This is a genomic window from Neisseria sp. HMSC056A03, from assembly GCF_001815685.1.
GTDB classification, from domain to species: domain Bacteria; phylum Pseudomonadota; class Gammaproteobacteria; order Burkholderiales; family Neisseriaceae; genus Neisseria; species Neisseria subflava.
This window is the reverse complement of record NZ_KV821638.1, coordinates 1-54,314: the sequence shown is the minus strand read 5'-3', so window position 1 is coordinate 54,314 and position 54,314 is coordinate 1. Positions and strand designations below refer to the sequence as shown.

General features: G+C 48.7%; 44 protein-coding genes and 1 tRNA gene. 15 read left to right on the top strand and 30 right to left on the bottom strand.

The annotated features are described in order from the left end of the window. Window positions 1–51: 51 nt before the first annotated feature. The 3 genes from HMPREF3052_RS06805 to grpE all read right to left on the bottom strand — a co-directional run bounded on the left by HMPREF3052_RS06805 (window position 52) and on the right by grpE (window position 3,343). A complete protein-coding gene (locus HMPREF3052_RS06805; protein WP_003684970.1) occupies window positions 52–270 on the bottom strand; it encodes a hypothetical protein in 219 nt (72 codons plus the stop codon). A gap of 267 nt (window positions 271–537) precedes the next feature. Continuing rightward, window positions 538–2,466 (bottom strand): molecular chaperone DnaK, encoded by a 1,929-nt coding sequence (gene dnaK, locus HMPREF3052_RS06800; protein WP_070749278.1) that lies wholly within the window; start codon window positions 2,464–2,466, stop codon window positions 538–540. A 304-nt stretch (window positions 2,467–2,770) separates the two neighbouring features. Next, entirely contained in the window at window positions 2,771–3,343 is a 573-nt protein-coding gene (grpE, locus tag HMPREF3052_RS06795) for a nucleotide exchange factor GrpE (RefSeq protein ID WP_070749277.1), read from the bottom strand. Between the two features lie 150 nt (window positions 3,344–3,493). Here grpE and cysE point away from each other — a divergent pair, with 150 nt between their 5' ends. After that, complete coding sequence (gene cysE / locus HMPREF3052_RS06790; RefSeq protein WP_070749276.1) at window positions 3,494–4,312, top strand: serine O-acetyltransferase; 819 nt, start codon at window positions 3,494–3,496, stop codon at window positions 4,310–4,312. A 184-nt stretch (window positions 4,313–4,496) separates the two neighbouring features. Here cysE and HMPREF3052_RS12140 read toward each other — a convergent pair whose 3' ends face one another. After that, window positions 4,497–4,760, bottom strand: coding sequence for a tyrosine-protein phosphatase (locus HMPREF3052_RS12140; RefSeq protein WP_349267317.1), 264 nt, complete (start codon window positions 4,758–4,760; stop codon window positions 4,497–4,499). A 333-nt stretch (window positions 4,761–5,093) separates the two neighbouring features. On the opposite strand from HMPREF3052_RS12140, the gene mnmC reads away from it, so the two are divergent. Then, window positions 5,094–6,704 (top strand): FAD-dependent 5-carboxymethylaminomethyl-2-thiouridine(34) oxidoreductase MnmC1, encoded by a 1,611-nt coding sequence (gene mnmC / locus HMPREF3052_RS06780; RefSeq protein WP_070749275.1) that lies wholly within the window; start codon window positions 5,094–5,096, stop codon window positions 6,702–6,704. A gap of 208 nt (window positions 6,705–6,912) precedes the next feature. Here mnmC and HMPREF3052_RS06775 read toward each other — a convergent pair whose 3' ends face one another. Together HMPREF3052_RS06775 and HMPREF3052_RS06770 are read right to left on the bottom strand one after the other, a co-directional pair. After that, window positions 6,913–9,330 carry a TonB-dependent hemoglobin/transferrin/lactoferrin family receptor gene (locus tag HMPREF3052_RS06775; protein WP_070749274.1) on the bottom strand — a complete coding sequence of 806 codons (2,418 nt, stop codon included), beginning with the start codon at window positions 9,328–9,330 and terminating at the stop codon, window positions 6,913–6,915. 55 nt (window positions 9,331–9,385) lie between these two features. Beyond that, window positions 9,386–10,375, bottom strand: coding sequence for a Slam-dependent surface lipoprotein (locus HMPREF3052_RS06770; protein WP_070749273.1), 990 nt, complete (start codon window positions 10,373–10,375; stop codon window positions 9,386–9,388). A gap of 368 nt (window positions 10,376–10,743) precedes the next feature. Between HMPREF3052_RS06770 and HMPREF3052_RS06765 the strand changes: the two genes are divergently transcribed. Next, window positions 10,744–12,285 carry a surface lipoprotein assembly modifier gene (locus HMPREF3052_RS06765; RefSeq protein WP_070749272.1) on the top strand — a complete coding sequence of 514 codons (1,542 nt, stop codon included), beginning with the start codon at window positions 10,744–10,746 and terminating at the stop codon, window positions 12,283–12,285. A 120-nt stretch (window positions 12,286–12,405) separates the two neighbouring features. Here HMPREF3052_RS06765 and HMPREF3052_RS06760 read toward each other — a convergent pair whose 3' ends face one another. After that, window positions 12,406–13,029, bottom strand: coding sequence for a biliverdin-producing heme oxygenase (locus HMPREF3052_RS06760; protein WP_070630747.1), 624 nt, complete (start codon window positions 13,027–13,029; stop codon window positions 12,406–12,408). Between the two features lie 402 nt (window positions 13,030–13,431). Between HMPREF3052_RS06760 and HMPREF3052_RS06755 the strand changes: the two genes are divergently transcribed. Genes HMPREF3052_RS06755 through HMPREF3052_RS06745 form a run of 3 tightly spaced genes read left to right on the top strand, consistent with a single transcriptional unit; the run spans window position 13,432 to window position 16,918 of the window. After that, window positions 13,432–14,742 (top strand): paraquat-inducible protein A, encoded by a 1,311-nt coding sequence (locus tag HMPREF3052_RS06755; protein WP_083318801.1) that lies wholly within the window; start codon window positions 13,432–13,434, stop codon window positions 14,740–14,742. Continuing rightward, on the top strand, window positions 14,739–16,400 hold the full coding sequence (gene pqiB / locus HMPREF3052_RS06750; RefSeq protein WP_070749270.1) for an intermembrane transport protein PqiB: 1,662 nt from the start codon (window positions 14,739–14,741) through the stop codon (window positions 16,398–16,400). Before HMPREF3052_RS06755 ends, pqiB begins: the two co-directional genes overlap by 4 nt. Then, window positions 16,400–16,918, top strand: a complete 519-nt coding sequence (locus HMPREF3052_RS06745; RefSeq protein WP_070749269.1) for a PqiC family protein — start codon at window positions 16,400–16,402, stop codon at window positions 16,916–16,918. Before pqiB ends, HMPREF3052_RS06745 begins: the two co-directional genes overlap by 1 nt. A 56-nt stretch (window positions 16,919–16,974) precedes the next feature. Here HMPREF3052_RS06745 and grxB read toward each other — a convergent pair whose 3' ends face one another. Then, the gene (grxB, locus tag HMPREF3052_RS06740; protein ID WP_049329098.1) at window positions 16,975–17,685 is read right to left on the bottom strand and encodes a glutaredoxin 2; all 711 of its coding nucleotides are present in this window, start codon (window positions 17,683–17,685) and stop codon (window positions 16,975–16,977) included. An 88-nt stretch (window positions 17,686–17,773) separates the two neighbouring features. Here grxB and HMPREF3052_RS06735 point away from each other — a divergent pair, with 88 nt between their 5' ends. The 4 genes from HMPREF3052_RS06735 (at window position 17,774) to putA (ending at window position 26,855) form a co-directional block, all read left to right on the top strand. Beyond that, the gene (locus HMPREF3052_RS06735) at window positions 17,774–19,987 is read left to right on the top strand and encodes a RelA/SpoT family protein (protein ID WP_070749268.1); all 2,214 of its coding nucleotides are present in this window, start codon (window positions 17,774–17,776) and stop codon (window positions 19,985–19,987) included. Window positions 19,988–20,237: 250 nt separating this feature from the next. Continuing rightward, the gene (locus HMPREF3052_RS06730; RefSeq protein ID WP_049329100.1) at window positions 20,238–21,032 is read left to right on the top strand and encodes a formate/nitrite transporter family protein; all 795 of its coding nucleotides are present in this window, start codon (window positions 20,238–20,240) and stop codon (window positions 21,030–21,032) included. Between the two features lie 456 nt (window positions 21,033–21,488). Then, window positions 21,489–23,015 carry a sodium/proline symporter PutP gene (gene putP, locus HMPREF3052_RS06725; protein ID WP_070749267.1) on the top strand — a complete coding sequence of 509 codons (1,527 nt, stop codon included), beginning with the start codon at window positions 21,489–21,491 and terminating at the stop codon, window positions 23,013–23,015. 231 nt (window positions 23,016–23,246) lie between these two features. Then, complete coding sequence (gene putA / locus HMPREF3052_RS06720; protein WP_070749266.1) at window positions 23,247–26,855, top strand: bifunctional proline dehydrogenase/L-glutamate gamma-semialdehyde dehydrogenase PutA; 3,609 nt, start codon at window positions 23,247–23,249, stop codon at window positions 26,853–26,855. Between the two features lie 56 nt (window positions 26,856–26,911). Here putA and nth read toward each other — a convergent pair whose 3' ends face one another. From nth to HMPREF3052_RS06700, 4 genes are all read right to left on the bottom strand, one after another. Continuing rightward, window positions 26,912–27,541: an endonuclease III gene (gene nth, locus HMPREF3052_RS06715; RefSeq protein ID WP_003685196.1), complete on the bottom strand. Its 630-nt coding sequence runs from the start codon at window positions 27,539–27,541 to the stop codon at window positions 26,912–26,914. A 135-nt stretch (window positions 27,542–27,676) separates the two neighbouring features. Next, a complete protein-coding gene (nhaC, locus tag HMPREF3052_RS06710; protein ID WP_070749265.1) occupies window positions 27,677–29,056 on the bottom strand; it encodes a Na+/H+ antiporter NhaC in 1,380 nt (459 codons plus the stop codon). Between the two features lie 180 nt (window positions 29,057–29,236). After that, window positions 29,237–29,860, bottom strand: a complete 624-nt coding sequence (locus HMPREF3052_RS06705; protein ID WP_070749264.1) for an alpha/beta fold hydrolase — start codon at window positions 29,858–29,860, stop codon at window positions 29,237–29,239. A gap of 92 nt (window positions 29,861–29,952) precedes the next feature. Further along, window positions 29,953–31,176 (bottom strand): sugar MFS transporter, encoded by a 1,224-nt coding sequence (locus HMPREF3052_RS06700; RefSeq protein WP_070749263.1) that lies wholly within the window; start codon window positions 31,174–31,176, stop codon window positions 29,953–29,955. Between the two features lie 275 nt (window positions 31,177–31,451). Here HMPREF3052_RS06700 and HMPREF3052_RS06695 point away from each other — a divergent pair, with 275 nt between their 5' ends. Next, window positions 31,452–31,865, top strand: a complete 414-nt coding sequence (locus HMPREF3052_RS06695) for a YqaA family protein (protein ID WP_070749262.1) — start codon at window positions 31,452–31,454, stop codon at window positions 31,863–31,865. Between the two features lie 68 nt (window positions 31,866–31,933). On the opposite strand, the gene HMPREF3052_RS06690 is transcribed toward HMPREF3052_RS06695, so the two are convergent. From HMPREF3052_RS06690 to HMPREF3052_RS06675, 4 genes are all read right to left on the bottom strand, one after another. Next, a complete protein-coding gene (locus tag HMPREF3052_RS06690) occupies window positions 31,934–33,127 on the bottom strand; it encodes an amino acid aminotransferase (RefSeq protein WP_070749261.1) in 1,194 nt (397 codons plus the stop codon). Between the two features lie 99 nt (window positions 33,128–33,226). Continuing rightward, window positions 33,227–33,877 (bottom strand): HAD family hydrolase, encoded by a 651-nt coding sequence (locus tag HMPREF3052_RS06685; RefSeq protein WP_070749260.1) that lies wholly within the window; start codon window positions 33,875–33,877, stop codon window positions 33,227–33,229. A 69-nt stretch (window positions 33,878–33,946) separates the two neighbouring features. Then, window positions 33,947–34,891, bottom strand: coding sequence for a cation diffusion facilitator family transporter (locus HMPREF3052_RS06680; RefSeq protein WP_070749259.1), 945 nt, complete (start codon window positions 34,889–34,891; stop codon window positions 33,947–33,949). Window positions 34,892–34,906: 15 nt separating this feature from the next. Further along, complete coding sequence (locus HMPREF3052_RS06675) at window positions 34,907–35,737, bottom strand: ferritin-like domain-containing protein (protein WP_070749258.1); 831 nt, start codon at window positions 35,735–35,737, stop codon at window positions 34,907–34,909. Between the two features lie 289 nt (window positions 35,738–36,026). Here HMPREF3052_RS06675 and lolA point away from each other — a divergent pair, with 289 nt between their 5' ends. Beyond that, window positions 36,027–36,647 carry an outer membrane lipoprotein periplasmic chaperone LolA gene (lolA, locus tag HMPREF3052_RS06670; RefSeq protein WP_070749257.1) on the top strand — a complete coding sequence of 207 codons (621 nt, stop codon included), beginning with the start codon at window positions 36,027–36,029 and terminating at the stop codon, window positions 36,645–36,647. A gap of 76 nt (window positions 36,648–36,723) precedes the next feature. On the opposite strand, the gene glmM is transcribed toward lolA, so the two are convergent. Together glmM and HMPREF3052_RS06660 are read right to left on the bottom strand one after the other, a co-directional pair. Then, the gene (gene glmM / locus HMPREF3052_RS06665; protein WP_070589678.1) at window positions 36,724–38,061 is read right to left on the bottom strand and encodes a phosphoglucosamine mutase; all 1,338 of its coding nucleotides are present in this window, start codon (window positions 38,059–38,061) and stop codon (window positions 36,724–36,726) included. A 199-nt stretch (window positions 38,062–38,260) separates the two neighbouring features. Next, window positions 38,261–39,118, bottom strand: coding sequence for a c-type cytochrome (locus HMPREF3052_RS06660; RefSeq protein WP_070749256.1), 858 nt, complete (start codon window positions 39,116–39,118; stop codon window positions 38,261–38,263). A gap of 285 nt (window positions 39,119–39,403) precedes the next feature. Here HMPREF3052_RS06660 and HMPREF3052_RS06655 point away from each other — a divergent pair. Beyond that, a tRNA-Arg gene (locus tag HMPREF3052_RS06655) sits at window positions 39,404–39,479 on the top strand. A gap of 91 nt (window positions 39,480–39,570) precedes the next feature. Here HMPREF3052_RS06655 and HMPREF3052_RS06650 read toward each other — a convergent pair. Together HMPREF3052_RS06650 and HMPREF3052_RS06645 are read right to left on the bottom strand one after the other, a co-directional pair. Beyond that, on the bottom strand, window positions 39,571–40,764 hold the full coding sequence (locus HMPREF3052_RS06650; RefSeq protein ID WP_070749255.1) for an amino acid aminotransferase: 1,194 nt from the start codon (window positions 40,762–40,764) through the stop codon (window positions 39,571–39,573). Between the two features lie 110 nt (window positions 40,765–40,874). Beyond that, complete coding sequence (locus tag HMPREF3052_RS06645; protein WP_070749254.1) at window positions 40,875–41,648, bottom strand: FadR/GntR family transcriptional regulator; 774 nt, start codon at window positions 41,646–41,648, stop codon at window positions 40,875–40,877. 429 nt (window positions 41,649–42,077) lie between these two features. Here HMPREF3052_RS06645 and HMPREF3052_RS06640 point away from each other — a divergent pair, with 429 nt between their 5' ends. After that, window positions 42,078–44,054, top strand: a complete 1,977-nt coding sequence (locus tag HMPREF3052_RS06640) for a TonB-dependent copper receptor (protein ID WP_070749253.1) — start codon at window positions 42,078–42,080, stop codon at window positions 44,052–44,054. Between the two features lie 127 nt (window positions 44,055–44,181). On the opposite strand, the gene HMPREF3052_RS06635 is transcribed toward HMPREF3052_RS06640, so the two are convergent. The 4 genes from HMPREF3052_RS06635 to HMPREF3052_RS06620 form a co-directional block, all read right to left on the bottom strand. Beyond that, window positions 44,182–45,519: a sodium-dependent transporter gene (locus HMPREF3052_RS06635; RefSeq protein WP_070749252.1), complete on the bottom strand. Its 1,338-nt coding sequence runs from the start codon at window positions 45,517–45,519 to the stop codon at window positions 44,182–44,184. A 267-nt stretch (window positions 45,520–45,786) separates the two neighbouring features. Next, window positions 45,787–46,692, bottom strand: coding sequence for a metal ABC transporter solute-binding protein, Zn/Mn family (locus HMPREF3052_RS06630; RefSeq protein ID WP_141756619.1), 906 nt, complete (start codon window positions 46,690–46,692; stop codon window positions 45,787–45,789). 79 nt (window positions 46,693–46,771) lie between these two features. Next, window positions 46,772–47,647 carry a metal ABC transporter permease gene (locus HMPREF3052_RS06625; protein ID WP_070749250.1) on the bottom strand — a complete coding sequence of 292 codons (876 nt, stop codon included), beginning with the start codon at window positions 47,645–47,647 and terminating at the stop codon, window positions 46,772–46,774. A 76-nt stretch (window positions 47,648–47,723) separates the two neighbouring features. Then, window positions 47,724–48,449, bottom strand: a complete 726-nt coding sequence (locus HMPREF3052_RS06620) for a metal ABC transporter ATP-binding protein (protein ID WP_191620675.1) — start codon at window positions 48,447–48,449, stop codon at window positions 47,724–47,726. Between the two features lie 270 nt (window positions 48,450–48,719). Here HMPREF3052_RS06620 and HMPREF3052_RS06610 point away from each other — a divergent pair, with 270 nt between their 5' ends. After that, complete coding sequence (locus HMPREF3052_RS06610; RefSeq protein ID WP_070749248.1) at window positions 48,720–49,016, top strand: DUF2288 domain-containing protein; 297 nt, start codon at window positions 48,720–48,722, stop codon at window positions 49,014–49,016. A gap of 58 nt (window positions 49,017–49,074) precedes the next feature. Here the strand turns inward: HMPREF3052_RS06610 and apaG are convergent, their stop codons facing one another. The 6 genes from apaG to hpnD form a co-directional block, all read right to left on the bottom strand. Continuing rightward, window positions 49,075–49,443: a Co2+/Mg2+ efflux protein ApaG gene (gene apaG / locus HMPREF3052_RS06605; protein WP_049350701.1), complete on the bottom strand. Its 369-nt coding sequence runs from the start codon at window positions 49,441–49,443 to the stop codon at window positions 49,075–49,077. Between the two features lie 96 nt (window positions 49,444–49,539). After that, window positions 49,540–50,028, bottom strand: coding sequence for a phosphatidylglycerophosphatase A family protein (locus HMPREF3052_RS06600; RefSeq protein ID WP_070749279.1), 489 nt, complete (start codon window positions 50,026–50,028; stop codon window positions 49,540–49,542). Continuing rightward, the gene (gene thiL / locus HMPREF3052_RS06595) at window positions 50,021–50,977 is read right to left on the bottom strand and encodes a thiamine-phosphate kinase (protein WP_070749247.1); all 957 of its coding nucleotides are present in this window, start codon (window positions 50,975–50,977) and stop codon (window positions 50,021–50,023) included. The genes HMPREF3052_RS06600 and thiL overlap by 8 nt, the downstream gene beginning before the upstream one ends. Before the next feature lie 187 nt (window positions 50,978–51,164). Continuing rightward, window positions 51,165–51,884 (bottom strand): SDR family oxidoreductase, encoded by a 720-nt coding sequence (locus tag HMPREF3052_RS06590; RefSeq protein WP_003682583.1) that lies wholly within the window; start codon window positions 51,882–51,884, stop codon window positions 51,165–51,167. A 95-nt stretch (window positions 51,885–51,979) separates the two neighbouring features. Beyond that, window positions 51,980–53,287, bottom strand: a complete 1,308-nt coding sequence (gene hpnE / locus HMPREF3052_RS06585) for a hydroxysqualene dehydroxylase HpnE (protein ID WP_070749246.1) — start codon at window positions 53,285–53,287, stop codon at window positions 51,980–51,982. Continuing rightward, on the bottom strand, window positions 53,284–54,132 hold the full coding sequence (gene hpnD, locus HMPREF3052_RS06580) for a presqualene diphosphate synthase HpnD (RefSeq protein ID WP_070749245.1): 849 nt from the start codon (window positions 54,130–54,132) through the stop codon (window positions 53,284–53,286). Before hpnD ends, hpnE begins: the two co-directional genes overlap by 4 nt. Window positions 54,133–54,314 lie beyond the last annotated feature (182 nt).

The window sequence follows — 54,314 nt, the reverse complement described above, 5'->3', positions numbered from 1 at the left end:
TTGGGGGGATTTTGCAAAGGTCTCGGCCTTATTTATTGTTGAGGATTCATCTTAATGATGGTCGTGGCGATGCTCTTGATGATGTTTGGGCTTGGTTGCGTGGTGTTTGGCTTTAGGTGCAGGTTTTTTCATTTTTTGCGGTTTGGCTTTTTTGTGCATACGTTCTTGTTTCGGATGCATTTCGTATTTACCGTGTGCAGAAGCGACTGAAGCCAATACCAAACCGGCAGCAGCAACCATCAAAGAGGTCATTTGAATCAGTTTTTTCATATTTATCTTCTTTCAAGGAGTTGATTTGAGGTAAAAATAAGAATTTATTCGCACTCAAGCGATGGACAAATATTAATGGCTTTAACTGTCAGCTGCTGTCAGCATCCGGCGAAATCTGTTCAAAATTCGGCAATAGAAGTATGGCGACACAATGATGTAGCATGGTTTTGAAAGTTTACCGTCAATTTTGACAAAGCGTCTTTACACATTTCCCAAACGACAAAAAGCGCGAACCTTTCGATTCGCGCTTTTTTCAGACGGCATCAATTATTTTTTGTCGTCTTTTACTTCTTCAAAGTCGGCATCTACGATGTCGTCGTCTTTCTTAGCAGAAGACTCGGCTTGTGCGCCCTCGCCTGCTTGTGCTTCAGCTTGCGCTTGAGCGTAAACCATTTCGCCCAATTTTTGGCTGGCTGCACCCAAAGCTTCGGCTTTGGCATCGATAGCGGCTTTGTCGTCGCCTTTAACTGCTTCTTCAGCTTCTTTCAACGCAGCTTCGATTTTTTCTTTCTCGGCAGCGTCGAGTTTGTCGCCGTAATCAGCCAGAGATTTTTTCACAGAGTGAATCAGGGCTTCGGCTTGGTTGCGGGAAGCGACCAATTCAGTCAGTTTTTTATCTTCTTCAGCATTGGCTTCGGCATCTTTCACCATGCGTTCGATTTCTTCTTCGCTCAAACCTGAAGAACCTTGGATGGTGATGTTGGCCGCTTTGCCAGTACCTTTGTCTTTGGCAGAAACGTGCAAGATACCATTGGCGTCAATGTCGAAAGTAACTTCAATTTGCGGCATACCGCGTGGTGCAGGTGCGATGTCGGTCAAATTGAACTGACCCAAAGATTTGTTGGCAGAAGCGCGTTCGCGTTCGCCTTGCAGCACATGGATGGTTACTGCGCTTTGGTTGTCTTCGGCAGTAGAGAACACTTGAGACGCTTTAGTCGGAATAGTAGTGTTCTTTTGAATCAGCTTGGTCATCACGCCGCCCATGGTTTCGATACCCAAAGACAGAGGAGTTACGTCCAGCAGCAATACGTCGCTACGGCCGCCGCTCAATACTTCGCCTTGAATCGCTGCACCTACGGCAACAGCTTCGTCAGGGTTCACGTCTTTGCGAGGCTCTTTACCGAAGAAGGCTTTAACGGCTTCTTGTACTTTCGGCATACGGCTTTGACCACCGACCAAAATTACGTCGTCGATATCACTGGTGCTCAAGCCGGCATCTTTCAATGCGATTTTACAAGGCTCGATAGAACGTTGGATCAAATCTTCAACCAGGCTTTCAAATTTGGCACGGGTAATTTTCATGGCCAAGTGTTTAGGGCCGGTTGCGTCCATAGTGATGTATGGCAGGTTGATTTCAGTTTGCTGACCGCTGGACAATTCGATTTTGGCTTTCTCAGCAGCTTCTTTCAGACGTTGCAGAGCCATTACGTCTTGTTTCAAATCAATGCCTTGTTCTTTTTTGAACTCGTCAATGATGTAGTCGATCAAGCGTTGGTCGAAGTCTTCACCACCCAAGAAAGTATCACCATTGGTAGCCAATACTTCAAATTGTTTGTCGCCGTCGAGGTTGGCGATTTCGATGATGGAGATATCGAAAGTACCACCACCCAAGTCATATACGGCTACTTTGCGGTCTTTGTTGTCGCCTTTGTCCATACCGAATGCCAAAGCGGCTGCGGTCGGTTCGTTGATGATACGTTTTACTTCCAAACCTGCGATACGGCCTGCGTCTTTAGTCGCTTGACGTTGGCTGTCGTTGAAGTAGGCAGGAACAGTAATCACGGCTTCAGTGACTTTTTCGCCCAAGTAAGCTTCGGCGGCTTCTTTCATTTTACGCAGGACTTCTGCGGAAACTTGTGGCGGAGACAGCTCTTTGCCTTGCGCTTTCACCCATGCGTCGCCGTTGTTGGCTTTGATGATTTCGAAAGGCATGGATTCGATGTCGCGTTGAACTTCTTTGTCTTCAAATTTATGACCGATCAAACGTTTTACAGCGTAGATGGTGTTTTTAGCGTTGGTTACGGCTTGGCGTTTGGCGGGTGCGCCAACGAGGACTTCGCCGCCGTCCAGATAAGCGATAACGGAAGGAGTGGTGCGTGCACCTTCTGCATTTTCGATCACTTTGGTTTGACCGTTTTCAGAAATGGCCAAACAAGAGTTGGTTGTACCTAAGTCAATACCGATTACTTTTGCCATATTATGTTGCTCCTAATAAATAAACTTTTCTAAATTAATAATCCTGTGGAACATTTCGTTCCGATGGCTTGTAAATAAGGTTACTTCATTTTTTTTCAAGGCTTAATTTGAATTTTTTTTCAAGTTAAATTCAAGTACTTGATTTATTTATCCACAAGCCGTTTATTCTTTTTTCAGACGGCCGGTTTTAATTTTCCGATTCCAGTTTATCGGAATGATTTTCCAATAGCGGAACATCGGGCTTTGAAACCGGATAAGGCCGTCTGAAGATTTTATGCTTGATAAACTTTATCAAGCGGTGCCTTCAATCTTCTTTTTTCGCCACGACAACCATCGCAGGACGTAGGACGCGGTCGGATAATGTGTAGCCTTTTTTCATCACGCTGACGATGGTGTTCGGCTCTTGCTCGCTGACCACTGCCTGCATGGCTTGGTGGTAATGCGGGTCAAGTTTCTCGCCTGCCTGAGGATTGATTTCTTTAATATGGGTGGCATCAAACGCTTTTTGCAATTCGTTCAAAGTCATTTGTACACCCATTTTCAGGGCATTGAAATTACCGCTTTGATCGAGCAGCGCCATTTCGAGATAGTCTTTGACCGGCAGCATTTCGGCCGCAAATTTTTGTCCGGCAAACTTGTGCGTATCAGCGATTTCCTGCTGATGGCGGCGGCGCAGGTTTTGCTCGTTTGCCAAGCCGCGCAGTTCGCTGTCTTTGAGTTGGCCTTCCAACTCGGCAATACGCGCCTGCAGATCTTCGTAAGTCGGCTCGGCTTGTACTTCGGCTTGTTCGGTTTCAACTGCTTCAGCAGTTTCTACGGCTGCCGCTTCTTCAGCTTCGTTTTGGTGTTGTTCGTTACGATCCGTCATTTCTGACATCCTTTTAGAGTGTTAGCATTCAATGACCCATATATAAGGCCGTCTGAAAAAACTTCAAGCATTTGAACGTCGATTATCAAATGCCTTGTTAAAAGACGTTGGAAAACGGTAAGATAGCCATCTGATTTTATTCTTCAGACGGCCTCGAATATGAAAAAAGACCATTTGAATTCAACCGATTTTAATCTGTGGCACACCATCCGCGAAGAAACCGAAGCCGCAGCCGCGGCCGAACCGATGCTGGCAAGTTTCCTGCATCAAACCGTGTTGCGCCATGATTCGCTCGATTCGGTACTTGCCTACCATCTTTCCAGCAAACTGGGCAGCCCGATTATGGATGTGCGCGCGCTGTTTGAAATCTATCAGCAGGCTTTGAGCGTGGACACCCGTATCAGCAAATGTGTCGAGGCCGACTTGAAAGCCATTTACGAGCGCGACCCGGCTTGTGATGAATATTCGCTGCCGCTGTTGTATTTCAAAGGCTTCCACGCCGTACAGGCACACCGTATCAACCACTGGCTCTATCAAAACGGCCGTAAAACGCTAGCGTATTTCCTGCAAAACCGCATGTCGGAAGTCTTCGGTGTCGATATCCACCCGGCCGCCCGTTTCGGTCACGGCCTGATGCTCGACCATGCCACCGGTTTTGTGGCCGGCGAAACCGCCGTCTTGGGCAACAATATTTCCATCCTCCACGGCGTAACGCTGGGCGGTTCGGGCAAAGAAAGTGGCGACCGCCACCCGAAAATCGGCGATGGCGTGATGATTGGTGCGAACGCTTCGATTTTGGGCAATATCCGCATCGGCGTAAATGCCAAAATCGGCGCGGGCAGCGTGGTGGTTGCCGATGTACCGTCTTCGATTACCGTTGTCGGCGTACCGGCCAAACCGGTTGGCCGCTCGTCCAAAACCCCGTCTGCCGATATGGATCAAAACATTCAATTATCGACTACGGATTTTGTGATTTAAGCAATCTGCCATTCAAAAGGCCGTCTGAAAGATTTGTTCTTTCAGACGGCCTTTTATGATTTAAATCTTGGTGTTAACCGCGTTTACGCAAGGCTTCCAAGTGCATTTTAACCTGATTGACTTTCTCTTCGGTAAACAGGTTGGCAATGTTTTTCCAAATGCTGTGATAACCATAAGGCCCATGTTACATTTCGGCTTTTGCTTCTTCCGCTGTCCAGCCTTGATAAATGATGCGGTACATTCCGGCAATCAAACCGGTACGGTCTGCTCCGTGATAACAATGGATAAGCACTGCGCCGTTTTGCTGTTGTTTTTCAATTAAGTATAGGATTTCCGCAATCTCTTTCGGCTTAATGCTCCATGACAGCAACGGACGGTTTAGTAAGGTCAAACCATACGCTTTCAAATAGTCGTCATCGTTGCGGTCGAAAAAGCGCAGGTTGATCACACTTTGAATGCCCAGTTTGACGATGGCTTCACCATCTTCGGCTACAGGCTGCTCGCTGCGGTAAAGCTTGTCGTCGATGCGATAAAGGTTGGCATCGTGTTTGACGGGGGTTGCCCAACGCTCGGGCTTTGCTGCCGTTATCCGGCGGCACGGACGAGCAAGCGATGGGCAAGCCGGAAGCGAGAAGACACAACAAAAGACGGCGCATAAAATTCCTGTATGAAAATCAATTGGAAATCAAAATATCATGCGATTCTCTCAAAACCCGTTCGGATATTCTATCCGCGCAAACCGCGTTACAATAAAGCCTCTTTTTTCAGACGGCCCTTCATCATGACCTACCTTGCTTGGAACACCACGCCTTCCCTTGCTACCCTTTGCCGCGCAATCGAACAACATACCGTACCGCTTTATTTGATTGTCTGCCTGCCTGAAAACCGTATTCCCGATTTTCCGCTGTCAAATCATCCCTCCGAGCTTGAAGGCCGTTTGAACAAGCGTCTCGCTCAAGCCATGAAATGTCTTCAGTTCAACAGCGTCAATGTTTTAGAAAACCTATTGCCTGATGTGCATCTCTGGCTGATTCCGCCACACCGCGCCGACCGCTTACACGAACATTTCCCTCATATCGAATGGCAAACCGAAGCCATACCCCAATCCGCCCCTATTCCTCTAAAACCTTGGTTCAGACGGCCCGAACATCAAGCCGCGCCCAAACACGTCCTGATTATCGGCGCAGGCATAGCCGGCGCAGCGACCGCGCGCAAACTGGCGGAGCACGGCGTACGCGTTACGGTTTTGGAGGCCGGTAAAGCGGCGCAGGCAGGCAGCGGCAACCGCCAAGGCTTGCTCTACGCCAAAATCTCGCCACACGATACCGAACAAACCGAGCTGCTGCTGACAGGCTACGGCTACACGCGCCGATTGTTGGAAGACTTGCTGTCCGACTCCGACGTATGGGGCGGCGACGGCGTATTGCATTTGAATTTTGATGACAGTGAACGCAAACGCAATCAGGCCTTGGGTTTGCAACACCAGCATAAGCACCTCTACCGCAGCGTATCTGCCGAAGAGGCTGCGTCCATCGCAGGCATAGACGTATTTTCAGACGGCCTTTACTGGCCGCAAGGCGTATGGCTGAATCCGTCCGCCGTCGTGCATACCTTATTGAATCATCCGCTGATTGAGTTGCACGAACACGCGCCGCTGACCGCAGTATCGCATGACGGCACACAATGGACGGCACACACGCCGAACGTGCATTTCAATGCCAGCCATATCGTTTACTGTATGGGCGCACACAGCCCGACTGCCGCCGACACCAACGTCTCCGCCCTGCCTTTCCGCCAAATCCGCGGACAAACCGGCGTCGTACCTGCCAGCCCGTTTTCACAAAAACTGCGTTGCGCCATTTCCGGAGAAAGCTACATCAGTCCGAGCTGGCAAGGCCGCCACTGCTACGGCGCGACATTTATCCTCAACAGCAACGATGAAACTTGGTATCCGCACGAAGAAACTGAAAACCGCGTCGCCCTGCACCAGCTCAATCCGCCATTGGCACAATCCCTGTTTGAGCAAAATTCGTTTTCAGACGGCCTTCAAACCACACAAGGCCATGCCGCCCTACGTTGCGACAGCCTCGACCATTTGCCCGTTGTCGGCGCGCTCGGCGACATCGCCACCATGCAGTCCGCCTACGCCAAGCTGGCATTAGACAAGAACTACCGCCTCGACAGTATTCCCTGCCCTTACCTGCCCAATGCCTACATCAATACGGCACACGGCACGCGCGGACTGGCGACAGCCCCCATCTGCGCCGCCGCCATTGCAGCCGAAATACTCGGCTTGCCGCATCCGCTATCGCAAAGGCTGAGAACCACGCTACACCCCAACCGCGCCATCATCCGCGCGATTGTTCGGCAGCAACCGTTGTTATCCGATTAAGGATTTCGCTGTAAATAAAAAAGGCCGTCTGAAAGTCATTAAAACTTTCAGACGGCCTTTAGCTATCCGTTAACTGCTTAGAATTTCCATTCCAAAGACACGGCATAGTTGCGACCTGGGCACGGTAGCGATCTAAGCCTTTGCCATCGCGGTCAACGCCGTTGGTGGTGCTGTAGCTTTACCAACCTTCCTTTCTGTTCTAATTACCTTAGAACTTGGCTTCAAGTGTAAAGTTGTAACTTCTTCCTGGTGAAGAGAAACGCTCTATACCTGCATGTGTCTTATTATCGACACGATTAACTGTACCAAATTCACGGATACTACGTAGAGATTCCCAAGTGTAATATTTTTTGTTACCGATGTTATAAGCACCAGCACGTACAGTGAAGTATTTGCCCAAGTTGACGTAGCCTGTCAGGTCGAAAAGCGTATAGGCTTTGCTGTGCTTGGCAAATGGCCATGGGTTGTTCAAATCATCACTGCTGTGAACGGTGTCAGACGGTTTTTTAGCTGCAGTGTGTGTCAGGTACGCATTGATACCCCAGCGTTTGGAAGGAGCGTCGTAGCCCAGATTGTAAACGGCAGACCACGGCGAAAGTGCGTTAATCGGGGTTTCCTGTTCGTTGGTCTGTTTGGCTTTGCCTTTGATGTAGCTGACATTGACACCTGCGTGCGTGCCTTGCGGCAAACCGATGCTATCGAGGTTCCATGTGCCGTTAAATTCCAAACCTTTCACCCATGCGGAGGAACGGTTTTGGTTTTGCCAAACGGGTGAGCTGACCAATGCGGTACCGTCGGAAATCGGCGCATAATTAGGGCTGTTGGGGTTGTCTGAGGACACGCCCATGTAGGTCAGTTCGATAAAGTTGCGGTAGCGGGTTTGGAAGCCGGAGAGTTTAAAGTTTCCGGCTTTGCCACTGCCGGCAAGTCCCAGCTCGAAGTTTTTGGCGGTTTCTGCCTTAAGGTTAGGGTTTGCTTTAAGGTAGAAGTCAGGATGCGGGAACAATAGCCAGGTTTCGTCCGAAGTCGGCGCGCGGAAGCCTGTACTGTATTTCGCCAGAAGATTCAAATGTGGAGTAAATTTCCAGTCTAATCCTAAGCCGTAGCTGAAACCGCTGTGTTTACGCTCGCTGCCAAGATAGGGGATTTGACCGCGGATGGCAGGGGTATAGTTGGGGTTGTCCTTGGCTTTGCTGCTGCTGTTGTCGTAGCGAAGCCCGGCATTGAGGCGGTATTGGCTGCTGTCGCCGAATTGGAAGGTGTTGTTCCAGTAGGCAAAACGGTTTTTGGAGGAGCTTTCGACCAGCATAGTCAATTCTTGGTTGTTGGACGTTTGATATTTCGGGTCGTATAGGCGTACCCAATAGCTATGGTCGCTATTACCGTTGTCGTTTTTAGAACCGCCCAATCCGTATTGCATAGCCCATACCGATTTGGAGAAGTCGATTTGTTTTTCGGTGTCTACACTATATTGTGCGGTCTTTTGACGGATGTTGCGGAACATATGATATACGTCGCTATTGATACCGTTTTGGGCGTAATCGGTCGGCAAGTCCCAAGTCCAGGTACTCATGTCGATGGTTTGACGGTCGTAACGCAGGTTGAGGCTGTCCCATGGTCCTTGGTCAAGTTGGTTTTTGTATTCGAAACCGATGCGTTTGCGGTAGGAAATATCTTGACGGGAACGGGTATCGCCCAGAGCCTCACCTTTCCAGTTTGCCGCCCACATATTGGATAATTCAGTCGTCGTGCGGTCGGTGCGTGAATCCTCGTAAATCCAACCGATACGGTTTTTATCGTTGAAGTTGTAACCCAGTTTGAATAAGGTGCTTTTGTTTACCCAATCTTGTGGATCGGGTTTGCTGCGGGCTACGCCGCGGCTGCCGTAGTTGGTGCTGCCGGCATTCGGGTTCCAGCTTTGTTTGTTGTCGGTGATGACGGTATCGGCAGCGTCGCTGTTGTTTTTGGTTTCTTTACCGAAACGGCGGGTGTAGACCATCAATGCGTCCAAACCCAACCAGGTTCCTGCGGCGGTTATGCTGCTGAATTTTTGGCTGTTGCGTCCGATATAGCCGCCTTTAATGCCTAAGTGGTAGGGTTTTTCTTCGGAAACATAGTCGCTTGCGGATTTGGTTTTGTAGTTGACGGCACCGCCCAATGCGCCGCTGCCGGATTTAAGCGAGTCCGCGCCTTTGTTAAGGGTTACTTCCGAAAAGTTTTCGGGTTCGGAAGTGTTGCGGTTGGCATTGAAGTTGCCGTATGCGCCGAACAACTCTTGAAACGCTTCAGACGACCTGCTTTCTGCTTGTGCCAGTCCATCCACGTTGATGGCAACGCGGTCTTTGTCGACACCGCGTATGGTAAAACCGTTAGAACCTGAGCGTCCGCCTTCGACGACGCTGATGCCCGGATCGTAGCGTACCAAGTCGCTTTCATCGGAAACCATTTGTTTATCCAATGCCTGACGGCGGACTTTCTCTTCACCGAGTTTTTGGACTTTGCGGCCGCCGATGACTTTGACTTCATTCAAGTCCTGATGGACTTGTGGTACAGGGTCGGCAGCGAAGGCAGGGAAAGTTTGGCTGACAATAGCTGCCAGCAGTACGGGTTTAAAGGGGAAGGACATTTTTTGCCTCTTAAATATATATTGATTATCTATTGTTGGAATGCTTGATGTGCGGTTACTGGCTGACAGGTGTCAAGCTTGTATCTGTCGTATTGCGGTCTGATGAATTTTCTACGCCGCCAAATACGGTATCCAACGATTTGTCAGCATCAAAGGTAACTTTGCCGCCTATGCTGACTTCTGTTTCATAACTGCTGTTAAACTGACCGAAGAATTTCCCTTCGACTTTGCCGTTTTTGCCGTCGGATTCGGCAGTGCCCGAGAAATCAACACCGTTGATGCCAACATCTTTCATCACAACATCCGGACCGTAATCCGCATTACCCAAAATCGTGCCGCCGAGTTTGTTGGTGTTGAAATTGGCTGTCAGCAGTGAAAGTTTGGGAGCGGTTTTTTCAGACGACCCGGAGGATTTGCCCGGATCGTAGGTTGAAGTAACGATATTGCCGTTGCGTACGCGTACAGCCCAGACTTCATAGGTGGTTTTGCCTTTGGCAGTATTCTGTTCGGTAGTCGCATCTTTGACTGTGCCGACGGGTTTGCCGCCGACGAACAGGTCTGCCGTGCCGTCTGAACTTATCCATGCACCGAATTTGAGGTGGTTCTGTTTGGTTACGGGCACGTAGGCGGACTGACCAGAATTGCTGCAACAAACAAACAGCTTTCCACCTTCGGATAAAGGCTGACCTTCGTGGCGGGTACGCAGGGCATAAGACGGACTGGAGTAGGAGGGGACAATCGGGTCGGAATATGAGCTGATGTTGTAATAGTTGCCGGAAGGGGTTTGATAGACATATTGTTTATCGGTATAGCTATACCCCCATGATGTTTTTACTTCAATCTCTGCCTCATGCAGGCTGCCGCCTTTTCCGGAAAGGGTGTTGATGGTCTGTATAGCACTGCTTTCATCGCTCAGCTTAACATTGGCGATAGGTTGCGCTGTCGGAATAGCAACGGGAACTTTGGGTTCAGATGCACCTCCACCTGCACATGCAGTCAAAATAAAGGTAGTTGCAATGGGTACTATAAATACATTAATTTTCATAACCAATCTCTCTAAATACAAGCTTCTTAAATACAATAATGATAAGTATTACTAATAATATGAAATATTGTGTAATAAATATTTTATTTTAGCAATACCAATATTTTCTCTATCAGTAGTTAGGGTGAATCTTTATGCTATCCTCTCTCTGTTAAATATATTTACGTAATTTATAATCCTATAAAAATAAATAAGTTATATATATTTCGTAAATTTGCCGTTATAATGATAAATCTAAATACGAATCTGTATTTTTTATGCAAAAATAAAATTACCTGAGATGCCTCAGGCAGTTTTATGATAAGAGCAAATCCCTTATTAGAAACGGTTTGCCCTGCAATATATACATATATTTCGGATGACTTTAAATGCTAAAAATAAAACAAAAAATTGTCTCAGCTTCTTTGTGCTACCTATTGCCGTCAGCAGTCTTTGCTGAATTTCCCGAAGAGGGTGTTCGGCAGAATATTTCTTCTCAGAATACTGCTGTACAAGTACAACAGAAACAATGGTTAGATATTTTATCTGAGGAAGAAAGGTCGCCTGAAAAGAATGAGAATATAGGCAGACCGACTCTGATTAACGATGATTTTTTAGCGTCAAACCCGCATATTCTTGAGGACGCGTTAGTTCAAGCACTTAACGGCAATAGCGCAGATCTGGTTTCCTCGCTTGTTGCCCTTTACCGCAAACAGCCCAACCACAATCCCAAGCTGATTGCGCGTGCCGATGCTTTGCTGGCAAAGTTGAAAGGACAGACCTCCGAAGCGGTCAAACGTTATCGTACCCTTTATGAATCCGACGTTTCAGACGACCGCATATTATTGGATTTGGCGGCGGCAGAGTTTCAGGATTATCGTTTGGGCGAGGCGGCGGCGCATTTCCGCCATGCCGCGCAACGCGATATACCTGCCCCCGTTTTGGAAAACGTCAAACGTTTTCAAGAAGCCGTCAAACGGCAGACAGAATGGAAATTGTCTGGCGGAATCAGCCCCGTGCATAACGATAATGCCAACAACGCTGCTCCGCGTTATTGCATCGAAACAAGGGGGCAAACCGCATGCAGTGTTACCTTACCTGTCAGTGCCAACGGCTTGAATTACGAATTGAACACCGAAAAACTCACCCCATTGTATGGGCATCACGCCATCAAATTCCGTACCAACCTCAGCGGCACAAGCTATTTTTTCGACCGTCAATCGGCTTACGACGATGCGTTCGGCAGGGCTTATTTGGGATGGCAGCGCAAGGACGGCAAACAAACCGTCAGCGTTTTACCGTTTTATCAGGCACAGTTGGCAGGCAGCAGCGAGTTTGACAGCAAAAAAGAAAATAACCGTCGCGCCGCGCCGTATATGCTGGCACACGGTGTTGGCGTACAGCTTTCGCATATGGTCAATCTCGGTAACGCAACACAACTTTATTACTCGCTGGAGCGCTACCGCCAAAACTATCGGGAAACTGATCGTGCACTGCGCAACGATGGTTGGCACGACAGTACTTATCTTTCCCTAGCGCGCCGTTTCGGCAGTACGACCCTGTTCGGCGGTTGGCAATACAACCGCTTTGTTCCTGAAAACAAAAACATACGTAATACCGTCAACAATGCGGCCTACCACCGCAACGGTTTCAATATAGGTTGGATACAGCAATGGCAGGTTTTAGGCGGGCTTAACAGCAGACTTACCGCTTCATTTGCCAACCGTCGCTATAAAGGCATTATGGCATTCGGTACCGAGCCACAACGCAACCGAGAGCGTTCCCTCTCTATCAACCTTAGCCACAACAAATTATCTTATAAAGGCATTACCCCTACTTTGAATTATAGTTATAGTCACATCCGTAGCAATGCACCATATGCAATGCGTAATATTCATCAATGGTCATTAGGTGGTGAATGGAATTTTTAAAGGAGAATCAAATCTGAGTAGGTATAAGACAGCAACCCGTTCAAACAAAACTTTGTAGTGTAATTAAAGGCCCCTGCAAACATCTACGCCGAGACCTTGTCTGTTTGATTTAATTATTTTTTAGAGTCTGTGCGGTGTCATACCTTCAGGCGCTTCTGCACCTTCCGGCAAACCGAAGGTTTCGCGCAAAATCACTTTATAGAAAGCAAATGCTTCGCGCGCACCTTGAATGGCTTCCGCCTCGGCTTCAGGAGTCAAGTTCAAAGCATTCAGATGCTCGACAAAAGCGCGCCAGTGTTTGCCGCGGCCGTTTGGATGAGGAGCCAAGTGGCGTGCGCCGAATTCGCCGTTGTATTCAAGTTTTTGAGCGTGTTTGAACAAGAATGCTGCGCCCAAATTAGAACCTTCGGCGCAATACAGCCAGCCGATGGCTTTATTGCCGGTTTCGTGTGGCAATTCTTTGTCAAATTTGTAAGGCTCTTCGCCCAAGTCTTTCAAGTCTTGAGTCACGGCATCGTAACGCGCCATGTATTCAAGTTCGGGAATGGCTTTATTCAATTCGGCATCTTTATAGATATGATCGACAGCCTTGTGGAAAACAGATTGAAGTTTCAAGAATTTGATGTAGTTTTCTTTGCTGGAAAAAGGTTGAACGGACATAACCAAGTTATCAACGCTGTCGTGCGTTGTCGTGGTTTGCTCTTTCAAGCGTTTGGCGAAAGTCAGCTCTTGGGTCTCACTCATGATGTTTCCTTCGAATAAGGGACAAATGGTTTCAGACGGCCTTTATGGTTAAAAATACCGTCTAATTTGAAAAGAATCGTTTTAAAAACAAAGAAGATAATTTTTAGCCTGCTTCAGGTTCGTTGACCGTGTACCTTCCACAAATCTACAAGGATTATCGTGTTTTCAAATATTGAGAATATATCTTATTTTTATCCTAATGGCAATAAACCAAACTAAGACCTATTAATAAAATTTAACAGCCCATAGCAATAATCTTCCAAAGTTTTTCAAACTTTTCAGACGGCCCAAACCTTATTAAACAGCCGCTATTCAATCAAATATCAACCTAAATTTGGGCTATCCTTCTGTTTTCCTTTATAATGCGACACTCTTTGCACCTTCTTTATCCCCTGCCGAACCATGAAACGGATTCCTGCCTACCATCGCTGGTGGCGCTACAAGTCTTATCTTCCTGATGCGACGCTGCCTGCACATACGGTGGAATGCCCGGATTGCGGCTGCCGTATGGATATTCCGCGCCTGCGTCAGGGGCAGGAAGCGCATTGTCCGGTGTGCAACCATGAAATTGTGGAGGTGGAAAACAATCCGTATATCGCGCCGATTGCCTATGCGCTGACAACCTTGATTCTGATGGCGTTTGCGTACAATATGGTGTATATCCGCGTCGATTTATTCGGCGTGACATCGATTTTGTCGTTGCCGCAAATGATGCGGCTTTTGATTTCGCTGGATTACGGTTTTCTGGCGGAAGTGATGTTTATCCTTACCTTCGGCGCGCCTTTACTGTTTCTGCTGCTCTGCCTTTATGTTTATACGGCTTTGATACGTGAAAAGGCCTACCCTGCGCTGCGCTTTGCAACGCGTGTATTGGTGCGGCTGCGTCATTGGATTATGGTGGATGTGTTTTTTATTTCCACCTTGGTGGCGTATATCAAGCTCTCGTCCGTTGCTACGGTAGAGTTCGGCTCGGCGTTTTATCTGATGTTTCCGTTGTCGGTCATGTTGATTCGGACTTCGGTATCGATTCCGCAGCATTGGGTTTATTATAAGATTCACCGTTTAACCGGCGGCCATGCGGTTCAGACGGCCACTGAAGACAAAATCTGTTGCAGCCGCTGCCTGTATTTCCGCGATAAAGACGAGCAGCCTTGCGGCGTATGCGGCGCGGACTTATACCGCCGCCGCCCGAAAAGCCTGAGCATTTCTCTGGCGTTTTTAGTCGCGGCGTTTATCCTGTATTTCCCTGCCAACATCCTGCCGATTATGATTTCTTCCAACCCGACGGCCTTGGAGATCAATACGATTTTCAACGGCATTGTTTATATGTGGGACGACGGCGACCGATTGATTGCCGTGATTATCTTTAGTGCCAGTATTATGTTGCCGGTTTTGAAGATTATTGCGATGGCGGTTTTGATTTATTCCGCATACTTCAAACCCATGATGAGCGCGGACAAGATGTCGGTTTTGTATCGGATTACCGAATCCATCGGCCGCTGGTCGATGATTGATATTTTTGTGATTATCATTTTGATGAGTTCGTTCCACACCAATATGGCGCGCGTTGTACCGGGTGGTGCGGCGATTTACTTCTGCCTGGTCGTTATTTTGACCATGCTTTCGGCCTATTATTTCGATCCCCGTCTGATTTGGGACAAGCAACAGCAGCTTTCAGACGGCCTTGATTCTGACCAGACCTTAACACAATGAAAAAACACGATTCTTCACCCAATTATCACGCCCCGGCGCGTGTCAAGAAAACCAATGTCTTCACGTCCATCGTGTGGCTGATTCCGCTGATTGCGCTGATTGCCGGCGGCTGGCTTTTGGTTAAAGACATCCGCAACCGCGGCCCTGTCGTTACGCTGTTGATGGACAGCGCCGAAGGCATCGAGGTCAACAACACCGTCATTAAGGTGTTGAATGTCGATGTCGGACGTGTTACCCGCATCAAATTGCGTGACGACCAAAAAGGCGTGGAAGTTACTGCCCAGCTCAGCGCCGATGCCAAAGACCTTATCCGCAGCGATACCCAATTTTGGGTGGTCAAACCGCGTATCGACCAAAGCGGCGTTACCGGCTTGGGAACCTTGCTTTCCGGCTCATATATTGCATTTACACCGGGCAAAAGCCAAGAAACCAAAGACATATTTGTCGTCCAAGACATTCCGCCGATTGCCGCCATCGGTCAAAGCGGCCTGCGCCTGAACTTGATCGGCAAAAACGACCGCATCCTCAACGTCAGCAGCCCTGTTTTGTATGAAAACTTTATGGTCGGCCAAGTAGAAAGCGCACATTTCGACCCTTCCGACCAAAGCGTGCATTACACCATCTTCATCCAAAGCCCTAACGACAAACTGATTAATTCCGCCAGCCGTTTCTGGCTGGAAAGCGGCATTAATATCGAAACCACAGGCAGCGGTGTCAAACTCAACTCCGCCCCTCTGCCTGCTCTGCTGTCTGGCGCAATTTCCTTTGACTCGCCCAAAACAAGCGACAGCAAAAATGTTAAAAGCGAAGACAGCTTCACGCTTTACGACAGCCGCAGCGAAGTCGCCAACTTACCTGACGACCGCTCGCTGTACTACACCGCGTTTTTCAAACAATCCGTACGTGGCCTGTCTGCCGGTTCGCCTGTCGAATACAAAGGCCTGAATGTCGGCGTGGTTTCCGATGTCCCTTATTTCGACCGCAACGACAGCCTGCACTTGTTTGAAAACGGTTGGATTCCCGTGCGCATCCGCATCGAGCCTTCCCGTTTGGAAATCAATGCGGACGAACAAAGCAAAGAACATTGGAAACAACAATTTCAGACGGCCTTAAACAAAGGCCTGACTGCCACCATCTCCAGCAACAACCTGCTGACCGGCAGCAAAATGATTGAGTTGAACGATCAGCCTTCTGCCTCGCCTAAGCTGCGACCGCATACCGTTTATGCAGGCGATACCGTTATCGCAACCCAAGGCGGCGGTTTGGACGATTTGCAGGCAAAAGTGGCTGATTTGTTAGACAAGTTCAATAATCTGCCATTGGATAAAACCGTTGCCGGCTTGAACGGTTCGCTTGCCGAACTCAAGTCCACACTCAAATCTGCCAATGCCGCCCTAAGCTCTATCGACAAACTGGTCGGCAAACCGCAGACACAAAACATTCCGAACGAGTTGAACCAAACCCTAAAAGAATTGCGCCAAACCCTGCAAGGCGTATCACCTCAATCGCCCATCTACGGCGACGTACAAAATACGCTGCAAAGTTTGGACAAAACCTTAAAAGACGTTCAACCCGTGATTAATACTTTGAAAGAAAAACCCAACGCGCTGATTTTCAACAGCAGCAGCAAAGACCCTATACCGAAAGGAAGCCGATAATGCGCCTCTTCCCGATTGCCGCCGCCCTGACGCTTGCCGCCTGCGGCACTACGCAAAGCACACAATATTTCGTTCTGCCCGACAGCCAGTACATCCGACCTGCTACGCATGGCAGCGAAATTGCGGTTAAAGTCAACCTTGCCGAACCGCTTGCCAACGGCGGCCTCGTTTACCAAACCGATGCCTATCATGTGAATCTGGCGAAAAACCACCTTTGGGCGGCACCGCTCGATGGCGCGTTGGCAGCAAACCTCAGCAACAAGCTCAACCGCCTCAATCCACATCGCACCTTTGTGCCTGCTTCACGCAGCCAAAGCAGCCAAACCCTGAAAATCTATATTGAAGCCTTCCAAGGCAGCTATCAGGGGCAGACCACCATCAGCGGTTATGCACAATGGCCGGACGGACGCAGCAAACCGTTTAACGCCGTCACGCCGCAACAAGGCGACGGCTATACCGCCATGCTCGAATCGTTGGAAAACGGTTTGTCACAGGTTGCCGATACGATTGCCTATTAAACCCAAAGGCCGTCTGAAAAACTTTCAGACGGCCTTTTTCATGTTTCAAACACTCATTACAACGCACGGTCAAAATACAAAGCCACGCCGGAACGCTCGCTCATCGCCAACAAATAATCCATCACTTTTTGCGGCCATTGAATACCGCGCACAACGGTCAGGTTGCGCAAAATAGGGAACGTCAGGATATCTTCCAAACTGATTTCACCGCCCAAGCCCTCGCCTTCGCACACCAGCGCTTCCAGTTCGGCCAAGTCTTGATGCAGACGCTCCAGATATTGCGCCGTTTTGTTCAGATTAGTCTCGAAATTGCCGATACTTTTCTCTTTTTTGTCGATAAAGTATTTTTTCGCTTCATCGGTCTCAAATTCAGGCAGGCCGATTTTGACCATGCGCGGCTGTACCAATTTGTTATTGTATTCGCCCACTTTGTCCAACCAAGCCTGAACCTCGGGACGAACTTCTTCTTTCAGACGGCCTTGATCGATGTAACGGACAATATCCAAACTTTCGCCCATAAACGAACCGTCTTCTTTTTGCAGAATCGGCACTTGTTTTGAGCCAATCATGCCAATCGGCGTAGCTTCGTCATCGTTTGCCAAGACAACTTCTTCCACCGCCACATCGCGCAAGCCGAAAATCATCCGTGCACGGACGCAAAACGGGCAATGGTCGTAAATATACAGTTTCATCAAAATGCTCCTTAAAATTTCAAAACAGTTAACCATAACACCCAAAGCCGTCTGAAACAAGGTGTCCTGAAACATAGTGCCACATTCGCATACAAATCTAGGGCTGCCGGCAATAAACTGTTACAATAGCAACGTTTTTATCACAAAGAAAAAAACGCACGCCATGACCACTATTCGCCAAACGCCCCAAACATCGAGTGCAACGCTGGAAGGCCTCCTCGCTTGGTTCGACGGCTATGTTGCCGCGCTGCCCGATTCCGATAAAAACCTGATTCAGACGGCCTTTGACTTAGCTAAAGAACATTATCCTGCCGATGCCCTAACGACTTACGGCGAGCCTTTAATGGAACATTTTCTCGGCTCGATGCAAATCGTCAGCGAACTCGACTTATTGCCCGATGCCGTGGCGGCTACGATTTTGTCCGACATCGGCAAATACGTTCCCACTTGGCAAGAATTGATTGCCGAACGCTGCAACAGCACCGTTTGCGAGCTGGTCAAAGGCGTAGACGAAGTACAAAAACTGACCCAATTCGCACGCGTGGACAGCCTCGCCACGCCGGAAGAGCGCGCCCAACAAGCCGAAACCATGCGTAAAATGCTGTTGGCGATGGTCACCGACATCCGCGTTGTCCTGATCAAACTGGCGATGCGCACGCGTACCCTCCAATTCTTAAGCAACGTTCCCGACAATCCTGAAAAGCGCGCCGTTGCCAAAGAAACCCTCGACATTTTTGCCCCGCTCGCCAACCGCTTGGGCGTGTGGCAACTCAAATGGCAGCTCGAAGATTTGGGCTTCCGTCATCAAGAGCCGGAAAAATACCGCGAAATCGCCCTGCTTTTGGACGAAAAACGCACCGAGCGCCTCGAATACATCGAAAACTTCCTCAATATCCTGCGTACGGAACTGAAAAAATACAATATTCATTTTGAAGTTGCCGGAAGACCGAAGCACATCTACTCCATTTACAAAAAAATGGTGAAGAAAAAGCTCACTTTCGACGGCTTGTTCGACATCCGCGCCGTACGGATTTTAGTGGACACCATTCCCGAGTGTTACACCACGTTGGGCATTGTCCACAGCCTCTGGCAGCCGATTCCGGGCGAGTTCGACGACTATATCGCCAACCCGAAAGGCAACGGCTATAAAAGTTTGCACACCGTCATCGTCGGCCCGGAAGACAAAGGCGTGGAAGTGCAAATCCGCACCTTCGATATGCACCAATTCAACGAATTCGGTGTCGCCGCCCACTGGCGTTACAAAGAGGGCGGCAAGGGCGATTCCGCCTACGAACAGAAAATCGCCTGGTTGCGCCAACTCTTGGACTGGCGCGAAAACATGGCGGAAAGCGGCAAGGAAGACCTCGCCACCGCCTTCAAAACCGAGCTTTTCAACGATACGATTTACGTCCTGACCCCGCACGGCAAAGTCCTCTCCCTGCCCACGGGCGCGACCCCCATCGACTTCGCCTACGCTCTGCACAGCAGCATCGGCGACCGTTGCCGCGGCGCGAAAGTAGAAGGGCAAATCGTGCCTCTGTCCACGCCTTTGGAAAACGGACAACGCGTTGAAATCATTACCGCCAAAGAGGGAAATCCTTCCGTCAACTGGCTCTACGAAGGCTGGGTTAAATCCAACCGCGCCATCAGCAAAATCCGTGCCTACATCCGCCAACAAAATGCGGATACCGTGCGCGAAGAAGGCCGAGCCCAGTTGGACAAACAGTTGTCAAAAATCTTCCCCAAACCCAATCTTCAAGCGTTGGCGGAAAAACTCGGCTTCAAAAAAACCGACGAACTCTATACAGCCATCGGTCAGGGCGAAGTTTCCAACCGCGCCATCCACAAAGCCTGCGGCGCGCTGAATGAACCGCCTCCTGTACCGATTGATGAAACCAATATCGTCAAGCAGTCCAAAATCAAAAAAGGCGGCAAAAACGGCATTTTGATTGACGGCGAAGACGGCCTGATGACCACGCTTGCCAAATGCTGTAAACCGGCACCCCCGGACGACATCATCGGTTTCGTTACGCGCGACCGCGGCATTTCCGTCCACCGCAATACCTGCCCTTCTTTCCGCCACCTTGCCGAACAGTCTCCTGAAAAAGTGTTGAATGCAAGCTGGGCAGCCTTGCAAGAAAGACAAGTCTTTGCCGTCGATGTTGAAATCCGCGCCCAAGACCGCTCCGGTTTACTGCGCGACGTTTCTGATGCTCTGGCGCGTCATAAACTCAACGTTACCGCAGTGCAAACCCAATCGCGCGATTTGGAAGCCAGTATGCGCTTTACCCTTGAAGTCCGCCAAGTCAACGATCTGCCGCGCGTATTAGCCAGCTTGGGCGACATCAAAGGCGTTTTAAGCGTAACGCGCTTGTAGTTCTCATTACCCAAGCAAATCCAAAGGCCGTCTGAAAGCAACTTTTCAGACGGCCTTTTAAGTTTTTAACACACCAATATTTCAACGCCTCAACTTATCTTTCTTAAAAAGCCAGCCGCAGCCTTAGCCGCTTCAATATATAACCCCCTCTTCTATTCTTACAACCAGTCGTTATTTCCTACCGGCATCATTCTCAGGCAAACTTATTATCCTCATGATAAACAAGATATTTCCAATTTAAGGGAGCCTCATGGATACACGAGATTTGTACCCTCACGAGATTTTGCAGGAAGCCATCGGCAAGAGCTGCGCCAAGTCCGAGTTCAGCATCAAAATGTTGGTGATTTTAAGTTTTTTAGGTGGCGGCTATGTCGGCTTCGGCTATCTTGCCTGCCTGCGCGTCATCAGCGGCATTCCAGCCGAATGGAACGGCCTGGCCGCCCTTTTGGGTGCGTCCGTATTCCCGATTGCACTGATTTGTATCTTAATCGGTGGCGGCGAGCTGGCAACAGGCAATATGATGATTATGGCTTTGGGCAAATTGACCGGCCGCGTCAGCACCTACAAACTGGTACGCAACTGGCTCATCGTCAGCTTGGGCAATCTGGCAGGCGCCGTTGCCATGGCCTATTTCCTCGGCCACTACGTCGGCCTGGCAGAGGGAGCGGCTGCGGCGAAAACCATTGCCATCGCCGAAGCCAAAGTTAATATGGACTTTGGCCGCGCATTCGTTTCCGCTGTCGCATGTAACTGGATGGTGTGCATGGGTATTTGGTTCTACTTCGGCTCACGCCATACTTCAGGCCGCATTTTGGCAACTTGGTTTCCGGTCATGATCTTCGTGTTAATCGGTTTCCAACACTTTGTTGCCAATATGTTCATCATTCCGGCCGGTATTTGGGCAGGCGCAAATGTCAGCTGGGGTCAATTTTTCTACAATATGATTCCCGTCTTCTTAGGTAACGTCCTCGGCGGATCGTCTTTTGTTGCCGCTTTCTATCTCTTCGCTTATAAACATTTGTTAAAAGATGATTTTTCTATTTAGTTCAAACTGACTCACTACCCCGTATTCATCAGAAATACGGGGTAGTGCCGTTATCAGGCCGTCTGAACAGCTCGTTTCGTGTCGCATAATTACGCTTTTTCTCTGCGTAACGTTTCATTTATAGGAAAGATAGTTTCATTGTCTTTCCTTTTCTCCAAATTAAGATAATTTTTGCAATCTTTTGTTTTCAAATGACTTCCCCTCAAAAGCGCTACGATTTTTCATAAAGCCCGTGTTCCGTGCTTTGCAAAACAAAAAATTTACTGTATTCTGAATTTAATTATTTACAATTTAATGTGGATTGGTTACATATCCTATTGTATTTGAAAATAATTTATCCTGACTCTCTCGTGAAAAACAGGATTTTTAAGCTGTATTTTTATTAGAAAAAAGTTTGGGTACGAATTGCTTGCAATTTCAAAACCCGTATTTATAAGTTAGATGAGGAATAAGTACATGAATCCCATGTATATCACTTTCGCGATCTATTTGGTCGCCGTATTACTGATCGGCCTCGCCGCCTATTTTTCAACACGCAACTTCGACGACTACATTCTCGGCGGCCGCAGCTTGGGTCCGTTCGTGACCGCGATGTCTGCCGGTGCTTCCGATATGTCAGGTTGGCTTTTGATGGGCTTGCCAGGTGCCATTTACCTGAGCGGTTTGAATGAAGCTTGGATTGCCATTGGTCTGATTGTGGGTGCATACCTCAACTGGCTCTTGGTTGCAGGCCGTCTGCGCGTACATACTGAATACGCCAACAACGCGCTGACGCTTCCTGATTACTTCTTCCACCGCTTCGGTGCCGGCGGTCACTTGATGAAAGTGGTTTCTGCACTGATTATCTTGTTCTTCTTCACTATTTACTGTGCTTCAGGCATCGTAGCCGGTGCTACCCTGTTCCAAAGCCTGTTCCACGGTATGTCTTACACTCAAGCCATGTGGCTGGGTGCCGGTGCAACCATCGCCTACACCTTCTTGGGCGGTTTCTTGGCCGTAAGCTGGACCGATACCCTTCAAGCTTCTTTGATGATTTTTGCATTGGTACTGACTCCTATCATGGTGTACTTGGGTTTGGGCGGCGCAGATCAAATGAATGCTGCCATCCAACAAGTTGCCGCTTCTACCGGTAAAGAATACGGTAGCCTGTTTGCCGGTACTACTTTCATCGGCATTATCTCTACTGCCGCTTGGGGCTTGGGCTATTTTGGCCAACCACACATTTTGGCCCGTTTCATGGCTGCCGAAAGCGCTAAATCTCTGGTTTCTGCACGCCGTATCGGTATGACTTGGATGATTCTGTGTATGGCCGGTGCCGTGGCTGTCGGCTACTTCGGTATCGCTTACTTCGGCGCCAACCCTGCCCACGTTGATGAAATGAACGGCAACCACGAACGTATCTTCATCGCTTTGGCTACCCTGCTCTTCAACCCTTGGATTGCCGGTATCATCTTGAGCGCGATTCTTGCTGCTGTAATGTCCACCCTGTCTTGCCAATTGTTGGTTTGCTCCAGCGCGATTACCGAAGACTTCTATAAAGGCTTCCTGCGTAAAAACGCCCAACAAGCTGAATTGGTATGGATTGGCCGTGTAATGGTATTGGCGATCGCCGTGATTTCCATCCTGATTGCTTCTGATCCTGAAAGCAAAGTATTAGGCTTGGTAGCTTACGCATGGGCCGGCTTTGGTGCCGCATTTGGTCCGGTTGTTATCCTGTCTGTTTTGTGGAAACGCATTACTGCCTACGGCGCACTCTCCGGCATGATTGCAGGCGCGCTGACTGTGGTTGTTTGGGCTGAGTGGATTAAAAAACCTGCTTTGGCCGCACAAGAAACAGGCTTCTCTACCGTATATGAAATCGTTCCAGGCTTTATCGCTTGTACCCTCGTGATTGTTTTGGTATCCCTGATCGACAAACAACCGTCACGCGAATTGCAAGAACGTTTCGAAAAAGCAGACGCAGAATACCGCGCCTCTAAATAAGACGTTTTCAGACGGCCTGCATGATTCCGTGCAGGCCGTCTGTCTGTGTTATGAAATAAACTGTTTCAAAATAATCTGAGCCTTGTCAGAAAAAACAGCAATTTATGCGGATGCATCTTGTATCCGCATCATAATTTTATTACGATATTACTATCCTTCAGAATGCCTGTTTTAGCAGTCTTAATTCAGGCCGTCTGAAACCATGAAAAAAACCTTTGGAGAACATAAATAATGTTTAACTTCGCTTTTCCAACACAAACTCCTTTGCGTCAAGCTGTAACTGATGCCTACCGCCGCGATGAAATCGAGGCCGTTCAGGATATGTTGCAACGTGCACAGATGACCGACGAAGAGCGCAATGCCGCCTCCGAGCTTGCCCGTCGTTTGGTTACTCAAGTCCGCTCCAGCCGCACCAAAGCAAGTGGCGTAGATGCCTTGATGCACGAGTTCTCTCTCTCCAGTGAAGAAGGTGTTGCACTGATGTGTCTGGCCGAGGCTCTGCTGCGTATTCCGGACAATGCAACCCGTGACCGCCTGATTGCCGACAAAATCTCCGAAGGCAACTGGAAAAGCCACTTGAACAACAGCCCTTCCCTCTTCGTTAACGCGGCTGCATGGGGTCTGTTGATTACCGGCAAACTGACCACCAACACTTCTGAAAAAAACATGGGTTCTGCCCTGAGCCGCATAATCAGCAAAGGTGGCGCGCCTCTGATCCGTCAAGGTGTGAACTACGCAATGCGCCTATTGGGCAAACAATTCGTAACCGGCCAAACCATTGAAGAAGCGCTGCAAAACGGTAAAGAGCGCGAGAAAATGGGTTACCGCTTCTCTTTCGATATGTTGGGTGAAGCCGCATACACCGAAGAAGATGCCAACCGCTACTACAACGACTACGTTCAAGCCATTCACGCCATCGGTAAAGATGCCGCAGGCCAAGGCGTTTACGAAGGCAACGGTATTTCCGTTAAACTTTCCGCCATCCACCCACGCTATTCACGCGCCCAACACGAACGAGTTATGAGCGAACTGTTGCCACGCCTGAAAGAATTGTTCCTTTTGGGTAAAAAATACGATATCGGTATCAACATCGACGCCGAAGAAGCCAACCGTCTCGAATTGTCTTTGGACTTGATGGAAGCTTTGGTTTCCGACCCTGACTTGGCAGGCTACAAAGGTATCGGTTTCGTTGTTCAGGCCTACCAAAAACGTTGCCCGTTCGTTATCGACTATCTGATCGACCTAGCACGCCGCAACAACCAAAAACTGATGATCCGTTTGGTTAAAGGCGCATACTGGGACAGCGAAGTGAAATGGGCTCAAGTAGACGGCATGGAAGGCTATCCGACTTACACCCGTAAAGTCCACACCGACATCTCCTACCTCGCCTGCGCACGCAAACTCTTGGATGCGCAAGATGCCGTGTTCCCACAATTTGCCACCCACAACGCCTACACTTTGGGCGCAATCTACCAAATGGGTAAAGGCAAAGACTTTGAACACCAATGTCTGCACGGCATGGGCGAAACCCTGTACGACCAAGTGGTCGGCCCACAAAACTTAGGCCGCCGCGTACGCGTGTATGCCCCGGTCGGCACACACGAAACCCTGCTTGCCTACTTGGTACGCCGCCTGTTGGAAAACGGTGCGAACTCTTCTTTCGTGAACCAAATCGTTGACGAAAACATCAGCATCGACCGCCTGATTAAGAGCCCGTTCGACACCATCGCCGAACAAGGCATCCACCTGCATCCGGCATTGCCTCTGCCACGCGATTTGTATGGCAAAGACCGTCTGAACTCTCAAGGCGTAGATTTCAGCAACGAAACCGTATTGCAAAACCTGCAAGAAAAACTCAACCAAGCTTCTTCCGAAGACTTCCACGCTGCTTCCATCGTCAATGGCGAAGCGCGTAACGTAGGCGAAGCACAACCTGTCCGTAACCCTGCAGACCACAACGATGTTGTCGGTACTGTCAGCTTTGCCGATGCAGCCTTGGCTCAAGAAGCGATTGGTGCAGCCGTTGCCGCCCTGCCTGAATGGAGCGCCAAACCTGCTTCAGAACGCGCCGACTGTCTGCGCCGTTTTGCCGATCTGTTGGAACAACACACGCCTGCATTGATGATGCTGGCCGTCCGCGAAGCCGGTAAAACCTTGAACAACGCCGTTGCCGAAGTACGCGAAGCCGTTGACTTCTGCCGCTACTATGCCAACGAATCTGAAAACACCCTGCCTAAAGATGCCAAAGCTGTCGGCGCAATCGTTGCCATCAGCCCATGGAACTTCCCATTAGCCATCTTTACCGGCGAAGTGGTTTCTGCATTGGCTGCCGGTAACACCGTTATCGCCAAACCTGCCGAACAAACCAGCCTGATTGCTACTTACGCAGTTTCCCTGATGCATCAAGCCGGTATTCCAACTTCTGCGCTGCAACTCGTACTCGGCGCAGGCGATGTCGGTTCTGCCCTGACCGGCGATGCCCGCATCGGTGGCGTGATCTTCACCGGTTCTACCGAAGTAGCGCGCCTGATTAACAAAGCACTGTCCAAACGTGATGACAACCCTGTCCTGATTGCCGAAACCGGTGGTCAAAACGCGATGATTGTGGACTCTACCGCCCTGCCGGAACAAGTCTGCCTCGACGTATTGAACTCTGCCTTCGACAGCGCAGGCCAACGTTGTTCCGCCCTGCGTATCTTGTGCGTTCAAGAAGACGTTGCCGATAAAATGGTCAACATCATCAAAGGTGCAATGGACGAATTGGTTGTCGGCAAACCGACCCAACTGACCACAGACATCGGCCCTGTCATCGATGCTGAAGCCCAACAAAACCTGTTGGCCCACATCAACCGAATGAAAGGCGTAGCGAAGGCTTACCACGAAATCAAAACTGCTGCCGACGTTGATAGCAACAACTCTACTTTTGTTCGTCCAATCCTGTTTGAATTGAACAATTTGAACGAGTTGCAACGCGAAGTGTTCGGCCCTGTATTGCACGTTGTCCGCTATCGTGCCAGCGAATTGGATCAACTCATCGACCAAATCAACGCTAAAGGCTATGCTTTGACCAGCGGTGTACACAGCCGTATCGAAGGTACTGTCGAACACGTCCGCGACCGCATCGAAGCCGGTAACATCTACGTTAACCGCAACATCGTCGGTGCCGTTGTCGGCGTACAACCTTTCGGCGGTCACGGCTTGTCCGGTACCGGTCCTAAAGCGGGCGGTCCATTCTATCTGCAACGTTTGGTTCGTACTCCTGAATGGGTTGCACCAACCCTCAGCCGTATCGGTCAAGCAGACGAAGACGCGCTCAAACGTTTGGAAACTCTGGTTCACAAACTGCCGTTTAATGCAGAAGAGAAGAAAACTGCAGCCGCAGCTTTGGGTCACGCACGAGTTCGCACTCTGCGCAAAGCCGAAACCGTATTGGTCGGCCCGACCGGTGAACGCAACTCATTGAGCTGGCGCTCTCCGAAACACGTTTGGGTACACGGCGGTACTCTGTTGCAAGCCTTCTCTGCCCTGACCAAGCTGGCTGCCGCAGGCATTCAAACCGTTGTTGAGCCAAACAGCCCACTGGTTGCCTACTCTGCCGATTTGGACGGTTTGTTGCAAGTCAACAGCAAACCTGAAAACGCAGGCATCAGCCATGTTGCCGCCATCGAGCCTTTGAGCAGCGAGCGCAAACAAGAGTTGGCCGGCCACGACGGTGCGCTCATCCGCATTCTGCCTTCCGAACAAGGTCTGGACATCCTGCAAGTATTTGAAGAAATCTCTTGCAGTATCAATACTACCGCTGCCGGTGGTAATGCCAGCCTGATGGCAGTTGCCGACTAATCGTAGCCAAATCAAAGGCCGTCTGAAATTCAGACGGCCTTTTTTTATGTTTTTATTTACATTTTTGCCGGATATTCGCACAAATCGTTAATCAGGCATTTGCTGCATTGCGGTTTTAAAGCCTTGCACGTATAGCGGCCATGCAAAATCAACCAGTGATGGGCATCCATCAAAAATTCTTTGGGAATAAAGCGCATCAGTTTGTCTTCAACTTCGCGCACATCCTTGCCCGGAGCAATTTTAGTACGGTTGGAAACACGGAAAATATGGGTATCGACCGCCATAACAGGTTGCCCGAATGCAGTATTCAGCACCACATTGGCTGTTTTACGGCCAACACCGGGCAAAGATTCCAAAGCCTCGCGGTCAGCAGGCACTTCGCCGTTGTATTTTTCCAGCAAAATACGGCAAGTCTGCATGATGTGTTTGGATTTGGTTTTGTAGAGGCCTATGGTTTTGGTGTATTCCATCACGCCGTCCAGCCCCAAATCCAACATGGCTTGCGGCGTATTGGCAACGGGAAAGAGCTTGGCAGTCGCTTTGTTCACGCCGACATCAGTCGCCTGTGCAGACAATAAAACGGCGATAAGCAGCTCAAACGGCGAGCTGAAATTCAACTCAGTAGTCGGATGAGGATTGGCAGCGCGGAAACGCTCGAAAATTTCTTGGCGGATTTGTTTGTTCATTGTTTGGATTATTTTTTTATTGGCGCCGCAATTATAGTGAAATCACGCTGATACGGCTACTTTAAGTAAAACAAGGCCGTCTGAAACGCTTCAGACGGCCTTGTTTGATAAAAGCATTGTTATTTTAAATGCGGTTTACTTCTTACTCAAAGTCAGTCCTGTCCAGCCGAACACCAGCGTCAGAGCCAAGCTCAAGTAGCAGAAGAAGGCATAAGGCAGGTATTCCCAAACAGGCACGCCCAAGGAATGGCTGATAAATACGCCGCAGACGCTCCAAGGCACTAACGGGTTGATGACCGTACCCGCATCTTCCAGCGTACGGGCAAGGTTGCGCGAATGCAAACCAAGCTTGTCATAAACCGGCTTAAAGGTTTCGCCGGAAAGCAGGATACTCAAATATTGCTCGCCAATCAGGAAGTTGACGCCGACCGATGTCATGGCCACGCTGAAAGTAGCGCGTCCGGCATTGGTCAGGAACGCACGAATGGCTTCCAGCAAAGACGGAATCACACCAATGCTGAACAACAGGCCGCCCAAGCTCATGCCGAGTATCACGATGGTTTGCGTGAAGAACATGCTTTCCAAACCACCGCGAGAAATCAAACGGGCAATGTCTTTAAATGCTTCGCCTTCAAGTTTGTATCCGCCGTAAAACCACGCGCCCAGTTGTTTCAAATCAGGCGTACTGTGGAAGTAAGTGACAATCAGCGCCACCACAACGGTAAACAACATGGCCACAATGGCATTCACGCGCATCAGGGCAAGAATAACCAGCAAGGCAAACGGAATCAGTGAATAGGCATGCACCAAACCGGTTGCTTCCAATTGCGCGCGGAAAGCTTCGACGCTGTTCATGTCATGCGCGGCAACATTGGGCAAGAGCCACAGCATCAACGCCGCACTGATCAACCACGCAGGTACAGTGGTGTACATCATGTTTTTGATGTGTTCGAACAAATCAATGCCGACAATCGAAGCGGAAATACCGGTCGTATCGGAAAGCGGCGACATTTTATCGCCAAAGAACGCACCCGACACAATCGCGCCTGCCGTCATCGCCATATCGGCATGAAACGCAGCCGCCATACCCATAAATGCCACGCCGACAGTCGCACAAGTCGTCAAACTACTGCCGATGGAAATACCGATGATTGAGCAAAGCGCAAACGCCGAGAAATAAAAATAAGTAGGCGAAATCAATCCGAAACCGTAATACATCAGCGTCGGAATCGCACCGCTCATCATCAGCGCGCTGACCATCAGGCCGATAAAGAAAAACAGATAAATCGCGCCCATACCCTGCCCGACCGCGCCTATCATACCGTTTTGCATGTCTTGATATTTCAAGCCGCGCATCAAACCGTACAACAGCAAGACCACAATCGCCGTCACAATCGACATATGCGGCAGCCATTCAAGCGAAATAATCGTATAACCCATTGCCGCCACCAAAGCCAAGGCCACAGCGATGGCCTCAAAGCGCGGCATATTAAGTAAGGATTTGAAAGCAAACATTTTTCTTTGCCTTTTTAATAAGCATTTAACAGATTTTAGCATAACAGGCCGTCTGAAACCCGATTTTCAGACGGCCTGCCTGTTATTTTATAAAAACAGCCCCAGCAAAACCGTGACACTTTCTTTAAAATATATCAAATTATTAAAATTAAATATTTTTAAATAAAAATAAATGGAATTTTATTGCTTTTTAAAACGCCCATCATGCAAAAATGCCACCACTTGTTCGACCGTTTTACGGTTAAACAACATACCGCTATGGCTGACAGGCAAAACGACATGATCGCGCATATTCGGACAATGTGTTTCGCTGACCAAAACCGTACCATCATGTTCGCCATGCAAACCTAAAACACGGCCCAGCCCATACGGTTTATTGCCGGCGATACTGCCCAGCTCAACACCCTCTGGCAATTCAGGCATACTGCCGTCCAATGCCCCTTTGTAAGAGCCGCCCAATACCGGCTTTTGCAAACCCATATTGAACACACGCTGCGCGGCACGGCTGCCTTGGTGCGGCGTACCCATAGTAACGATACGACCGCTGACTTTATCCGGATATGCCGCCGCAAAATTACGTAAAACCAAGCCGCCCAAACTATGGCCGACAAAGTGCAGCGTTTCATCAGCATGGTTCTCATCAATCCATCGCGCCAAATCTTCAACATGTCGGTTCATCGAATGCAAAACACTGTAATAATCGAACAGCGCCACTTCAAAACCTTCTTGTTCCAGCAAATACGCCAGCGGTTTCATTACCCATGAATGCATGTGCAAGCCATGTAGCAAAATGATTTTGGCCATTTTTTCCTCCTGTCATTTAAATCATTATGCCACAAAGTAAAAAGGCCGTCTGAAATCCCATAAGGTTTCAGACGGCCTTTTATCATGATGAATTATTCGTCAGCTTTGTAGCCTTTTATAGCAAAGAAGACGATGTATACGTAACAAATCGCTGATACAACGAAAGAAATCATCAGGCCGTAAGTATCCGCAGCCCAACCTTGTACCACAGGCACAATCGCACCGCCTACAATCGCAGTACACAATACGCCGGAAGCGCTGCTGGTGAATCGGCCCAGGCCCTTGGTTGCCAAAGAGAAAATCGTTGGGAACATGATCGAGTTGAAGAAGCCGATAGCCAACAATGCCCACATCGCAATATCAGCACTGGCTTTACCTGCCAACATAGCAACGCCCAACAGGGCAACAGCAGCGGTAGCATTGAATGCCAAATAGCGGTTAGGCGCAATTTTCGCCATGATGGCAGAGCCTAAGAAGCGGCCAACCATCGCGCCGCCCCAGTAGAACGACAAATATTTCGCGGCAGATGCGTGGTCCAAACCTTTCAGATAGCCCAACACGCTGACCAACAAAGAACCGATAGATACTTCTGCACCAACGTAACAGAAAATACCGGCCGCACCAAAAACCAAATGACGGTATTGCCAAACACTGTGTTTGCCATCATGGTTATGTTCGCTCTCTTCTTCGGCAATTTTACGCGCATCAGGCAAACGAATCATTTTGACAAACACAGCCAAAATAATCAGCAAACCGGCCAACCCTAAATACGGAATTTGAACGGAAGAAATTTGCTCGGCTTTGCTGACAGTTTGTGTTGCATCAGCCAAAATCAGGAATGCGCCGATTTGCGGAGCAATGGTCGTACCCAAAGAGTTAAATGCCTGAACCAAAGTCAGTGTTGCAGATTCTTTACCTGGTTTGGACAGCAAAGTCACATAAGGGTTACCCGCTACTTGCAACAGTGTTACACCTGAAGCCAAAATAAACAATGCACCCAAAAAAGTTGCATAAGAATGACTGCCGGCAGCAGGATAGAAGAGTAGACAGCCGATGGCAGTCAATACGAAGCCGCCGATTACACCGTTTTTATAGCCGATTTTGCCGACCAAATAGCCCATCGGAATCGACATAATCGCATAAGCGGTAAAGAAACAGAATTGAATCAGCATCGCCTGAACATAAGTCAGTTCGAAAATATCTTTCAAATGCGGAATCAAAATATCGTTCATGCAGGTAATGAAACCCATCATGAAAAAGAGTGTGGTTAGGACAACCAGCGCAGGAGTATGATTTTGTTGTGAATGCGCAGACATGATTTGCCTTTCGTTTTGTTAAGATTTGCTGGAAAAATGAGCTTAAATCAGTTCATTAAACTTAACACCCATTAACAGCCGCCCGTATCATACTGATAATCCGTCACTTTGAAAACTATTTTCTAACAGCCGACTACATTATCCTTCAGCCGTTTAATTTTAAAAAATTTAATAATATTGGATTTATCTTTTAATAGATTAAAAAAATAAAGGCATAATCCTCCTTTTAAGCCTGTTATTTCTTTTTTACAATATCACTTGATGTAACTCAAAACATGCTCCCTCTTTACGCTTACCTTGCCCTGATTGCTTCTGCCTTCACTTCAGCCACACTACTTCCGGGTACATCCGAGGCGGCATACGCCGCATTTGTGTACCAATATCCTCAACATGCCATCGGCGCATGTTTGTGTGCCGGTTTGGTGAATGGCTTGGGCAGTATGGTTTCGTATTACATGGGCAGAATGTTTCCGGCCAAGAAAAGGCCGTCTGAAAAAGTATTGGCGCGTATACAAAGATGGGGGATTTGGCCGCTATTATTTGCATGGCTGCCGATTATCGGCGATGCCCTCCCCCTTGCCGCAGGCTGGCTCAGGCTCAATGCTTTGCATTGCGCCATTATTCTGATTACAGGCAAACTGCTGCGCTATGCCATGATTTATTGGGGAATGAACGCAGTTGCCGGATAAACCACCACAACTAAAAAAAATAAAGGCCGTCTGAATGGTTCAGACGGCCTTTGCCTTTAATTCGACAATTACAAGACTTTCACAATGCTTTCGCACAGGTAGTCGATGTTGTCATCGGTAATGCCTGCAACATTAATGCGGCCGGAACGGACGGCATAAATGGCAAACTCGTTTTTCAAACGGTCGACTTGTTCGGGAGTCAGACCGCTGAAAGAGAACATACCGTTTTGTTCGATAATGAAATCAAAATCTTGGGTTGCACCTTTTGCTTTGAGCAACTCGACAAATTTTTGGCGCATAGCTTTGATGCGACCGCGCATTTCATCGAGTTCGGCAATCCATTGTGCTTTCAAATCATCATTTTTCAACACCAGCGCAATGGTGTTCGCACCGTGTGAAGCCGGGTTGGAATACAAGGTACGGATGATGGTTTTGACTTGGCTGTGGGCGCGGGCTGCAGTTTCTTCATCTTCGGCCACCAAAGTGAACGCACCAACACGCTCGTTGTACATACCGAAGTTTTTAGAATAAGAGCTGGCAATCAACAATTCTGTATTGTGTTTCAAGAATACGCGCAAGCCGTAGGCGTCTTCTTCCAAACCATTGCCGAAGCCTTGGTAGGCAAAGTCAAACAATGGCAACCAGCCTTTTTCGGCAGAAAGTTTTGCTAAAGTTTCCCATTGTTCGTGCGTAGGGTCGATGCCGGTAGGGTTGTGGCAGCAGCCGTGCAGCAGGACGATGTCGCCTTTTTGCGCTTGACTCAAGTCTTCAATCATGCCGTCCCAATCCAAACCGTGTTTGGCAGCATCATAGTAGCGATAAGGTTTGTCTTGGATGCCGACCGCTTTGGCGATGGCGTTGTGGTTTGGCCAGGTTGGATTGGAAATCCAGATGGTTTGCGCGTTCAACTGACGTTTGGCAAACTCGGCCGCAATACGCAATGCGCCTGTACCGCCAAGGCTTTGTGCGGTTTTGGCGCGACGGCTGGCGATGATTTCGTGGTCTTTGCCAAACAGCAGAATTTGGGTTTGCTCGTTGTAGTCGGCAACGCCATCGATGGTCAGGTAGTTTTTGGTGGTTTCACTTTCCAACAGGCGTTTTTCAGCCTCCTTGACAGCTTTGACAATAGGCGTCGCGCCGGATGCATCTTTGTACACGCCGATACCGAGATTGACTTTCTCCGGACGGGCTTCAGCTTTAAACGCCTCACCCAAACCTAAAATCGGATCAGCAGGAGCAGCTTCGATATGCTTGAAGAACATGATTTTTCTCTTTACAAGTAGTAAAACGGTTGAAAAAATACAAACTTAGTACGATTTTACGCCGTTTCAGGCCGTCTGAAAACGGATTATTACAGGGTTTTAACGCAAGATTGCCAACAAATCCAAAGGCGTGGCAATACGGAAATCGGCAAGCCAGTTTTCGGTTTGGTCTTCGGCAGAAATATAGCCCCAATCGGCCAGCACGGTCGTCATGCCTGCATTTTTGCCTGCCTGCATATCGCGCTCGGCATCGCCGACATAAAAACATCGCTGCGCCTCAACGCCAATCTGTTCGCACGCATAAAACATAGGCTTCACGCTGGGCTTGGGTTCATCGCATGTATCGCCGCTGACAATGACGGCCGGAGGCACGGTAAACCCGAGCTTAGGCACGAGGACATCGGTAAAACGCATAGGCTTGTTGGTAATAATGCCCCATTGGATACCGCGTTGAACTAAGGCTTCCAACATTTCGTTTACACCGTCGAACAAGATGGTTTGGTCGGCATAGCAGCGGCTGTATTCGTCCAAAAACTCTTTGCGCCATTGCATATAGTCCGGATGGTCGGGCGTAATGCCTGCACCCAGTTTGAGCAAACCGCTTGCACCGTGGCCGGCCTGCGGACGGATTTCATCCATGCTTTTTTCCGGCAAACCGTGTCGGCGCAATACCGTGTTGAGCGCGCCACCCAAATCAAGTGCAGTATCGGCAAGCGTGCCGTCAAGGTCGAATAATACGGCTTGGGTCATAAGTGTTCCTTTGATGATTTTAGAAGGCCGTCTGAACAATCCAACAAGTTTCAGACGGCCTGAATATGGTTAATGGTGATGATGTTCGTGCATTTCCTGCGAACACAAAACTTCATCTTTATGCGGATGCTGTTCGCTTTCAATCTGAATCGTACAATGCCCGATGTTGTGATGCGCCAATTCATGTTCGATGCGGTAGGCGATTTGTTCGGACTCTGCAACCGTCATGTTGCCATCGACAACAATATGGCAGGACAAAACGTGGATATTGCTGGTAATCGTCCAAACATGCAAGTCGTGAACGGATTTTACGTCTTCCGTATTACGGATAACGCTGAGCAACTCATCGGTATAGATGTTTTCCGGCGCGCCTTCCATCAAAATGTGCAAAGTCTGTTTAAACAGCTTCCAGCCGCTGCGCCCCACCAAAGCCGCCACCAATACGCTGGCAACCGTATCCGCCCATTGCCAGCCATACACCATCATCAGTACCGCTGCGACAATCGCCCCTATCGAGCCGAATAAATCGCTGATTACATGCAGGTACGCGCCGCGCATATTGACGTTTTCTTCAGTATCGCCATTTTTCAACATATAAACGGCGACACCGATGTTGACCAGCAAACCGATGATACTGACCACCAACATGCCGCCCGTCAAAATTTCCGGCGGATAAAACAATCGTTTGACTGCTTCATAAAAAATCATTGCCGCAATCAACACCAGCGACAATCCGTTAAACATCGCCGTCAAAATTTCAAAACGCTTATACCCAAATGTCTTTTGCAGCGTGGTCTGTTTCTCGCCGAGTTTGAATGCCCACAATGCCACACCCAGCGAAAACGCATCGCTGAACATATGCCCTGCATCGGAAAGCAGGGCCAAAGAGTTGGTCAGCCAGCCGCCGACCGCCTCAACCAGCATAAATCCGGCAATGACGAAAAATGAAATGCGCAATACCTGCTTATTGGCGGTATGCGTATGCGCGTGCGAATGATCGTGATGATGTGCCATGATGATTTTACCGTTTCAGACGGCCTTTTTATCCTGTTTCAAACTTTTCTCAAAATCTTCCAACATGTCCAGCTCAAAACGGCTGAATCCAGCACGTTCTCGCGCTTCGATATTGACGTAGCCGCGAAAGATAAACATATCGTAACGCGCAATCAGGCTGCGGAATAAGGCAACCGGTTCCAAACCGCGTTCACGGCAAAGATGCTGATACCAATGATTGCCGATGGCGACATGTCCCACCTCATCGCGATAAATAATATCCAGCACATCGCAGGTTTCCACATCGCCACGTTGCGCCACTTTCGCCCGAATACCCGGCGTGACATCCAAACCGCGCGCTTCCAACACCCGCGGCACCAAAGCCATGCGTAACAAGGGATCGTAAGCGGTTTTATACGCCATATCCCACAAATGCCCGTGCGCTTCAAAATCGCCGTAATCGTAGCCCAAACTGTTCAGACGGCCCCGCATCAAGCCGAAGTGGAACACTTCTTCTTTCGCCACCCTTACCCAATCGCGTACAAACTGAAACGGCATATTGCGAAAACGATACGCCGCATCCAAAGCCAGATTAATCGCGTTAAATTCAATGTGCGCAATCGCGTGCAACATGGCCGCATAGCCTTCGACCGTATTCATCTTGCGCGGCGTAACTTCCGAAGGTGCAACCAAACGCGGACGGGACGGATGTCCGGCAAAACGGCAATCCACAGGTTTCGACTCATCAACCGTCAAACCTTCCGCCTCGCCCAACTGCGCAAACAAGGCCTGCGTCAATCTTCCCTTTTCATCCGGATTGTCCGACAGCAAAGCCTGTTCCAATAAAGGATAAGGATTCAGATACATACAAAACCATTGTTTTAAAAAGACAAATATTATAACCGTTTTAAAAAGCAAACAGAAAGACTATAATTTCACGCTTTCCGTAAAATGACATTAAATACCACACCAAACCCTTGTGTGCTTCATTAAAAAAACGTCAAAACCAAATACAGGCCGTCTGAAGAAATGAAATTATTTCAGTCACTTGATTGGATTTTTCATATTTACACAAATTAAACCCCCCATTCAGCCCCTTGCCTGTTACACCATAACGTCTATACTGAACCCATCTCTCCGAACAAGGAACCAAAACATGAAAACTACCCGACTGTTCACCCTAACTACTGCCGCGCTGCTTTCTTCAGCCATCGGCTTTGCACAAGCCGGCGCAGTGGATGCCCTGAAAAAATTCAATAATGATGCCGACGGTATCAGCGGCAACTTCAGCCAAACCGTTCACAGCAAAAAGAAAACCCAAACCACACACGGTACATTCAAAATCCTGCGCCCGGACTTGTTCAAATGGGAATACACTAAACCCTACAAACAAACCATCGTTGGCGACGGCAAAACCATTTGGCTCTATGACGTAGATTTGGCGCAAGTAACCAAATCCTCACAAGACCAAACCATCGGCGACAGCCCTGCCGCCATCCTCTCCAACAAAACCGCATTGGACAGCAGCTACACGCTGAAAGAAGACGGTTCTGCCAACGGTATCGACTACGTTTTGGCTACGCCTAAGAAAAACAACGCCGGCTATCAATACATCCGCATCGGCTTCAAAGGCGACAACCTCGCCGCCATGCAGTTGAAAGACAGCTTCGGCAACCAAACCAGCATCAGCTTCAGCGGTTTGAACACCAAGCCTAACCTTTCCAGCGGTATGTTCAAATTCACTCCTCCTAAAGGCGTTGATGTCTTGAACAACTAAGCTTCTAATAAAACACAAAGGCCGTCTGAACAACAGACGGCCTTTTATTTAGTTCAATTCAACATCAAACACGCTGTTACTTTTGACCTTGAATGGCAGCGGCAATTTTTTCTGCGCCTTTTTTCGCCCAGTCTGCCTGCTTGGCTTCCACCATCACACGCACGACAGGCTCGGTACCGGAAGCACGCAAGACCACGCGGCCTTTGCCTTCGAGTTCTTTTTCCACTTCAGCCAAAGCCTCTTTGGAAGCATCCTGCCAGTTTTGGCCTTTTTTGATGCGGACGTTGATCATGGTTTGCGGATACGGCTGCCAATCGGCGCAAACGGTGGCAAGGTCTTGATTCAAGGTTTGCAATGCCGCCAAAACTTGCAGCGCAGAAATGATGCCGTCGCCGGTATTGTGTTTGTCCATGCACAAAATATGACCGCTGGCTTCGCCGCCAATCAGCCAACCGCGTTGGTGGAGCTGTTCCAACACATAGCGGTCGCCCACTTTGGCGCGGCAGAAATCAACGCCCTGCTCTTTCAAAGCAATTTCCATCGCCATATTGGTCATCACTGTACCCACCACGCCGCCGATTTCCACACCTTCGTGCGCGCGTGCTTTGGCAATCACATAAATCAGGCTGTCGCCGTCATACACTTTGCCATTGCGGTCAACCATCATCAAACGGTCGCCATCGCCATCCAAGGCAATGCCGTAATCGGCTTCATTTTGCAACACAGCCGCTTGCAAAGCTTTCGGATGGGTTGCACCACATTTCTCATTGATGTTGTAGCCGTTTGGCTCATCACCGATACTGACTACTTGCGCACCCAATTCGTGGAATACTTTAGGCGCAACTGCATAGCCTGCACCATTGGCGGTATCGACTACTAATTTCAGACCACGCAAGTCCAAATGGCTTGGGAAAGTGGATTTACAAAACTCGATATAGCGGTCATCCGCACCATTAATCCGGCGTGCACGGCCCAAACGGCTGGATGGCTGGGTTTTCATTTCTTCATCGATTTTGGCTTCGATTTCCAACTCGATTTCATCACTCAGCTTCACACCGCCTTCGGCAAAGAATTTAATGCCGTTGTCGGAATAAACGTTATGGGAAGCAGAAATCATCACACCGGCAGACAAACGCAAAGCGCGGGTCAGATACGCTACGCCCGGGGTCGGCAGAGGGCCGGTTTGAATAACATTGACACCTGCGGCAGTAAAGCCGGCAATCAGCGCGGCCTCCAGCATATAGCCTGAAATACGCGTGTCTTTACCGATTAAAACGGTCGGTTTAATTTCACCTTCGTGCTGTACCAAAACCTGACCTGCCGCATAACCCAATTTCAAGACAAAATCAGGATTGATAGGGAATTGACCGACTTCGCCGCGTACACCGTCAGTACCGAAATATTTTTTTGCCATGAGATAACTCCGTGATTGTTTTGTCGTATGTGAATATGGTTGAACCTCTTTAAAAGAATATTGTGTTTGAAGGCCGTCTGAATCTTTCAGACAAACCATAATCTACTACTTACGTATTATAGCAAGATCAGGCCTTCCTGCACGAAAAAAGCGCATCCTATGCAGAATGCGCTTTCTATTCGAGATTTAAAGTCAAATTTTAGAATTTAGCACCAGATTGATTAGCCATGTAATCAACTGCGGCTTTCACTTCATCGTCGCTCAGGCTGCCGTTACCGCCTTTGGCAGGCATGGCGTTAAAGCCTTCGATTGCATGTTTGTGCAGGGTGTCTTTACCTTGTTTGATACGAGGAGCCCAGTCTTCTTTTTTGCCTACATGAGGAATACCGGGAACCGCACCACCGTGACATGCTTGGCAGCTGGCTTCGTAAACTTTTTTACCGTCTGCACCGCCGGCAGCTGCGCCTTTGTCTTCAGCTTTGGCAGCATCTGCTTTAGGAGCATCGGCAGAAGCCGCAGCATCAGCCGCTGGAGCTGAAGCAGCTTCGCCGGAAGCAGCGGCATCGGCAGGAACCGCAGCATCAGGATCAGGGAAAGTACCGCCGGCTTTGTTGGCCATATAAGTAATCGCGCGTTTCAATTCTTGGTCGGTCAAATCAGCCGCACCACCTTTGGCAGGCATTGCGTTGAAACCGTTCAAAGCGTGTTGGAACAAGGTGTCAAAACCTTGGGCGATACGAGGAGCCCAATCGCCTTTGTTTTCAAATTTAGGCGCATTAGGAACAATGCTGTCCGCCGCGTGACATTGGATACAGATTTTGTTGAAAATCTGGTCGCCTTGACGTTCGCCGACAGGGATGCCGTCGCCCAGTTTGAGTTGGCCGACTGGCTGGATACGGGTTTGAGTCGCAGCTTCGGTTGTTTCGTTAACATCGCCGAATGAACCGCTTCCTGCCAATTTGATCAGGAAGAAAATCACTGCAATAACAATAACGATACCGCTCACAAGGGTGAACAATGCAGAGCCTTGGGCTTTGTGGTCGCGGAGTTGTTTCATTTGGTAGGCCTCGCCGTTAGGTTAGGTTGTGCTGTAAGTTATAGTTTATATGTTAAACGCAATTAACAATATTTTGCTGGATTATACTGAATTCGCAAAGGCTTTCCAATCCATCTTGAGAAAAAGATACGCAAAAATCCTCAAAAAGGCCGTCTGAAATCTATAAGCCTTTGTAGTTAATTGATTATTCCAGCCATGCAAAAAAGTGACCGCCAATGCCACTTTCAGACACTTTCAAGATAAACTTTGCCAATAGAGCCAATATGCGTTAACCTTACGGCTTCCGCACCCATAGCTCAGTTGGAAGAGTGTCAGTTTCCGAAGCTGGAGGTCACAGGTTCGATCCCTGTTGGGTGCGCCAATTATAAAGAGGCCGTCTGAAAGATGAAAATTTTTCAGACGGCCTTTTGATTTACTTCAAATAAAACTACATTCAATTTCAGATTGAACGGCTATTGCAACACTTTGGCAAATGCCTCGGCCACATAATCGATATTTGATGCATTCAACCCGGCCACACACATCCTGCCCGAATCAAGCAAATAAACGGCAAACTCGTCACGCAGGCGGTGCACCTGCTCTACGGTCAGGCCTGTATAGCTGAACATACCGCGCTGTTTGATGAAATAGCTGAAATCGCGATTGGGGATTTTGGCCGTCAAAACATCATAAAGTTTCTGACGCATGGCACGGATGCGGTCGCGCATGGCGTAAACCTCGTTTTCCCACAAAGCGCGCAAATCATCGCTGTTCATCACATCAGAAGCAATATATGCACCATGTGCGGCAGGGCTGGAATAAATGCGGCGGACGGTAAATTTCAACTGTCCGAACACCAGCTCTGCTTCTTCCTTATTGGGACACACTACGCTCAAACCGCCGACGCGCTCGCCGTACAGCGACAGATTTTTCGAGAAAGAGTTGCTGACAAACAAAGGCAGACCCATTTCTACGGCTTTACGGATTGCATAGGCATCGCCGTCCAAATCTTCTCCGAAACCTTGATAGGCAATATCCATAAACGGAATCAGCTTGTGCGTTTTGATGATGTTCAACACCTCATCCCATTGCGCTTGCGACATATCTACGCCGGTTGGGTTTTGACAGCATGGATGCAAAATCAAGACGCTGTTTTCCGGCAATGTTTTGAAAAACGCAGTCATTTCTTCAAATTTCACGCCGACGGTTTCAGGGTTGTAATAAGGATACGTCCCCACTTCAAAACCTGCGCCTTCAAAAATGCCTTTATGATTGTCCCAAGTCGGATCGCTGACATAGGCTTTTGCATCAGGGAACCACCGGTGCAAAAAGTCGGCACCAACTTTCAACGCCCCCGAGCCGCCTAAAGTCTGTACGGTCGCAACGCGCCCTTCTGCCAATGCCGGATTATCCTTGCCAAACAACAAACGCTGAACCGCGCTTCGATAAGTGTCCAAACCTTCCATCGGCAGATAAGGAGAGGGGCGCGGTACGGCCGCACGCTCTGCTTCTGCCCGGCGGACAGATTCCAAAACCGGCATTTTGCCTTCGTCATCAAAATAAATGCCTATGCTCAAATTGACTTTTTCAGGACGCTCGTCGCGCTTGAAGGTTTCAACCAAACTCAAAATCGGGTCGCCCGGATAATACTCGACATGACGGTACATGGTGCTTCCTTTGTTTTCAGACAGAATTGATGAAGATTGTGGCACTAAAAGTCCTTATTTGCAAAATCAGGCCGTCTGAAAAATTCAGACGGCCTGATTATTTTTAAACGCTACCAATCTACCCGTTTCAAATCATTTTGTGCCAATACATCCGCATGCTCGCTGCGGCTTTGATATTCCCTGTCCTGCAAAATGCGGCGGGCGACATAATTCAAATGTAGCTTGGCCGCTTCAGCAGCTTCTGCCGGTTTAGCCTGAGTAACGGCTTCAAAAATAGCGCGGTGCTGGGCAATCAATGTCGGGCGCGGGTCTTCGGTTTGATGGATATAGATAATGCCGCTGCGTGTTTGCTGATAAAGCATTTTGAGCAGACTGCTGGAAAGGTGGCTAAACAAGATATTGTGTGCGGCATCGGCAATGGTTTGATGGAAGCTGACATCTGCTTCGGCTTGATGCTCCAAATTTCCGCTTTCACAAGCCGTTTCAAACTTCTGCCTCCAAAAGTCAATGCGTTTCAAATCGGCGTCAGTCCGTCTTTCGGCAGCCAGCGCCGCCATACAGCCTTCAACATGACAGCTAAAATCGAATACGTCTGTTTCCCAATTGGTATGTTTGCCGAGCAACTCCTGCCAGCTTTGTAAAAAATCCTGTTGCGGCTTGACGGAAACATAATAGCCATCGCCCTGCCGCGCTTCCAAAACCTGCTTGGCAATCAAGATATTCAATGCCACCCTGACCGACGGACGCGATACACCGAATTCTTCCGCAAGCGTACGTTCGGGAGGCAATTTACTGCCTTCTTCATAAATGCCGGTAGCGATACGTTCTTCCAAAACGGATAAAACCTGATCGCTGATTTTTTGCGGACGAACCAATTTCGTCATGTTGTATTCCTGATGATTGAAGGACAGTTTTATTCAGACGGCCATAAATTGGATTGACCAATTGGCCGCCCATTCTAATCAATCCCCTATTTTTTCGTCAAGAAATGTTATCAAATCGCAACATCAATAGAAAATCATAAGCAAATGACGCTTTCTATACCAAATATCTTCTTGCTTTCAGTTAAATAATTAAATTAATGAAATTCCCAATAATCAAGTTTAAACCCATATTGGCATTTTTCATTAACCACTTAAAAAGAATCAGATTTTGTCATCACTGGTATAACCAAATCACGAACCAGCAAAACATGCAGATAATAATGATAAATATTGATATAAGTTAAAAACAGTATGTTTTAATTTTACTAAACTTTGTATATACTGCTTAAGTATTACTCGATATGACACTTAATGATAGAGAGGAACCACATGAAATACCCACCATTACTTATCTTGCCTATCGTCTTAGCCGTATCCCAAGCATGGGCAGATACTGACCCTGTACCTGAAGAAACAGTTACCCTTTCCCCTGTCACCGTTACCGGCACACAACAACAAAAAGCCAACCGCGTTACTTTCAACCCCAAAGCTGCTTTGCAACCCCTCCCTGCCGGCGACGGGGCAGACCTTTTGCAATCCGTGCCTAATATGAGCATCATCCGCAAAGGCGGTAGCTCGGGCGATCCGCTGTTCCGTGGCTTGGGCGGCTCGCGCCTCTCCGTCAATGCAGACGACCAGTTTATTTATGGCGGTTGCGGTATGCGCATGGACCCGCCGACTGCCTATATCCACCCAAATTCATTTGATCAAGTCGTGGTTACCAAAGGACCGCAAACCGTAACCCAAGGCATGGGCTTGGTCAGCGGCTCGGTGCAATTTATCCGTAAAGATCCTGATTTCACTGAAAAACCTTACAACATTAACGCCACTCTGACAGCAGGCAGCAACGACCGCCTTGACGGCTCGCTGGAAGCCGAGTTCGGCGGCAAATATGGCTACATCCGTACCAATATCTCCCATAACGAAGCCGACGATTATAAAGACGGCGACGGCAACCGCATTCATTCCAACTTCAAACGCGACAGCCAAATGTTGCAACTGGGTGTTACCCCGACAGAAAACACCACCATTGCCGGTACATACGAGCGCAGCAGGGCCAAGGTTGCCTACGCCGACCGCATGATGGACGGCAGCAAATTTGACCGTGATGCGTGGAATATCCGTTTTACCCAACGCAACCTTACCCCATGGTTCAGCGAGTTGGAACTGCGCTACGGTAAAAGCGAAATCGACCACGTGATGGACACATACAGCCTGCGTACCATCTACAATCCTGCCGGCAAGCAGATTAAAAATGCCAACAACCCCAAACGCAATACTGATACAGGCCGTCTGAAAGCCACTTTCGACTGGGACAAGCTCAACCTGCAAACCGGTTTGGACTATCTGGACGACGTCCACGTCGCACGCATGGAGCGTGGCGGCGACGGCTACAGCCACAAGCCTTACATGCCCAACCAAAGTTTCAAACAATGGGGTATTTTCACCGAAGCCGCTTGGCAGCAAACCGACAATCAACGCTGGGTAGCAGGTTTGCGCCATGACCAAGTCAAAGCGCATTACGATACCGCGCGCGTGACCGACCCCGTTTTGAAACATCAAAAATTCAATTTGAACTCAGGCTTCCTGCGTTGGGAAAGAAATACGGACAACGGCCTGAAATACTATGCCGGCTTCGGTATTGCCGAACGCGCACCTGACTACTGGGAACGCCTGCGCTCTGAAAACAAAGCCATCCGCGCAGAGCAAAACCGCCAAATCGATGCAGGTGTAATCTGGAAACGTCCTAATCTCCACGCGTCTGTGTCCGTATTCGGCAGCGACATCAAAGACTTCATCATGATGGAGCGCCAAGGCATGAATTTCGGCGTGCGCAACATCAACGCTTCACGCTTTGGCGGCGAAGCCGAAGTCAAATGGACATTTGCGCCTAACTGGGAAGTCGGCACCAGCCTCGCCTACACCCACGGCAAAAACCGTACCGACGGCAAACCTTTGGCACAAACGCCGCCACTCGAGTGGAACAACACCCTCGCCTTTGACAACGGCAAATTCAGCGCGGGCGCATTATGGCGCGTCGTGGCCAAACAAAACCGTTACAGCAAAGGCCAAGGCAATATCGTCGGCCAAGACATCGGCGCTTCTTCGGGCTTTGGCGTACTCTCGCTCAACGCCGGTTGGAAATTCAGCAAATACGCCACATTGCAAGGCGGCGTGGACAACGTGTTCAACAAAACCTATGCTGAATTCGTCAGCCGCGGCGGCGACCCGTCTGCCGGTACACAAACCATGCGCGTGAACGAACCCGGCCGTACTGCATGGCTGAGACTGCAAGCGAAGTTCTAATCAGCCTCGCGCATATATAAAAAGGCCGTCTGAAAAATTTTCAGACGGCCTTAATATTTTTAATGATGTTTTTAAACAAACAGTCCGGCGAAACAATGCAACGCCGGACTGTTTGCTCTCTATCGGATTAAATCAAACCCAAAGAGTTGATGAACACCACAATAATCGCAATCGGCGCAAGATAGCGAAGCACACCCAGCCACAGGTAAAGCAACTGTTTCGGAATGGTACTGCCCATGCCCGCATCGCGCAGGACGGACTGTTTGTCCTGAACCCATGACGTAAACACGGCAACGCTCAATGCGCCAATCGGCATGATAACGGCGGAAATAATGAAGTCCCACAAGTCAAAAATGGTTTTGCCGAAAATTTTAAACTCGCTCCAAACGCCAAATGACAGCGCCGAAGGAATACCGACTATGAAAATCGCAATACCGGTTACCCAAGCGTGACTGCTGCGCTTTTTCTCGTCTTGACGGATGGTTGCTGCGATAACGGTTTCCAGCATGGAAAATGCGGAAGTCAGTGTCGCAAAGACAACCAACAGCATAAACACGGCAAACAAATATGTACCCATCGGCATTTTCATGAAGACCGCAGGCAACACAACAAAAATCAAACCAGGGCCTTGACCGGGTTCAAAGCCGAAGGCAAATACCGCAGGAAAAATCACCAAACCGGCCAGCAGGGAAACAAACAGGTTCATCCACATAATCATATGGCCGGAGCGGAACATATCCTGATCCTTACCCAAATACGAAGCATAGGTAATCATCGCGGACACGCCGATACTCAATGCAAAAAATGCCTGCCCCAAAGCAGTCAGCATCGTGCCGGGCTTCAAATACGACCAATCCGGTTTCAACAAAAATGCCACGCCCTCCATTGCGCCGGGCAAAGTCAGCGAACGGATAGCCAGTGCGATAAAGAGGATAAACAAACCCGGCATCAACACGCGGTTTGCCTTTTCAATGCCGTCTGAAACACCGCCTTTGACCACCCAAATGGTAATCAGCATGAACAAACCTTGGTAAAACAGCGAGCCAAACGGTGAAGAAATCGTATTTTCAAACAGGGCCTTAAAGTCTGCGCCAACGTGAATTTCGCCGGTAAAACTGTGTACCACATAGTTTAATACCCAGCCGCCGACCACGCTGTAAAACGACAGCAAGATAAAACAAGCGGCCACGCCCATGCGGCCAACCCACGGCCACTGCGAACCGGGGCGCAATCCTTTGAAGGAGTCGATGGCGTTTTTACCGCCCGTGCGGCCGATGTAAAACTCGGCCAATTGAACCGGCAAGGCTACCAAAATCGTAAAAATCAAAAACAAAAGAAAAAATACAGCGCCACCGTTTGTACCGGCCGTATAAGGGAATTTCCAAATTGCACCCAAACCGATGGCCGAGCCTGCCGCAGCAAGCACAAAGCCGATTTTGGATGACCAAGACGAATGGTTGCTCATGATGTAATATTAAGAAACGTGAAGATGCCGAATTGTAACAGGGTGAAGTCAAGCCGTGAGTGGCTGACGGACAGCCGATAAGCAATTCGCACGGATGGTGCGTACTTACCAAGCAAATTAGCATGAATTTTTGATAATTAAACTTCTAATAGCACAAATTTTATTTTTATATTCTAAATTTGACGGTTTATTTTAAAAATAAGCATATAAAAGGCCGTCTGAAACCTTGTTTTTAAGGTTTCAGACGGCCTTTATCCTTAAGCCGCTTTATTTTTTCATGGCATCGGTCAAAACTTTGACATTGTAGCGGTACATACCGATGTAGCTGTTAGCCGGTGCGCCACCCAATGCATCTGAATACAAACGTCCGCTGACATTGACGCCGGTTTCTTTGGCAATACGGTCAATCATACGCGTGTCTTTGATGTTTTCAGTAAAGACGGCCTTAATGCCCTCGCGTTTGATTTGGCGGATGATGGAAGCCACTTGTTTGGCAGACGGCTCGGCCTCACTGCTCACGCCTTGTGGGGCGATAAATTCAATATTGTAGCGTTTACCCATGTAAGAGAACGCATCGTGTCCGGTCAAGACTTTACGCTTGGCGGCAGGCACGGCATTAAAGGCAGCCTGCGCATCGCTGTGCAATTTCTTCAGCTGCATTTGATAGTTGCCCAAACGTTGCTGATAGTAGGTTTTGCCTTCAGGGTCGGCTTGAATCAAAGCATTGGCAACGTTTTGCGCATAAGTGCCCATCAGGACGGGGTCGGTCCAAACGTGCGGGTCAAACTCGCCGTGATCGTGATGATGGCCTTCGTGATCATGGTCATGATGATGGCCGCCCTCTTCTGCTTTCAAAGCCTGAATGCCTTTGGTCGCTTCGGCAAAAGGAACTTTGCTCTGTTTGACTGCGCGCTGTACGTCAGCAGCTTCCAAGCCCAAGCCGTTGAGCAATACCAATTTGGCACTGCGGATTTTTTTGATGTCGCCACTGGTCATGTGGTAGGCATGGCTGTCTTGGTTGGGGCCCACCAAGCTTTGAACGGCCACACGGTCGCCACCAACCTGTTTGGCCACGTCGCCCAAAATGCTGAAGCTGGTGACAACAGGCAGCGGAGCGGCATAAGCTGCACCGGTCAATAATGCGGCAACGATGCCGAGTTTCCAATGTTTCATATTCTCTCCAGTGATATAACGTAACATTAACATCATCATAAAACAGACCGCCTGATTATTCAAGCGGCCGTCTGAAAAATCATGCCGTGCGGTGTTTCTTGCGGCGCAGCCATTTTGCCAAAATGCCGCCTTCCCAACCGAACACGACGGAAATCAGGTAAAGCGTGCCGCAGCATAAAATAATCGCAGGGCCGGACGGGATTTCGATATGGTAGGAAAACAACAGCCCTGCCAAGCCGCAAAGCAAAGCCAATGCGACAGACAAAATCATCAGCCAACCCATGCTTCTCGCCCACAGTCTGGCAGTAATCGCCGGCAACATCATCAAGCCTACCGACATCAGCGTACCCAATGCCTGAAAACCGGCAACCAGATTCATCACGACCAGCACCAAAAACAGCACATGCCAAAAGCCGCCCTTACCGCCTACAGCCTTGAGGAACAAAGGGTCTATGCTTTCCAACACCAGCGGGCGGAACATCACCGCCATCAGCAAAATAGTAACACTCGCGGAAACGGCAATCAGCTGCAAAGCCGGAATATCCACCGCCAACACCGAGCCAAACAGCAAATGCAGCAAATCGACGCTGCTGCCGTTTTTGCTGACCAAAACCACGCCGATGGCAAGGCTGCTCAAATAAAATGCGGCAAAGTTCGCGTCTTCTTTCAATGAAGTAAACCGGCTGACCAAACCGGCCAACAAAGCCATCAGCAAACCGGCCGCAAAACCGCCGACGCTCATCGCAGGCAAACTCAAGCCGGCAAACATATAGCCAATGGCCGCACCGGGCAAAACCGCATGGCTCAAGGCGTCGCCCACCAAACTCATGCGGCGCATCACCAAAAACACACCAACAGGCGCCGCGCTCAATGCCAGGCAGAAAATCGATGCCAAGGCATAGCGCATAAAGTCAAATTCGACGAACGGCGCGACGACCAAATCATATAAATCCATGTTTTATCGCTTTTTTATTAATCTCTGAAAGCCTTAGGCCGTCTGAAAAATACTAACTTTCAGACGGCCTTGTCCATTAAACCGCGCACCAATCGGCCGCTTCCTGTTTCTGCATCATTCGGTTGGCCTGTGCCAAAAATTCATCGGTCAACACATTTTCCGTCGCACCGGCAGTCACTTTTTCACGCGCCAAAAGCAGCGTGTTGGCAAAATATGCCCTCACCTGCTCGTAATCATGCAACACGGCAATCACAGCCTGACCGTCCTGATGGCATTGGCGCAAAACTTCCAACAGCGCATAAGTCGTCCGTGCATCCACCGCATTAAATGGTTCGTCCAGCAGCAAAAATTTGGCATCCTGCACCAGCATCCGCGCGAATAATACGCGTTGGAACTGACCATTGGACAAGTGCGCGATTTGGCGCGTGGCAAAATCCTGCATTTCCACGCGTTCCAAAGCCGCCATCACGCGCTTTTTCTGAGCCGCGTTCACGCGTCCAAAAAATCCGATTTCATACCACAGCCCCATCGCCGCCAGTTCAAACACCGTCATCGGCTGGCTGCGGTCAATATCCGACTGCTGAGGCAGATAGGCAATATCCTTGCGCGCCATATTTTCATAGCGCACGCTGCCCGTGTCCGTCTTCTGCAAGCCCATAATAGCTTTGAGAAAAGTCGATTTACCCGCGCCGTTCGGCCCGAAAATCGTCCACATCTTGCCATCTTCAAACACCATATCGACATGGTGCACCACCGGCCTGCGTTGATAGCTGACCGTCAGATTTTCCACCACAATACTCATGGCGATACCGCCCAAAAATATACAGCCCACAACGCCGCCAATGCGACAAGCGCAATCAGCAGCCTTTGCAGCAATCCGGTCAACAATACAGAATTCATAAGCCTAAAACCGCCTTTGCCCGAATACGGACTACAGGCCGTCTGAAAGAAAATTAAAACATTAAAATGATACTGTATAACGTTAACCCTGTAAATTTCTTTCGTTTTCAGACGGCATCGGGCAAAAGGCCGAATATCGGTTACAATCCGTTTTTTATTTGATGATTGCCCTATGTCTATTCCACTCTTAAACGAAAAACTCAATACCGAAACCGCCCGCATTTCATGGGAAGAGCTGCAACCCCACTTCGCACGCGGTGCCGCCGTCTATGTTGCGCCCGATTTGGATTTGATTGCCGTCGCCCGCCATGTTGCCGAAGATGAAGCCGCGCCATTGAAACATTGGATGGAACAAGGCAAATTCGGTGCCGTCAGTGATGATATGGCGCGCACATTTTTAGCGGATCAGCAGGAAATGTGGGCGGTTGTCGTGGCGCCGTGGGTATTGGTACAGCCTTGCAAAGACTGATAAGGCCGTCTGAAAAAAAACCGGAACATGCGAAATGTTCCGGTTTTTTTCAGACGGCCTATTGCAACGTAAAGCCTGCTTTGAATTCAAGCTTCGGCACCCCGATAACGAAACGTTTGCCGATGCTGTCTTCAAATTCATAAGCGCCTTCGATGCTGCCCCAAGGCGTGCTGATTTGCGAACCGCTGTGGTACTCATAGGCTTCGCCCGGGTACAAAACAGGTTGCTCTTCAATCAGGCCGGCATGACCGACCTGCTCTGTCTCACCGTGTCCGTCGGTGATTTCCCAAAAACGCTGACGCAAAGTAATGATTTCATCACTGCGGTTGCAGATGGTAATCAGATAATTGAAGGCATAGCGGTCGCGATAGACGTCGCTCTGACCGGCCATATAACGCGGCTCCACGTTAATCTCGATTTCATTCATAATTGTTTACCCCGTATGGTATTTATTTTATTTCAATCCGGATAATTCCGGCGTGTCCGCCCTATTTTTGCAAAGGGTCGAAACACTTAAAACGCATCACGCAATCCAATAAAACAGGCCTAAGACCATCAAGGTCATCACAGCCGCAATCAAATCATCAAGCATAATGCCTAAACCTCCATGAATCCGCCGGTCAAACCATTTAATCGGCCATGGTTTCAACGCATCAAACAAGCGGAAAATAATAAAAGCCGCCAGCCACCAGCTCCATTTAAACGGAATCAGTGACAGCACCAGCAGCATCGCGACAATTTCATCCCAGACGATACCGCCGTAATCCTGAATACCCAGTTCCCTCTCGGTATAACCGCAAATACGGATACCCCAGAAGAACAAGGCGATACACAATAAAAGCAATATCCAGCCGTCTATGCCCAACAGGCACAATACAAAAGCCAGAGGTAATGCTGCCAGCGTTCCGGCCGTACCCGGCGCAACCGGCGACAAGCCGCTGCCGAAACCGAATCCTAAAAAACACAATGGTTTTTGCAACAGCCAAGAAAAAGTAGGTTTACGTTCAGCCAAAATGATCAAATCCTAAAGAAGTCAGTTCCAATACGCCGCCTTCGGCATCCAAAATATTCAGACGGCCTGAGTCAGTCATTTTACCAATTCGGGCGACCGGTACGCCACTTTGTTCCGCTGCCTGATAAACGCGTTTCCTGTCTTCTGGAGCGGCAGTAAAAATCAGTTCGTAGTCATCGCCGCCGGCCAATACTACCGACAACCATTGCTCGCGCGACAACACATTTTTCAATTCAGGCAACGACGGCATACAATCGGCAAATATTTCCGCCCCGACAGCAGAGGCTTTCAAAATATGCCCCACATCTTGAGCCAGGCCGTCTGAAACATCTTGCGCGGCATGGGCAAACGGCAACAATGCCTGACCCAATGAAACGCGCGGTTCCGGACGGAGCAATTTATCATCGCAAACCGCCATGATTTCAGACGGCAATTGATAATGCCCCAGATGTTTGTTCAAAGCAGCGGCAGCCAAACCCAACCGACCCGACACCCAAATATCGTCGCCGACTTCGGCCGCATCACGCCGCAGGGCACACCCTGTCGGAACTTCACCTACTATCGTTACATTAAAGACCAAATCGCCTTTGGTGGTATCGCCACCAATCAACACCGTATCAAAACGCGCGGCCAAAGCAAAAAAGCTATCGCAAAAACGTTTGAGCCAGTCTTGATTCAATTCAGGCAAGGCAGCACTGAGCAACACCCAACGCGGCTTGGCACCCATAGCGGCCATATCGGATAAATTTACTGCAAGCATTTTCCATGCCAAATCTTCAGGCAAAACATCTTCAAAAAAATGTCTGCCTTTGACCAACATATCAGCGCTAAAACATAAATCAAATCCGTTACTTGGGCGAATAATAGCGGCATCGTCCCCTATGCCCAAAATCAGACCTTCCGATTTTTGTCGCTGCAAATATTGTCTGATAAAGTCAAATTCCGTCATATTTATCCAATATAACTATAACTTAGATTACTATATCTAATTTTGTACCAGCCTAATGTTTGCCTGCTAACACGTCAAACATCAAACTTCAACATTATTTAGATATAAAACTCAATAAGTTAAAGGCCGTCTGAAAATATAAATTTCAGACGGCCTCATGTTTTCAAACCACTCTGAGCAGGTATATTTACAGATAGACGATTTCGCCTGTCCGCCCCCTGCTCTCTTGACTTGCCCACCAAATAAATTGCGGCAGGACATCTTCGTAGTTTTTACGTTCGCTTTTCGATTCGCCCGGATGCGATTTAATACGTTGCGGCGAATTGATGGCGCCCGGCACCAAAACATTGGCACGCAGGTTGTCAAAACGTTCCCACTCATCCGCAGCCACTTTACACAAATAATTGAGCGCGGCTTTGGAGGCACCGAAACCGCCCCAATAGGCTTGCGGTTTCTCGCCGTGGCTTTCGCCGACAAAAATCACAGAAGCGTCTTCGGATTGCTTCAACAATGGGAACAGCGCACGGGTCAAGCCCATAGGCGCAACGGTATTGATGCGGTATTGGTTGACCCATTCCGATACGGTTTGGAAATCCAATGGCGACAAGGCATAGAAATAGCTGGCACAATGCACCACGCCATCCAATTTTCCGCCGGTTGCTTCATCAATAGTTTCCGCGAATTGCTTAAACTCTTTCTCCTCCGCGCTCATCAAATCAAAGCAGATGGCAAACGGCTCGGGGCTGCCCGCAGCCACAATGGCATCATATACTTTTTCCAAACGCTTTTGATGACGCGCCACCAAAATGACAGTCGCTCCGGCAGCCGCATAGGCTTTGGCAACTTGCTCGCCCAAGCCTTGGGATGCACCGGTAATCAAGATGGTTTTGTTCGCTAATGTCGTCATGCCTTTTCCTTGAACTTTATGGTTTCGGATATTGTATCGGCTTGGTAAGTTTTGTAAAGTCAAAAAGGCCGTCTGAACATTCAGACGGCCTCAGTTTATTCAACCTGCAAATCCAGCATAAGCTTTTCAGCCGCTGCAAAGCCAGACTGAACCGCAGCCTCCAATGTTGCCGGATAGCGCGGATGGAGGTAGTCGCCGGCCGGATAAATACGGCGATGGTGCAACCATGAGAAATCAGGTTGTACAAAATCAACCGTTGCCGCCGTAGTCGCGCGTTTTTCCGTAATAATGCGTACGGCTTCGGGCTTATCCAAATACGGACAAACCCGCTTAATGTCCGCATGAATTTTCTCGGCCAAATCTTTATCCTTCCAAGCCTCGGTGCAATCGGAAACGCTGATGACAACCGCAACTTCATTATCCGGCAAACCCAACGCCCCCCGATGCAGCGCCCATTGCGCCGCACCATCGGCAAACCCGGTTAAAGGTGCAGGCAGTTTGACTGCTTGGGCATAACGCAAATAAACCGTGCTAATCGCATGATAGTGCAACGATTGATAGGCCGTCTGAATATAGTCAGGCGTATCTTCAGGCAGAAGTACGTCAACATGATATGGCGCAACAGCCAAAATCACCGCATCAAATACTTCACCATTGATTTCAATTCGGCCATCAATATGATGGTTTAAATGGGAAACACGAGTTTCAAGATATATCTTTGCACCATGTTTGTGTAGAAAATCCAAAGCCGGCTCGGCTACGATCCGCCCTAAATCCTGCTTAGGCAAAAGATAATCGCTGTTCTCCTTTTCAGACCACACGCCATCATTCAATACATTACATAAAGTGCGCAACGATGCCTGTTCTAACGGCGTATTTAAAGCACCCCAAACCAAAGGTTGCCAAAATTGGCCAAGCAGGCTGCGGGGAACATTTCGTGTTCTCAACCACTTTGCAACCGTCAAATCGGTTTTATGATGAGCTGCCCAACGTCGCAATGCCGACATATCCGACAGAAATTTGATTTTCAATGAAAAAGAAAGATTTTTAGCACGCAGGATGCCGACAAGCAAATGCCAAGGTGCAGGCAGAGAGGCCGTCTGAAACTGTAATCCTTCATGGATGTACCATCGCAAAGGCTGGCGTAAAAAGGCTGATTCAGGTTGAACGCCAATATGTTGCATCAAAGTTTGAACACCATGATACGCACCCAACAAGATATGCTGCCCATTATCCAAAAAGCTGAATCCATCATCTTTTCCGGACAAGGGACGCGCCCTACCGCCAGCCTGTCTCCCGGCCTCAAACAAAGAAATATCGGCTCGATGAATCAGGGAAACCGCCGCAGACAAACCTGCCCAACCGGCACCAATCACAGCAATTTTTGGACGCTTAGTATTCATGGTTTAAATCCAAACAGCCAAGTTTTCAAAGCAATACGTTTTTTACGGGGAGAAGGAATCGCAATTTTATAAGTCAAAACATTTTGCGCACCATCACGGTCGATTTCATTCAACAACGCATAATAAATAGCCGCCATAATCAGGCCGACTTTTTGCGATTTCTTATCCTCAGCCGGCAAAAGCAACATCGCTTCACGATAAGTTTCACGCGCCCTATTTACCTGAAATTGCATCAATTTTGCAAAATTGTCTGCCGGTTTGCACTGCATAATTACGTTGGCAGGCACGTCAAACTTCTGCATTTCCTCTATCGGTAGATAAATTCTTCCCTGCCGCGCATCTTCGCCCACATCGCGAATAATGTTCGTCAACTGCAAAGCCAAGCCCATTTTGTCCGCATATTCCAAAGTTTTCGGATTGGAAAAACCTAAAATCCGCGCAATAAGACAACCCACCACCCCGGCAACACGGTAGCAATACAGCTTTAATTCATCAAAACCACCATAACGAGCCTGCTCCAAATCCATCTGCATACCATCAATCAAAGCTTCAAATTCATTCTTCGGCAAGTCAAAATTTACCCGAATATCTTTTAAAGCTTGATGAACGGGATGCTCAGGCATCTCATTATTAAATACTTTCTCCAAATCACTGCGCCACCAATTTAACGTTATCTGAGCTACATTTGGATCGGTACAGCCATCAACCACATCATCTAGTTCGCGACAAAAAGCGTATAAAACAGTGATCGCATTCCGTTTTTCTACCGATAAAAAACGAAAGCCGGATAAAAAACTGGAATGGCTTTCTGCAGCCTTTTGATGACAATAATCCAAAGCAAGCACTGTGTATCCTAAAAATATCGTTATAAATAATTAACAGGGATTTTATCTGTATTTAAAAAAGTACGCCAATATCAAAAACTAATCTTACAACAAGGCCGTCTGAAAACTAATCTTAAGTATCTTTCAGACGGCCTAGCCAATATCGAAGCCACCAACATCACCACCAACAGCTGTATCAAAGA

Bases quoted from the DNA above. Each gene is read 5' to 3' on its own strand.
- HMPREF3052_RS06675 (WP_070749258.1), bottom strand. From the start codon at position 35,737: ATGTATCTGAATCCTTATCCTTTATTGGAACAGGCTTTGCTGTCGGAC.
- HMPREF3052_RS06700 (WP_070749263.1), bottom strand. From the start codon at position 31,176: ATGTCTGCGCATTCACAACAAAATCATACTCCTGCGCTGGTTGTCCTA.
- HMPREF3052_RS06625 (WP_070749250.1), bottom strand. From the start codon at position 47,647: ATGGATTTATATGATTTGGTCGTCGCGCCGTTCGTCGAATTTGACTTT.
- putA (WP_070749266.1), top strand. From the start codon at position 23,247: ATGTTTAACTTCGCTTTTCCAACACAAACTCCTTTGCGTCAAGCTGTA.
- HMPREF3052_RS06685 (WP_070749260.1), bottom strand. From the start codon at position 33,877: ATGACCCAAGCCGTATTATTCGACCTTGACGGCACGCTTGCCGATACT.
- HMPREF3052_RS06805 (WP_003684970.1), bottom strand. From the start codon at position 270: ATGAAAAAACTGATTCAAATGACCTCTTTGATGGTTGCTGCTGCCGGT.
- HMPREF3052_RS06630 (WP_141756619.1), bottom strand. From the start codon at position 46,692: ATGAAACATTGGAAACTCGGCATCGTTGCCGCATTATTGACCGGTGCA.
- HMPREF3052_RS06760 (WP_070630747.1), bottom strand. From the start codon at position 13,029: ATGAGTGAGACCCAAGAGCTGACTTTCGCCAAACGCTTGAAAGAGCAA.
- HMPREF3052_RS06590 (WP_003682583.1), bottom strand. From the start codon at position 51,884: ATGACGACATTAGCGAACAAAACCATCTTGATTACCGGTGCATCCCAA.
- grxB (WP_049329098.1), bottom strand. From the start codon at position 17,685: ATGTTTCAGGACACCTTGTTTCAGACGGCTTTGGGTGTTATGGTTAAC.
- HMPREF3052_RS06695 (WP_070749262.1), top strand. From the start codon at position 31,452: ATGCTCCCTCTTTACGCTTACCTTGCCCTGATTGCTTCTGCCTTCACT.
- HMPREF3052_RS06735 (WP_070749268.1), top strand. From the start codon at position 17,774: ATGACCACTATTCGCCAAACGCCCCAAACATCGAGTGCAACGCTGGAA.
- glmM (WP_070589678.1), bottom strand. From the start codon at position 38,061: ATGGCAAAAAAATATTTCGGTACTGACGGTGTACGCGGCGAAGTCGGT.
- HMPREF3052_RS06645 (WP_070749254.1), bottom strand. From the start codon at position 41,648: ATGACGAAATTGGTTCGTCCGCAAAAAATCAGCGATCAGGTTTTATCC.
- lolA (WP_070749257.1), top strand. From the start codon at position 36,027: ATGAAAACTACCCGACTGTTCACCCTAACTACTGCCGCGCTGCTTTCT.
- HMPREF3052_RS06635 (WP_070749252.1), bottom strand. From the start codon at position 45,519: ATGAGCAACCATTCGTCTTGGTCATCCAAAATCGGCTTTGTGCTTGCT.
- HMPREF3052_RS06610 (WP_070749248.1), top strand. From the start codon at position 48,720: ATGTCTATTCCACTCTTAAACGAAAAACTCAATACCGAAACCGCCCGC.
- pqiB (WP_070749270.1), top strand. From the start codon at position 14,739: ATGAAAAAACACGATTCTTCACCCAATTATCACGCCCCGGCGCGTGTC.
- grpE (WP_070749277.1), bottom strand. From the start codon at position 3,343: ATGTCAGAAATGACGGATCGTAACGAACAACACCAAAACGAAGCTGAA.
- thiL (WP_070749247.1), bottom strand. From the start codon at position 50,977: ATGACGGAATTTGACTTTATCAGACAATATTTGCAGCGACAAAAATCG.
- HMPREF3052_RS06660 (WP_070749256.1), bottom strand. From the start codon at position 39,118: ATGAAACAACTCCGCGACCACAAAGCCCAAGGCTCTGCATTGTTCACC.
- HMPREF3052_RS06690 (WP_070749261.1), bottom strand. From the start codon at position 33,127: ATGTTCTTCAAGCATATCGAAGCTGCTCCTGCTGATCCGATTTTAGGT.
- nhaC (WP_070749265.1), bottom strand. From the start codon at position 29,056: ATGTTTGCTTTCAAATCCTTACTTAATATGCCGCGCTTTGAGGCCATC.
- HMPREF3052_RS06650 (WP_070749255.1), bottom strand. From the start codon at position 40,764: ATGTACCGTCATGTCGAGTATTATCCGGGCGACCCGATTTTGAGTTTG.
- HMPREF3052_RS06770 (WP_070749273.1), bottom strand. From the start codon at position 10,375: ATGAAAATTAATGTATTTATAGTACCCATTGCAACTACCTTTATTTTG.
- HMPREF3052_RS06680 (WP_070749259.1), bottom strand. From the start codon at position 34,891: ATGGCACATCATCACGATCATTCGCACGCGCATACGCATACCGCCAAT.
- HMPREF3052_RS06775 (WP_070749274.1), bottom strand. From the start codon at position 9,330: ATGTCCTTCCCCTTTAAACCCGTACTGCTGGCAGCTATTGTCAGCCAA.
- nth (WP_003685196.1), bottom strand. From the start codon at position 27,541: ATGAACAAACAAATCCGCCAAGAAATTTTCGAGCGTTTCCGCGCTGCC.
- HMPREF3052_RS06755 (WP_083318801.1), top strand. From the start codon at position 13,432: ATGAAACGGATTCCTGCCTACCATCGCTGGTGGCGCTACAAGTCTTAT.
- apaG (WP_049350701.1), bottom strand. From the start codon at position 49,443: ATGAATGAAATCGAGATTAACGTGGAGCCGCGTTATATGGCCGGTCAG.
- cysE (WP_070749276.1), top strand. From the start codon at position 3,494: ATGAAAAAAGACCATTTGAATTCAACCGATTTTAATCTGTGGCACACC.
- HMPREF3052_RS06765 (WP_070749272.1), top strand. From the start codon at position 10,744: ATGCTAAAAATAAAACAAAAAATTGTCTCAGCTTCTTTGTGCTACCTA.
- HMPREF3052_RS06745 (WP_070749269.1), top strand. From the start codon at position 16,400: ATGCGCCTCTTCCCGATTGCCGCCGCCCTGACGCTTGCCGCCTGCGGC.
- HMPREF3052_RS06620 (WP_191620675.1), bottom strand. From the start codon at position 48,449: ATGAGTATTGTGGTGGAAAATCTGACGGTCAGCTATCAACGCAGGCCG.
- HMPREF3052_RS06705 (WP_070749264.1), bottom strand. From the start codon at position 29,860: ATGGCCAAAATCATTTTGCTACATGGCTTGCACATGCATTCATGGGTA.
- dnaK (WP_070749278.1), bottom strand. From the start codon at position 2,466: ATGGCAAAAGTAATCGGTATTGACTTAGGTACAACCAACTCTTGTTTG.
- hpnE (WP_070749246.1), bottom strand. From the start codon at position 53,287: ATGAATACTAAGCGTCCAAAAATTGCTGTGATTGGTGCCGGTTGGGCA.
- mnmC (WP_070749275.1), top strand. From the start codon at position 5,094: ATGACCTACCTTGCTTGGAACACCACGCCTTCCCTTGCTACCCTTTGC.
- HMPREF3052_RS06640 (WP_070749253.1), top strand. From the start codon at position 42,078: ATGAAATACCCACCATTACTTATCTTGCCTATCGTCTTAGCCGTATCC.
- putP (WP_070749267.1), top strand. From the start codon at position 21,489: ATGAATCCCATGTATATCACTTTCGCGATCTATTTGGTCGCCGTATTA.
- HMPREF3052_RS06730 (WP_049329100.1), top strand. From the start codon at position 20,238: ATGGATACACGAGATTTGTACCCTCACGAGATTTTGCAGGAAGCCATC.